Raw genomic sequence first — 57,062 nt, 5'->3', positions numbered from 1 at the left:
TCGCGGAGGGGCTGACGATGTATCTGCGGCCGTCCGAAGGCGAGGAATTGCTGCGGCGGCTGATCGCGCATTTCCCTCAGGGCGGCGAAATGGTCTTCGACACTTTCAGCAGGCTGGGGATCAAACTGCAGAAGCTTAATCCCGTGGTCCGCAAAGCCAAGGCGACGCTGTACTGGGGCATCGACGAGATCTCCGAACTGGAACGGCTCGGACTGACGCTGGTCTCGAAGCTCGACTCGACGGATTACGCGACGCCCGAGGTGAAGGACCGGCTTTCGGGGTCGATGCGGGCGCAGTTGTGGTTCGCGGGACTGTTCCCGGCGTTCAGGAAGATGGGGCGGATCCTGCGGTTCCGGTTCTGAGCGGCGAGGCCGCGGCGCTTCCGGGGTGTTGCGAGGTGGCGAGGGTGGGCGCCGCGTGTCACGAGAGGAGAGGCTTGGTGGCGCGGGTCGTGAGTGGCAAGTCGCGTTAGAACGTCACTTGCCACTCACGACCGCCTGGACCGATGTCTCACCACCAGAGGCCATGTCGCGAAAGCCACATTCGCGACGCCCGATGTCCCGAAAGTGGCTTTCGCGACGTTGGCGGTGGCGGACCGTGGTGGGCTCGTGAGTGGTAAGGACGGTTCTAACCGTCCTTACCACTCACGAGGCTGTCAGCGTGATTCAAGCACCCGCTCGACGAACCGGTGCAGCTTGTCCTCCAGCCGGGAGACGCGTTCCTCGAGGGTCAGCGTTTCCGTCGGCTGCGGCACGTCCGACTTGAGCTCCCCGCGGATGTACTGGCTGCACGCCAGATTCGCGCACGCGTAGATGCCGAGCGTGTTCCCCTCGCGCCCGAGTTTCCCGGCGCGGCGCCCGGAGAACAGCGCGATGCCGGACAGCGGATGTGTCGTCGTGCACAGGCCGCACATGTTGCTCAGCAGGACACGGCCCTTCGGCCGGGGCGCGGCGCGCAGGGACAGTCCGACGGTTTCCCCGCGGTACGGCAGCACGAGGTACGCCCGTGCGGCGGCCTTCGGATCGCGCCAGCCGAGGAATTCCCTTTTCTCCCAAGGGATCTCGTCCGGCCGGGCGGGCAGGGTGACCCCCTTGGCCTCGCCGCGCGTGCAGTTCACGAAGGACGCCCTGATCTCGTCCTGACCCAGCGGTTCCATGGCTGCAAGGTAGCCATCGGACACGGGAACTGGCGAACCGTTTTCCGCCGGAGGTCATACGATCACCTGGTGCGCGGGAGGACGATGTCGAGCCGGTTCCGGCTGGTGCTCAGGACCAGTCTCGGTTTCGCCGCGCTCGGCGTCGGGTCCAGTGTGTGCGGTGCCGGTGTCGTGGCGTTGCTGTTGCTCCTGCAGGGCCTGCCGAGCGAGGTCGGCGACCGCGGCTGGATCCTCGGGGTCACCGCGGCCGGGATCGTGGCGCTGTCGCTGGTGGCCGGCACCGTGTGGACGGCGTGGCTGCAGCGGCGCACCGCGGTCTGGTTCGTCTTCGGTCGCCCGCCGACGAGGGCCGAGGCCGCGCGGGCGCTCCGGCTCCCGGTCGACATGGGGATCGTGAGCGGGACGCTCTGGCTGATCGGCACGATCGTGCTCGGTTCACTCGCGCGGGTGCTCGGGTCCTGGATGGACGCGCTGGGGATGGCGCTGGTGATCGGGCTCGGCGGGCTGACCACGGTCGGCCTCACCTATCTCGCCGCCGAATGGGTCGCCCGTCCGGTGATGACGATCGCGCTCAAGGTGACCCCGCCGAAGGGGACCCTCAAGGTCACCGTGCTGACCAGGGTGGTCGTCACCTGGTCGCTGGCGAGCGGCGTCCCGTTCCTCGGTGTGCTGCTGGTGGCCGCGCCACCGGATCTCGGCCAGGGCGACCACGTCGCGAGCCTGATCATGCTTTCGGTGATCGGGCTGGGCGTCGGCGCGATCGGGACGGGGCTGCTCGCGAAGGCCGTCGCGACGCCGCTGCACCGGTTGCGGATCGCGCTCGACGAGATCGCGCGCGGCAACAAGGAGATCGTGGTCGAGGTCGACGACTCCAGCGAGATCGGCCTGCTGCAGACCTCGGTCAACGACCTCGCCGCCGGGCTTCGCGAGCAGGAGCGGATGCGGGATCTCTTCGGCAGGCACGTCGGGGACGAGGTCGCGAGGCACGCGCTCGAGTACGGCGCCTCCCTTTCGGGTGATGTGCGTGAGGTGACGGCGCTGTTCGTCGACGTCGTCGATTCGACGGCCCTGGCGAGCCGCACCCCGCCCGAAGACCTCGTGAAGATGCTCAACCGGTTCTTCACCAGCGTGGTGCACGCGGTCGGGGCGCGCGGCGGGCTGGTCAACAAGTTCCAGGGTGACGCCGCGCTCTGCGTCTTCGGCGCCCCGACCCGGCTCGCGGACGCGCCCACGGCGGCGCTCGCGGCCGCGCGGGCGATCCGGGACGCCGTCCAGGCGGCCGGCGAGCTGGACCTCGGCATCGGCGTCGCGAGCGGGCGGGTTTTCGCCGGTCAGCTGGGGACCAGCAGCCGATTCGAGTACACCGTCATCGGCGACGCGGTCAACGAGGCCGCGCGCCTGACCGAGCACGCGAAATCCGCCGGCGGCCGGATCCTGGCGAGCGAAGCGGTGCTCAAGGCCGCTTTGGAGAGCGAGCGCTCGCACTGGGGGCCGTACGCGGAACTCGAGCTGCGCGGACGCCGGGAACCGACGCCCGCCTGGGAGGCGAGCGCGCTCAGCCCGGAATGACGTCCGGCCAGCGCAGCAGCGTCGAGCCCCAGGTGAGCCCGGCCCCGAAGGCCCCCATCACGACGCGGTGCCCCGGCTGGAGCGTGCCGTCCTTGACCGCGTCGGCCAGCGCGATCGGGATCGACGCGGCGCTCGTGTTGCCCACCTTCCCGATGTTCGAATACATCACGTCTTCCGCGAGCCCGAGCTGCTTCGCGCAGGTCTGCAGGATGCGGATGTTGGCCTGGTGCCCGACGAACCGGTCGATGTCGCCGACCATCCAGCCCGCGGAATCCAGCACCGCGCGCGCCGATTCGGCCATCCGGGCACAGGCGTGCCGGAAGACGGTCTGGCCCTGCATCACCAGGTAGTGGTCACGCGGGTCGTCCGAGCGGCGGTTCTTCGCCCCGCCCGCCTCGACCCAGAGCAGTTCCGCGAGCTCGCCTTCGCTGTGCAGGTCGAACGGGCCGAGCGCGCCGAGTTCGCCGGGGTCACCCGCGCGCAGCAGGGCGGCGCCCGCGCCGTCGCCGAAGATCGGCACCGTGCCGCGGTCTTCGGGGTCGACGAGCGAGGTGAAGACGTCGGCACCGATCACCAGCACCCGCCGCGCGATCCCGGCGGCGATCAGTCCGGCGCCGGTGGCGAGCCCGTAGACGAACCCGCTGCACACGGCGTTGACGTCGAAGGCGGCGACACCGTTCAGCCCGAGCCCGGTCGCGACCTGCGGCGCGCTGGCCGGGCACAGCTGGTCCGCCGTCGACGTCGCGAGCACGACGGCGTCCGCTCCGGTCTCCCCCGCCGACGCCAGCGCCCGGCGCCCCGCCTCGACCGCGAGGTCCACAGTGGACGTCCCGGGGTCGACGACCCGGCGTTCGGCGATGCCGGTCCGCGAGCGGATCCACTCATCGGAGGTGTCCAGCCGCTGGGCGATCTCCTCGTTGCCCACCACGCGCGGAGGCAGCCAAGAGCCGAGACCGGCGAGAACGGCCGCCTGAAATGAGGACACCAAGAAATCCTTTCGCGGGGGAATCAGAGGCCTGCCATTCACTTGTAAGCGCTACCATTCAGTAGACCCGTCAGTTGTGTTCCGGGTCACAATTCGCAGAATTCTAACCGTCGCCCGAGCGGCCTGCGGCATGGCCCACACCGCTAGGCGTGTTTCGTAAGTCTGTTCGATGGGCTTCGTGATCCAGGTGGTTCCTGGCGGTGCCATCTAAGAGCAGGCGCCACGGAGAGGCCTCCGGTTAGCCTGAACCGGTGCACACACCCGACCTCGACCACCTGGACGTCGCCATCCTCGCCTGCCTGCAGTCCGACGCCCGCACGATCGCCGAGCACATCGGCGCGAAGGTGGGCCTGTCGGCGGCCGCCGTGCAGCGGCGGATCAAGCGGCTGCGCGAGACCGGGGTGATCGAACGCGAGGTGGCGGTGCTGTCGCCGCGGGCGCTCGGGCTGTCGATGACGTTCGTGGTGATGGTCGAGATGGAACGGGAGAACCTCACGGTGCTCGACGGGTTCCGCCGTCAGGTGCTCGCGGACGACAACGTCCAGCAGTGCTACTACGTCACCGGCAACGCGGACTTCGTGCTCGTGGTGACCTGCCGGGACATGGCGGATTTCGAGACGTTCACGCGGCGGATGTTCTTCGACAACCCGAACGTGCGGCACTTCACGACGTCGGTGGCGATGGACCGGGTCAAAACGGGACTGTCCCTGCCGCTGGCCCCCTGAGGTCCAAAAAGGACGCCTTGACGTCGTCACCACGGGTATCGGCCCGAACGCAAGCGGTCTGTGCCCGGCGTTACACCACTGTGGACATATGCAGCCGATAGCGTGAACGTGGCGACAGTCGCGTCATCCGGCCCGTGTCCGGCCATCTCCTCCCCGAGACGAAAAGTTCGCGCCGCGCGAACCACGAGCATCTGAGGAGTGGCCGTGCACACCGACGCAATTCACCAGAGCCAGTTCGTTCTGCTGAACAACAGCAGCACGCCCGTTCTCTCCCGTCTGTCCTTCCACGCCGGAGAACCGTTCGCGGTCGCCGTGTCGTTCCGGACGGAGCGCGGCCGGTGGGTCGAGTGGACCTTCGCGCGTGAGCTGCTCGTCACCGGTCTCACCGACCCCTCCGGACTCGGCGACGTCCGCGTCCGCCCCGACCTCTCCGAGGACGAGGCGATGCTGACGCTCGAAATCGAGTCACCCGACGGTTACGCGTCGTTCGAGCTCGAGCGTGAGGACGTGGAGACGTTCCTCGAATCCACTTACGAGCTGGTCCCGCTCGGCACCGAAAGCGAGCACTTCGACGTCGAGGCGCTGATCGAAGAAATCAGTAACGTTTAAGGCCGCCCGCGGGACGGATGAAAGACGAAGGGCGGCCCGAGTGCGCTGGAGGCACTCGGTCCGCCCTTCGTCGGTGTTCACGGTCCCCCGATGACCGGGGCCGAGGTCAGCCGAGGACCAGGGAGGTCCCGGTCGCGGACAACGCCGGCCGGACCGGGAAGAAGTACGTCACCGAGCTGTTGCCGCCGGAGAGCATGCCCTGGGCCTGGTTGCCCGCGATGAACGAGCCGCCGGAGTCGCCCGCCTGCGAGCGGACGTTGGTGGCGGTCATGCCGTAGACGGTGCCTTCGGCGTAGCGGACGGTCTGGTTCTTGGCGCCGACGGTGCCGCAGGTCCAGCCGGTGGTCGAACCGGACTTGCAGACCGACGCGCCGGTGGCCGCCACGGTCGAACCGCTCACTCGGGTGCCGTTGTTGATGATGCCGCGCGGCACCCAGTTGCTGTTGACCCGGACGTGTCCGTAGTCGTTGGTCGGGAAGCTGACGCGGGCGAACGAGCCCATCGCGACCTGGTTGGAGCCGGTCACCGTGCCCGGGCCGCAGTGCCCGGCGGTGAGGAAGCCGCCGTTGACCGAGAATCCGATCGAGCAGCGAGAAGAGCTGTTGATGTAGTACGCGTCGCCGCCGCGGACGTCGTACTTCAGGGTCGGCACCCCGGTGGTCTCGACCACCGCGACGGCGGCCTTGTCCACACCGGTCTTCTCCAGGTACGAGTCGACGACGCCGCTCTTGCCCGGCAGGACGTTCACCGTCACGCGGTTGGTCTTGGTGTCGACGCCCCAGCCGGTGATCGCGCCGTCCGCCGCGCGTTCACCCGCGTTCAGTTTGTCCACAGTGGAATCGAGCTGGGCGGCCGAGAAACGGACGAGTTCCGCTTCCGCGCCGCTGGCGAGGACCTGGCCCAGCTTCGCCGCGTCCGTCACGCCGACGCGGAGCTTGCCGGTGGCCTCGTTGTAGCTCGCGCCGCCGAAGCTGCCGGCGAGTGCCGAGGCGAGTGACTGTTCGAGCGTGCCGGCGGCGGTCTCGCTCTGGATCCGGGCGAGTGCCTGGTCGGAGGTCAGGCCGAGGTCCCGTTGCAGGGCGGGAACCATCTCGGCGTTGAGCAGGGTGACTGAAGACGCTGAGGACGCTGCCGCGGGGGTACCCGTGACGAGCGCGCCGGTGGCCAATGCCGCCGTGGCGGCCACACCGAGGAGCTTCGTGATCTTCATGCTTCTCCCTCGTCATCACGCACGGCTCCGGTTCGCCATGCGATAGCCCTCCCCCGATGGGTGAGAGTTCTGGACCAGGACGAAGCTCGCAATCCGGGTCGGAGCGGAGTAGGTATACCCATTCTTCGGGAACCGAATCCGCTGCTCCACGGGTGGCCACCTAGCGCAGGCACCCGGACGGGCACGTCCGTAAGTAGGGTTTCGGAGCGAATACCTTGCGTAGTCATTGCCTCCCCCTGAACGTGGGATGAATCGCCGAATCGGGTTTATCGCCGATGTTTCGAGTGTCCGGTGATTTTCCAACCGAAGATCCGTCGTCCAACCGGTGACGCTGCGTCGGCGGACGACCTCGCGGGGTGCCCGTGGTGTCCGTGTTGGGTGGTTTACGACCGGGTAGGCAGTGCTTAGGCTCCGCAGGACAACGCACAAGATCGTGTCGGGCTCAGCGGGAACTCCCCACCGAGGAGCGCATGATGTGGCTTGCCACCCCTCGCCCGACCTCGGTTTCGGTCCGCGCCGGATCGACGGCACTCGTGGGCCGCGACGTCGAGGTCTCGGTGATCGTGAAGATCCTGCTGCGCCGTCCCGCAGCCGTGCTGATCGAAGGCGAACCCGGGATGGGCCGCAGCAGACTGCTCGAAGAACTGGCCGGACGCCGTGAGTTCGCGGCGGGCCGGGTGCTCTCGGGCGCCTGTCAGCCGATGCGCGAGCCGTTCCCGTTCGGACCGGTGCTCGAAGCGCTGCGTTCGGCGGGCGACCGGCCGCTCGGCCCGCTCAGCCCGGTCGCCGGGGTGCTGAGACCCTTGCTGCCCGAACTCGCGGAAAGCCTTCCACCCCAACCGGAACCGCTCGCCGACCCGTGCGCCGAACGGCACCGCCAGTTCCGCGCCGTCCGCGAACTCCTGATCGCCTGCGGGCCCGCGCTCGTCCTGATCGACGACCTCCAGTGGGCCGACGAAGGCACCCGTGACCTCATGCGGTTCCTCGCCGCGGCCATGCCCGCGGAACTGGCCGTCGTCGCGGCGTACCGGACCGGCTCGCCGTCGGCGCACGGAAGCGCCGGCATCCCGTTCCGCACGCGGGCGAACGTCCAGACCGCCCGGGTGACGCTGGGCCCGCTCGACGTCGAAGCCGTCGGGAAGCTGGCGGAGGAACTACTGGGCCTGCCGAGGGTTTCCGCGCCCTTCACCGCGAAGCTCCACGAAAGCACCGCCGGGATCCCGTTCGTGGTCGAGGAGACCCTGCGGGCACTGCGGGACGCGGCCGGACGGCTGCCGATCGGCGAAGTGCTCTCGGACCGGCTGCTGGAAAGCCTCGAAGTCCCGATCTCGCTGCGCGAAGCCATCACCGAACGGCTCGACGCGCTGCCGGAACCCGCCGTCCGGCTGGCCCGCGCGGCGGCGGTGCTCGCCGTCCCGTCCGAACCGGCGGTGATCGGCGAACTCGCCCGCCTCGACGACGACGCCCTCCGCGTCGCCCTTTTGTCCACTTTGGATGGCGGCGTCCTCGGCGAACTCGGCGGCGACCGCTACGGCTTCCGGCATCCGTTGGCCCGCAAAGCCGTCTACGACACGATAAGCGGGCCGGAGCGGACACTGCTGCATTCGCGCGCCATCCAGGTGCTCGCCGTTCAGCCGGTCCCGCCACTGACTCTGCTGGCGAACCACTCCCGCGCGGCGGGCCGGACCGAACAGTGGCGCCACTACGCCGAAGCCGCCGCCGACGAGGCCATCGCCCACGGTGACACGTCACGCGCCATCGACCTGCTCCAGTCCGTGCTGGCCGAGGCGGGACTCGGCGAGGACGACATCGCCCGGCTTGCCACGAAACTCAGCCAGGTCGCGCTGCGCGGGTTCCGCCCGGACGTCATCGAGACACTGGAGCGGATCCTCGAAGACCTCACCGACCTGCGCCCGAGCGTGCGCGGGACGATCCGGCTCAGCCTCGGGATGCTGCTGGTCCGCACGATCGGACGGCTCGGCCGCGGCCGGGTCGAGGTGGAGAAGGCGATCACCGAACTGGTCGACGAGCCGGAACTGGCCGCGCGCGGGATCAACCTGCTCGCCCAGCCGATCGACGGGCTGACCCCGTTGTCCTGGCACGAGGTCTGGATGGACCGGGCCCGCGAGGTCTTCGACCGGATCGAAGACCCGGAACTGCGGCTCGCGCTCCTCGGCGACCGGATCTCCATCCAGGCGCATATCGGCGACGGGTCGGCCTGGACCGAATTCATCGAATTGCCGGACCAGGGCAGCAGCGTCGCCGAACGAGTCCAGCTGGCGCGGCTGTGGTGCAACCTCGCCGACGCGCAGTCCTGGGCCGGGCACCTTGCCAGGGCGGAAAAGCTGGTCACGGAAGGAATCCGCCGCGCGACCGACGCCGGCGCGCTCTACGCCGCCGGCCTCGCGCAAGGCACCCGCGTCCGGCTCGACTGGGTGCGCGGCGACTGGTCCGGGCTCGCGGAGGCCACCGAACAGCTGCGCGACGGCTATCCCGACCTCGGCCCGATCGTCATGGAATCCTCGCTCGTGCTCGGTGGACTGGCCGCCGTGCGCGGGGAATTCGCCGCCGCGCAACGACATCTGGCCGCGGCGAGCGTGCACGCCCCGGAACACGGGCCCATCCCTGTCGTCCTTTCGGCGGCCGGGATCCTGATCCGGGTGCTCCTCGCGACGGACGACGTCGACGGGGCGTGCGCGGCGGCCGACAACGCCGTCACGGCGGCCCGGCGCAAGGGCGTCTGGGTGTGGGCGGCGGCGCTGGTCCCCGCCGCGGCCGAGGCCTACACGCGGGCCGGGCGCTGGTCGGAGGCGGACGCCGTGGTCGAGGAATTCGCACGGGGCGTCGAAGGCAAGGACTCGCCGGTCTCCCGGGCCGCACTGCTCGCCGGCCGGGCGATCCTGCTCGACGCGCGCGGCAAACATCCCGCCGCGGCAACGGTTTTCGACGAAGCGGCGGCGGGCTACGAGGCACTGCCGATGCCGTATCAGGCCATCGGCGCCCGGGAGCGGGCGGCGTTGTGTCGTCTCAACGCGGGCCGTCTCACCGCCGGCACCCGCCCGGCGATCGAGGAGCTCGCGGCGGCCGCGGAGGCCTACGAGCGGCTCGGCGCGACCAGGGACGCCGGCCGCTGCCGTCACCAGCTGCGGGAACACGGCGCGTGGGCGCCCTCGCAGCGCGGGCGGCGCGGTTACGGCCAGGAGCTTTCGCCCCGTGAGCTCGAGGTCGCGCGGATGCTTTCCGACGGGCGCACGAATCGGGAGATAGCGGACGGATTGTTCCTTTCCCCGCGCACCGTGGAACAGCACGTCGCGAAGGTTCTGCGGAAACTCGGGGCCCGTTCGCGGACGGACGTGGCCCGCCGGATGACGACTTACGCGCCCGCTGCGGTCGAGCGGTAGCATCGCCGGTGAACGGCCGTTATTCCTTTAGGGGCAGGAAAAGTGCCCGATCGGGCACTGTGATCCATTCCATCGGGTTCAGCGGTGTTCGTATGGTTCCGTACAGTCATGCGCTGTGCTAGTTTGTTTTGGCCATTAACAAAGTCGGCCCCCTCTATGCAGGTCAGCCGACCGTGACGGGGTACGGCCCCCGTGAGGGAGTAGCGCAGAAGCATGGCTGAGCGAGCCGATTTCGCGCTGGGGACGGTCGAGGCGACAGTGGTCGGGCAGGCGCTGGGCGTCGATGTCCGCTTGTTTCCCTTGCGCGTCCAGAACACTTCGATCGACCCGGAGCGGTATGCCGCGATCATCCGGAGGGTCTACACCGATCTCGAACAGCGCCGCCTGTCGGTCAACGGCGAGCTGAACCAGGCCGTCCGCACCGCGTTCGCGCTGCTGGGGAACCACCGGATCACCGTTTCGATCAACGGCATCGACGGCCTCGGCCAGGACATCGCCGTCCTCACCCTCACCGACGGCAGGCAGGCGCTCGGCATCACGCAGGCCCACGGCGAAGACCTCCTGCAGTTCGCGCTCTTCTCCGACGAAGAGCTGGTCGAGGTTCTCTCCGGGGTGCTGCCGCGGATGCGCCCCGCGTCGACCGGCCGCCGCACGATCGTGCAGAAGGAGGAGCGCGCCGTCTCCGCGATGGCCGCGCGCCGCCAGGCCGAGGCCGAGTTCGACGAGGAGGAGACCGACGCGTTCGGCAACCTCCAGTTCACCGGCGTCGTCCGCGCCCGGCCGGAGGCCCCGGCCCCGCGCGACGACGAGAGCGACCTCGAGGTCTTGGAGAAGGTGCTGTCCGGACCCCGCCTCGGCGGCGGGTACATCATCGTGAGCGGTATCGGCCGCCGCGGCGAGCGGCTCCGGTCGACGCCGTTGAGCTGGCTCGACACCGAAGACGGCCGGTACCTGGTCTGGACCGAGACCGACGAAGCCTCCGGCGCCGTGATCGGCCACTACGACCCGGCCAGTCAGTCGGGCGTGGCGAACGCGATCCGGGAAGCCATCGCTGACATCTACTGACCTTCCTGACCCCGGCGAGAGGATCTTCCGTTGACCGAGGAAGCACAAGAACTGAAGCCGGCGGCGGCGTGGGCCCCGGTAAAGGTCGGGCTCGCCGGCGCGCAGCTGAAGCGCATGGCGGTGCAGGGCGGCTTCGCCGTCGACGAGAGCACCGGCCAAGAGATGATCCGTTCACTCCAAGGCGTGATCGACAGCCTCGAAGAGCGCTGGAGCGCGCTGACCAAGCTGCAGAAGTCGCCGCCGATGAGCTCCACCGCGACCGCCCGCTGGGTGTCCGAGCACATGCACGGCACCGCGACGGACGCGCAGGGCCTGCTCACCCAGCTCCAGGCCGCTCGCGCCGAGTTCCCGACCTACGTCGAGGCGATCGAACTCGCGAAGCGGAACTACCGGGAACGCGACAGCGAGAACCAGCGTGAACTGAAGCGGATCGACACCGAGATCTGAAGGAGAGACCCGTGACCGAATCCGCGGAGAAGACGGCGAAGGTCTCCGACCCGAACTCGCCCGACTACAACAAGCTCGACCCGTTCTACGACCCCACGGCCGACTCGTCGTCCCAGTACTACGTCGGGCCGCTGGCCGACAAGGCCGCGTCCGGTGACGAGATCCGGGCCGGGGCCTCGGCCGGGACCGACCTCATCTTCAACCTCCTCGGCTGGGGTGACACGGCGCTCAACGGCTTCAAGGACAAGTTCACTCAGAAGATGTACGAGGGGCAGCTGGAGAAGGCGCGCGAGGGTCTCGAGAAAGACCTGGAGATCCGTAAACCCGGCAACCCGCCGTCCACGGTCTGGGCCAACGCCACCCACGAGCAGATGCAGTCCGCGATCGCGGACAACGCGGATCCGGCCGCGGTGGCCGAGACCTCCGAAGAGTGGGTCCGGGCGGGCAACGACCTGGCCGCGCATCAGCGCAACCTGGCGAAGGCGATCAACGCGAGCACGGCCAACTGGGAGGGCGAGGGCGGCGACGCGGCCCGCGAGCACCTCGCCGGTGTCGGCAAATGGCTCGGCTCGACCGCGAACGGCGCGACACTGGCCGGGCGGCAACAGCAGATCCACTCGCAGACGCTCAACGAGACGCAGAAGCAGATGGCGGCGAACCCGCCGGTGGCGTTCAGCGTGCAGGAGGCCAACGCCAACCTGCAGACGATCACCGACCCGCACCAGTACATGGCGCAGCTCGGCAAGGACCTCGCCACCTTCAAGAAGCAGCAGGACGCGCGGGATCAGGCCGCGAAGGTGATGACCGAATTCGACACCACGGTCGGTTCGGCGATCGCCACCCCGGCGTTCCCCGCCCCGCCGAAGCTGCCGACGGCGCAGGCGACCAGGCAGTTGCAGGGCACCCCCGCCGGCGGTGGCGCGGGTTCGCCCGCCGCGCTTCGCGACCGGATGGCGCCCGAAGGCGCCGACGGCACGCAGCAGCCCAGCCCGTTCAACGTGGGCTCGGACCGTACGCGCCCGGACGGCCTCGTCGCTTCGATGGACGGGACCCCGCAGGGCGGGACCGGTGGTCCCGGCGGTGTGTCGCCGTTCAACTCGCCGAACGGCGGACCGGGCGGCGGTCCTGGTGGAGGTCCCGGCGGCTTCCCCGGTGGCGGTGGTCCCGGCGGCGTCCCCGGTGGTGGCGGCCCCGGTTCCAGCCCCACCATGCCCAACATCAACATCCCGAACGGGCCGACCGGCGGCGAGACCTACAAGCCCGCGGCGTCGTCGGGCCCCAATCTCCCGAACATGCCCAAGATCGACGACAGCACGCGCACCACGGGCTACACACCGCCGTCCGTTTCGCCGCCGTCGTTCACCCCGCCGAACATCCCCATCCCGGAGAGCGGCGGCCCCCGCCCCGGTGGCGGTCTTCCGTACACGCCGCCGAACATCCCGCCGAACATCAACATCCCGAACGGGCCCACCGGCGGGCCGAGGCCGGTCATGCCGAACACCCCGCCGATGCCGCGTCCCGGTGGCATCGGCGAGCGGCTCGGCGGCCCCTCGTTCCCGGACGGCAACTCGTACAAGGGCACGCCGTACAACCCGCCCAAGCTGGGCATGCCGAACATCCCGGGCGGTGGTGGTACCGGCGGCACCGGTGGTTTCGGTGGCGGCGGTACCGGCGCGGGTGGCGCGGGTGCCGGTGGTCTCGGCGGCGCCGGACGGGCGACGGGCTCGCTCGGCATGGGCGGCGCCGTCGGCGCGGGTGCGATGGACGCCGAGGCGGCCGCGGCCCGCGCGGCCGGTTCCGGTGGCAAGCCGGGTACCCCCGGCGGCATGGGCCCGATGGGCGGCATGGCGCCCGGTGCCGGCAAGGGTCAGGGCCAGGAGGACAAGGAGCACAAGGTCGCCGACTACGTCGAATCCGACGACCCGTCCTTCTTCGCCGCCGACGAGGTCGTGGCGCCGCCGGTGATCGGTGACTGGAAGAACAAGGACTGGAAGTGACGGCTTCGTTCGAGGTCGATCCGGACGACCTGACCGCGCACGCGAGTCATCTCGAAGGGCTCGTGGACCGGCTGAACACCGCGCACGGTGCGACCGGTTCGGCGATGTCGCCGGACGCGTACGGCCTGCTGTGCGCGTTCCTGCCCCCGATCGTCAACCCGGCGGGCGAACGCGCGGCGGAGACGATCAAGGCGGCCGCGGAAGGCATCCAGTCGACGGCGGACAACGTCCGCACCGCGGCCAAGTCCTATGTAGACGGTGACAAGACCAACGCGGAACCGTTCGAGGCGGACTTCAAGGCCTTGGACATCGGAGGAAAGAAGTGACCGGCGGGAACGAGCTCGGCGAGCTCATGCTGGACCCCGAGGAGGCCCAGCGCAAAATGGACCGATGGGCCGCGGGGCTGGAGGAAAAGGCCCAGCGCTACGCGGCCGCCCAGGAGCGGACGGAGCAGCTGCGGCTGACCGCGTCCAGCTCCGACGGCGCCGTGAAGGTCACCGTCGGGGCGGACGGCGGCGTGACGGACATCGAGTTCGGGAACAAGGCCAGGACGTATCCGCTGGAGGAACTGTCGCGGCAGATCCTGCAGACCATGCACCAGGCGCAGGCCGGGATCGCGGGCCAGGTCGCCGAGGTCATGCAGGAATCGCTCGGCGACGAGGACCAGGAGACCAGGGCGCTGATGATCGGCACCCTGCGCAGCCGCTTCCCCGAGATCGAAGAGGAAGAGCCTCCGTCTCCACCATCCGCTCCCCCCGCGTCGTCCGCCGACGCACCGCCTCCGCCGCAGGCGCCTCGCGAGAAGCGCCACGAAGCACCGGACGACGAGGACAACTCACCCTGGTGAGGTGCTCGTTCCCTGAATCACGAGAAAGGTCGTCGTGGGTAATCCGCTGGTCGCCGAGGTAAAGGACTCGACGAAGGCGTACACCGGCTCATCACTGCTGGAGTCGGCGTTCGATCTGAAATCGGCCATCGAAAGCGGCGACTGGGCCTCGGTGGCGCTGGGCGCGGTCGGGACCGCGCTCGACGCGCTGTCGATGGCGATGGACCCCTTCGGCGCGATCCTCGCGAACGGCGTCGGCTGGCTGATGGAACACGTCGGCCCGCTCAAGGAGGCGCTCGACGCGCTCACCGGCAACGCCGACGAGATCAACGCGAACTCCGAGACCTGGAAGAACATCGCGACCGAACTCGGTGAGGTCGGCGCGGATCTGGCCGGGATGGTGTCCGCCGATCTGCAGAGCTGGACCGGGGTCTCGGCCGACGCCTACCGTGCCCAGGCCAAGGACACGGTCACGCTGCTGGAGTCGGCGAAGGCGGGCTGCGAAGGCGCCTCCAGCGGCGTGAAGACGGCGGGCGAGGTCGTCGCCGCCGTCCGCGCGCTGGTGCGCGACATCATCGCCGAACTGATCGGGCACCTGATCAGCTGGGCGCTGCAGGTGCTGTTCACCCTCGGCATCGGGCTGACCTGGGTGGTCCCGCAGGTGGTCAACGCCGTGGCGAAGACCGCGAGCAAGATCGCGAACCTGACGAAGAAGACCGTCAAGGCGCTCCAGGCCCTGATGCCGCTGCTGAAGCGGGCGGACGACCTGTTCGACAGCGCGGCGAAGGCGCTGAAGAAGCTTCAGCCGGGCAAGGGCGCGCCCGCCCCGAAGCCGAACAAGCTGGACGAGGGCACGACACCCAAGAGCAGCCCCGACGGCGGGGAGACCACACCGTCCGGCGCGCCGCCTGCCAAGAACGATCCGCCGCCGGTGAAGTCCGATCCGCCACCTCCGCCGAAGAACGAGACCCCGGACGGGCCGACCACGCCGTCCGGCTCACCGCCACCGCCTCCGCCCAGGGACCGCGGCGCCCCCAAACCGGAGACGAACAACCGGATCAAGGACAACGAAACCACCCCGGGGGACCGCGTCCCGCCCAAGGACCGCGGTGGCTGCGGTGACCCGATCGACGTCGCGACCGGCTCGATGATGCTGACGCAGGACGACGTCGTGTTCGCCGGCGTCCTGCCGCTGACCGTTTCGCGGACGCACCTCTCGTCGTACCGGCTGGGCCGGTTCTTCGGCTCGTCGTGGGCGTCCACTTTGGACCAGCGAATCGAGATCGAGGACGACGGGCTGCACCTCGCGCTCGCCGACGGGACGCTGCTGTCCTACCCGGTCCCGCTTTCCGGTCGTCCCGTACTCCCGGACTTCGGGCAACGGCTCCCCCTGTCCAAAGTAGACGATGGATACGTCGTGTCCACTCCGGACGGGATGCTGTTCTTCTCCGGCCCAGGGGACACCCTTCCGCTGCGCGCGATCGCGGAGGGCGACGGTCACCGGATCTTCGTGCACTACGACGACAACGGCGTCCCCCGCGAATTGGAACACTCCGCGGGCTACCGTCTGCTCATCGAGTCGAAGGACGGACTCGTCACCGCCCTTCGGCTGCCCGGCGCGGAAGCCGCGCTTCAGAGCTACCGGTACGACGAGCGGCGCCGCCTGGTCGAGATCGTCGACGCCGCCGGTCAGCCCCTGCGGTTCACCTATGACGCCGAGGGCCGGATCGTGCGCTGGGAGGACGTCAACGGGCGCTGGTACGGATACGGCTTCGACTCCGAAGGCCGCGTCGTGCGGGCGCAGGGCACCGGCGGTTTCCTCGACGTCGACATCGAGTACGACCGGGAAAACCTGGTCACCTCGGTCACGAACTCGCTCGGCCACGTCACCCGCTACCAGCTCGACGAACTGCACCGGATCGTCGCGGAGACCGATCCGCTGGGCAACACCACCCGGTACGAGATCGACCGCTTCGGCAAACTGCTCAGCCGCACCGACGCCTTGGGCCGCACGACGCGGTGGGAAACGGACGACGACGGGAACGTCGTCACCGTCATCCAGCCGGACGGCGGCCGCGCGCTCGCGGAATACTCCTCGCCGGACCGCTGGACCAGCATGACCGGACCGGACGGCGCGATCTGGCGCCGCGAGTACGACGAGCGCGGGAAGCTCGTCCGTGCCACGGATCCGACCGGCGCCACCACGACCTACGGTTACGACGACGCGGGCAATGTCGCGGTCGTGACCGACGCGCTCGGCGGGGTCACCCGGATCGAGTCCAACGCGGCGGGCCTTCCGGTCGCCGTCACCGACCCGCTCGGCGGGACCACGCGGTACACCTACGACGAGTTCGGGCAGACCACCTCGGTCACCGACCCGCTCGGCGGGGTCACCCGGACGAAGTGGGACGGCTTCGGCGAGATCGCCGAGCAGATCGACCCCGACGGCTCCGTTTGGCGCTGGAATCGCACCACGGCGGGCTACACCGACGAAGCCGTGGACGCCCGCGGGCTCGCGGTGCGCACCGAGTACTCCCAGTTCGACCTGCCCACCGCCGAAATCGGCCCGGACGGCGATCGACTGTCCTATGTGTACGACACCGAGCTGCGGCTGACGTCGGTCACCAACGAACACGGTCTTTCCTGGCGCTACGACCACGATCCGGCCGGGAACCTGGTCAGCGAGACCGACTTCAACGGCCGCACCACCCGCTACGGCTACGACGCCGCCGGGCAGCTGGTGTCGCGCACCAACGGTCTCGGCCAGACGGTCACCATCGAACGCGACGCGCTCGGCCGGGTCGTCGGCCGCCGCGCGGGCGACGACGTCGCCACGTTCACCTACGACGGGGCCGACCGGATGATCTCGGCGCGCAACGCGCATTCCGAAGTCACCATCGCCTACGACGCGCTGGGCCGGATCGTCGCGGAATCGCTCAACGGCCGGGCCGTCCGCTCGGAATACGACGCCATCGGCCGTCGTGTCGCCCGTCGCACCCCGTCCGGCGCCGAGTCGTTCTTCGCCTACGACGCCGCGAGCCGCCCTGTCTCGCTGCGAACGGCCGGGCGTACCTTGCGCTTCGAGTACGACCCCTCCGGCCGTGAAGTGCTGCGACGGCTGGACGGCACGCCGATCGAGCTGCGCCAGGGCTGGGACGCCGCCGACAGGCTGACCTCCCAGACCGTTTCCAGCGGCCGGGGTGTAGTCCAGCACCGTGAGTACGGGTACCTGCGGGACGGGCTGGTCTCGTCGATTTCGGACCTGCTGTCCGGACCGCGTTCACTGCGGGTCGATCGCGCGGGCCGCGTCGTCGACATCCAGGGTCAGGGCTGGCGGGAGAGCTACGGCTACAACCTCGCGGGCGCGATCACGCAGGCGGGCTGGCCGGGCTCGGATCCGGCCGTCGGACCGCGGCACTACCAGGGCACCCTGATGACCGGCGCCGGTTCGACGTCGTACCTGCACGACACCGAAGGCCGCACGATCGCCCGCCGCAAACTCGGCGGGGACTGGACCTACCAGTGGAACTCCGACGACCGGCTGACCGGCGTCGTCACCCCTGACGGCGAGCGGTGGCTCTATCACTACGACGCGCTCGGACGGCGGATCGCCAAGCAGCACCTCGACGCCCAGGGCCGGATCCTCGAACAGATCGACTTCACCTGGGACGGCTCGAACCTCGCCGAGGAGATCCGCGGCGGCACCGCCGTCGTCTGGGATCTGGAGCCGGGCACGGAACGGCCGGTCACGCAGATCGAACGGACCCAGGGTCACGAGGCCCGCTTCCTCGCCGTCGTCACCGACCTCGTCGGCTCGCCGAGCGAACTGCTCGACGAGTCGGGCAACGTCGCCTGGCATCTGCACACCTCGTTGTGGGGCAAGGTGCTCTCGCCGCCGGGGCAGGCGTACACGCCGTTGCGTTTCCCCGGCCAGTACCACGACCCGGAAACCGGGTTGCACTACAACTTCAAGCGCTATTACGACCCGGACACCGGGCGGTACCTCTCGCACGACCCGCTCGGCCTCGAACCCGCCTCGGACTCGCTGGCCTACGTCGGCAACCCGACGGACATGATCGACCCGCTGGGGCTGGCGCCGACGAAACCGAAGAAGGGCACCTGCTCCAAGGGGGCGGGCAGGACGGGCGGCGGCAAGACGAAATCGTCGGGAAACCGGGTCACCAAGCCGAAGCCGGCGCCGGGACCGAAGAAGCCGCGGCGCCCCCCGCAGAGCTACCTCGACGGCACGCACGGCGCGAAGACCCGTGAGCAGAATCGGCTCACGGCGAAGTACGACAACGACCTCAAGACCGACGGCCGGGAGAAGGTCTCCGGAGCGTCCCACGAGTCCGAGCACCCGATCCCCTACGAGGCGATCGGCCGCGGCAGTGGCGGCGCACGGGGTTCGAGCCACGACCAGAAGGACCTGGAAAACCACGCTTGGGCGTATCAGGAGGCCAAACCCGCGCACAAGTCGCACATCGGTACCGGCAACAAGGGCGACCAGGACTTGACGGAAGGTTCGAACAACCCGAGCGCCTTCAAGAACAGCCAGTCCTACCGCGACTCCGAGCGCAACGCGCTGGAGATCGGTGACCCGAACACCGCGATCCAGCTCAACCAGCTCGACTACGCCTTCCGTGACGGGTTCAAGAACACCAACAACACCCTCGACGGCAAGATCGCGGACGACTCGTATCACAAGATGATCGACGACGCGCATGCCAGCGGTAAGGGCCTCACCTATTCGACCGGGCCCGGCACGACCGCGACCACCCCGCCGCTGTCCAGTCACGACGTCAAGGAACTGCACATGACCCGGGACACCATCCGGACCGGGGAGTGGCCCGAGGAGATGAAGCGGCAGAACCGCGAGACCTACGAGGAAGAAGTCGCGAGGATCCACGAAGAGACGTACAAGAAGCCGACCAAGGCGGACTGGGAAAAGCTCGAAGCCGGCGGCTTCGGGCCTCTCGACACCGGCAAGAAGGACCCGAACGCGATGGACGTCGACTGACCCCCGCCGCAATTAGTCACCTACTTGCCTGAACGCCTGCCGGCGCCTGGCCGCGCTCGGAGCAAGTAGGTGACTAATTGCGGCGGGTCTCAGGCGGCGGCGAGCGCGACGACGCGGTTCCGGCCGCTGTTCTTCGCCTGGTAGAGCGCGGAGTCGGCGACGTGCAGCAGCCGTTCCAGCACGGTCCCGCCGGACGGGTAGACCGCGGCGCCGATCGACACCGAAAGCCCCCGCACGACTCGGGGCCCCGAAGCGGTCGCGACCTCTACCTCGATCGCCATCACCGCCTGCCGGACCCGCTCGGCCACGGGGATCACCTCGGTCTCCGTCGCGCCGGGAAGCAGCACGACGAACTCCTCACCACCGAAGCGGCCGACGGAGTCATAGTCACGTACGTGCTCGGAGATCGTCTTCGCGACGACCTTGAGCACGACGTCGCCCGCGAGATGCCCGTAGACGTCGTTGACCTGCTTGAAGTGGTCGAGGTCGAGCATCAGCACCCCGAGTTTGGTCTTCGCCCTGGCCGCCGACGACAGCTCCCGTTCGCTCAGCGCGTGCCACGCGTGCGCGTTCAGGACGCCGGTCTTGCCGTCGATGTTCGCCGCGATCTCCAGTTGCCGCACCAGCACACTGCGGTGCAGCACCAGCACCGGCAGCAGGACGAACGGGACGAGCGCCGGCGCGTGCACGATGCCCAGCGCGGTCGAGGTCCCGAGCACCAGCGTCGTGACCTCCAGCAGGTTGTCGTCGCCGGTGCCGAACAGCGAACGCGGCGACCGGCCCCCGGTGTGCAGGTAGACCGAGAGCGCCACGATGAACGCGTTGACCGCGGTGAACACTGCCGCCGCCTCGACGATCTTCAGGGAGCCGGCGAATCCGACGGGCAGTCCGTTCCAGCCGGAGACGATGGCTCCCGCGGCCAGGCAGGAGATCACGATCGCCGCCGCGCAGTAGACGACGCGGTAGGCGGGGCGGTGGCTCATCCCTCGCCACACCCGGAGCCAAAGATGCAGGTAGATGAGCAGTCCAAGAGCGAGCGCGAGCCCCGGTGGCAGGACGAGCACCCCCGCGAACGTCCACACCGAAGTCATGTTGATGTGCGGTCGGTCACAAAGCGTGCGCCGCAACCGTTCCACCGAACGCGAAAGCTCGGCCTGCAGGAAAGCGAGGCCGAGCAGTGATCCAAATCGGACGAATTCAGTAGTCTCGTAGTTCGATCGGAGCAAGGCGATTACGGCGACTGCCGCCGCAAGTCCTTCCACCACAAGAAAAACCGCAGGCACGCCGCGTGGTCCGGACCATAACTCCCAGCGCCGGACCCAGGCTCTCAGACGTGTACCGGCCCCTTCTCCGGCGAGTTCCGCATCCCCCATAATCATCGTCACCGGTCCCCCTTCCGTACACATTTCAATGTATCCGAGGTAGTACTGAGGGTGGCTCGCGTCAATTCCGGAACACACAGATGGAGCAGTGGGAGGGAGGACCATCATGAACGGTCGCGAGGACTGATCCCACCAATTCAGCCGGTCCGGCTCCCGGCCGGGAGCCATACATCGGGTCCGGTGGCGATGGCGCGTTTCCACGCCATCGCCATCGGTCCCGCCGAGGCGACGGCCACCGTCGCGACCACCCCGACGGCCACGAACGGGCCGGTCAACTGGGCTAGAGCGCCCGCGAGCATGATCCCGATTCCCTGCACGGTCACCAAACTCGTCGAGGTCAGACCCATGACCTGCGCACGGACGCCGTCCGGCACCGCGCGGGCCATCAACGCGACGGCCTGCAGGTGGTACGGCGCCGCGAAGGCCCCGCTGAGCCCGATCAACACGAGACAGATCGGCAGCGGAGGGCGAAAGAAGACAAAGACCAAAGGAACGACGGATGCGATGGCGAGAATGCCGACAACTCGCGTTTTTCGTCGCGCCGGAACCCATTTCGTGAAGATCCACGAGCCTATTACCGAACCGACCGGATCCGCCGCGAGAATAAGACCGACCGCGAAACTCCCCGCCCCGAGCCCGACGGCGAGCGGCGCCGCGAGCCCTTCCGGCGCGATGGCGAATCCGGCGAGCATCTTCAGCCCGAAGAGCACCCGGATTCCCTTGCCCTGCCACAGTTCCCTGGCGCCTTCACCACTGAAAGCCCGCGCCAGCCGGCTTTTCACCGAAGATTCCGTCGCGGCGGGCCCCCGGCGACGAACCCCTGTGGACACCAACAGCGCCGAAACCACAAAGGTCACCGCGTCGATCACCAGTCCCCAGTAGGGTGTCACGAGCCCGATGACCAGTCCGCCACCGCCGAATCCGGCGAGCTGTGCCGTTTGGATGGTGATCGTGCGGACCGCGAGCCCGGCGACGTACCGCTCGCCTTCGAGGACGTCCGGAAGCAACGCGAGCTGCGCCGCCCGGAACGGGCCGCCCGCCATCGTCAGGATCACCAGCAGCCCGGCCAGCACCGAGAGCGGCATCCCCGGTACGGCCATCAGCGCCGCGATCGCCGCGCGCAGCAGGTCGCAGACGATCATCACCGTCCGCCGCGAGTACCGGTCCGCCAGCCCGGCGAACAGGGTGCCGCCGATCAGCGTCGGCAGATACGTCAGCCCGTAGGTCAGCCCGGTCAGCCCCGCCGACGCCGTTCTTTCCCAGACCAGTACCGACAACGCGACCCTGGCCAGCTGGTCACCGGCCTGCGAAAGCGCCTCGGCCGCCCACAACGCACGGAACTCGCCGACCGCGAAAGCGGCCTTGAACGCGGTGCTCCGAGCGGAATCCCCCTTCTCCATGAGCCCCTCCCCCTGGCTCAGGGTAGTCGATCACTTCCGCAGTGTCAGCGGCCATCCGGATCACGACGTCCGTCAGTGTCCACTGTGGACTGACAGTTGCGCGTGCTCCACGGCGGCGCGGGCGAAGGCCTGGACGAGCGGATGCGGCCGGGTTCCGTCGCCGGCGAGTTCGGGTTGGAACAACGTCGCCAGGAAGAAGGGGTGCTCCGGCAGTTCCGCGATCCGCGCGTCGCCCTCGCCGTCGAATCCACTGAAGACCAACCCGTTCGAGGCCAAGTCGTCCAGATGCCGGCCGTCGAGACCGTACGAACAGTGATACCGCTCAACGGAACGCTCCGCCCCGAGGATCCGTGCCGCGAGCGTGTCCGGCGTGACGTGGATGACGCCCTCGTGCCCGACGAGCGAACACGCCAACGGGACGATCAGCTGCTCATGCGCATCCGGCGCGTTCTCCGCGTGCCCGATTCCGCCGAGGCCGCAGACGTTCCGCGCGAATTCCAGCAGCGCGTGCTGGAAACCGGCGCAGGTGCCGAGAAACGGGATGCCGTGCTCGCGGGCCTCTCGCACAGTGGCCACCGCGCCCGCTTCGGACCGATAAGGACTTCCGGGCACCAGCCAGACGGCGTCGAAGCCGGTGAGCCGGCCGACTGCGTCCGTCGGGATCCAGTAGGCGTCGAGTTCGAGGCCGTCGCGTTCGGCGAGACGTTCGAAGAGCATCGGAATACGGACGTGGGAGCGGACGCCGTCCGAGCGGTCGCCGACCAGCGCGACCCGGGCTGTCTTTTTCATGCGGCCATCGTGACCCCCGAACCGAGTTCAGCGCCAACGATGATCCATGCTGGGTTCATAAGCGATACTGATGACCATGGAGACCCACCTGCTCCGCACGTTCGTGGCGGTGGCCCGCGGCGGCTCGTTCTCGCGCGCCGCCCGCGACCTCGGCTACACGCAGTCCGCGATCTCCCAGCACATCGCCGCGCTCGAACACGACCTCGGTACCGCGCTGCTGACCCGGCGGCCCGTCGCCCCGACCCGGGCCGGGGAACGGCTCCTCGAACACGCCGGTCCGCTGCTGACCCGGCTCGACGCCGCCCGTGCGGACCTCGCCCGGCTCACCGCGGCGCCCACCGGCCGGGTCGTCCTCGGTCTGACGCCGTTGTCCCTCACCGCCGAAGTCGCCGCCGCCGCGCATCGCGGTACCGAATTGCGAGTCCTGGGCCGTGAAGACGTTCTGCCGGAGGTCGCGAGGGGCTCACTCGACCTCGGTCTCGTCGACGGGATGACCGCGCCGAGCGATCCGCTCCCCTTGCCGGATGTCGGCCCGCTCACCACCACCGTCGTCGGCGAACGCCCGCTCGCGGTCGCGGTGCCCTCCGGTCATCCGATGGCCGGGCGGACCGTCCGGCTGGCCGAACTCGCCGACGCGGGGTGGATCGATGCGCCGGACACCGCGATTCCCTTGGAACGCTTGAGAAAGTCTGCCTCGACCGACGGTTTCCGCGGTCGGCTGCGGTACGCCGGGACCGACGTCCGCGGCCTGCTCGGCCTGGTCGCCGCAGGCCAGGGACTCGCGCTGCTCCCTACGGACGTGATCACCGGCGTGGACGCGCTTCCCCTGTCCTCGCCGCGCGTAGTGCATCGCACCGAACTCGTGCACGGCGACCCAGGCGAGGGCTCCGCGCTGGCCGCCGCGCTGACGGGTCAGCGGCCGTAGCCGTAGCTCATCATCTCCTGCGCCATCTGCATCGCCAGCGAACTCGCCACGACGGGATCCATCATGCTCCGCAGCCCCTCCGTGGTCCGGTCCCGCGCTCCGGTGTCGGACCGCGGCTGCTCCGGCGGCCTGGTCTCGGCGGACGGCAGGGCGACGACCCGTTCCTTGGCGGGCTTCTTCTTCGTCGCGGGCGCTTGCTGCTTCACGGTGACCGGGACATAGACGGTCACCGGGGCGGCCTGTGGGGCGGGCGGCGCGACCGGTGGCGCCGCCTGCTGGGTCACCACGGCGGGCAGCGGCTGCTCGGGCAAGGCGGTGTCGCCGACCGGCGCGAAGGTGAAGGTGCCGGCGAACCAGCCGATCGCGAGCAGCGCCACCCCCGCTCCGCCGACCAGCCAGGACCGGGCGCGACGATGGATGACGACGGCCTTGGGCCGCAGATCCTTGTCCACGACCGGTTCACACACCGGGGGGCGCACCGGCATCGGCTCGGGCTCGTTCTCCGGGCTGCGCCGCCGTTTCGGCAGGCTCGCCGCGATGATCCCCGTCCGGTCCAGCAGTTCAACGGTCTCGACGGGCGCGGAGAAGGCGGCGTCGGTCGACGGACGGCGCTGGGCGGCGCGCGGCATGGGGACCTCCGGAAGCGGAATCACGAACTTGAGCATTGTGGTGCATTTCCGACGCCGCCGTAAGTAACGCACCCCGATCGAGTTATTCCGAGCCGTCCGGGGCACGGAGGGTTACTCCGTTCAGAGCCGCTTCATTCCCAAGCGTCCCAGCAGGGCGAGTGGCCGCTGGTAAAACGAGCCGAGCACGCGGGGAATCGCGTCGATGGCATACGCGTCCGGACCGATCAGGATGCGCGCCGCCCCCCGTTCGATACCACGCAAGATGGTCTGCGCGGCCTTCTCCGGTGTCGTCCTCGCGATCTTTTCGAATCCTTCGGCGGCTTTGTCGATGTCCCGCTCGACGCCGCCCCGCGCGTCACGTGCGATATTCGTCTTGATGCCACCGGGATGCACGCAGCTGACCTTGACCGGATGCCGGGCGATCAGCATTTCCTGCCGCAGCGCCTCGGTGAACCCCCGCACCGCGAATTTCGCCGCGTTGTAAGCACTCTGCGTAGGAACGCCGATGAAGCCGAACACACTCGACAGGTTGACGATGTGCCCGTCGCCCGAAGCGATCAACTGCGGCAGAAAGGCTTTCGTGCCGTTGACCACCCCGCCGAGGTTGATCCCCATCAGCCAGTCGAAGTCGTCCCAGGTCATTTCCTCGACCGTGGCGCCGAGCGCGACCCCGGCGTTGTTCACCACGACGTTGGCGCCGCCGAAATCGACGGCGACCTCCTCCGCGTGCGCGAGAACGGCGTCACGGTCGGCGACGTCGAGCTCGTACGCCTTCGCGGTCGCGCCCGCCTTCTCGCACTCCGCGACCGTGCCCGCCGCACGGATGGCGTCAACATCGGAGAGCGCCAGCCGGGCGCCCCGCCCAGCCAGTTCGATCGCGAGCGCCTTGCCGATTCCCGAGCCCGCGCCCGTGATCACCACGACCTTGTCCGTGAACGACTTCATACCCGCTCCCAACCAGCTCGACTGTTACCGGAGGTAACACATACTACGGCTGTGAGCTTGCTGTGCGTTGAGCGATTCGAGCTGTGTCCGCGCACCGCTTATGGTGATCTTTGACCGGACAGCCGTGGACGAGCGAAAGGAAGGCTATGCGCAGCGCCCTGTTACTCGTGCTCTGTGTCGTTCTGTCCGGTTGCTCCGCCGCGTCGGATCCTGCCGAGACCGACGCCGGTGGAAACGCCGCCACGGTGGCGGTCACCCCCGCCGCGCCCCGGACCAATCCGGCGATCGGCGCGCTCTTCCTCGACGGGTCGCATTTCTGCACGGCCAGCGTCGTCCACAGCGCCCCCGGCGACCTCCTGCTCACGGCGGCGCATTGCCTCCACGACGGCGAAGGCGGCGAGTACGCGACAGGGATCTCGTTCGCGCCCGGCTATCACGACGGTGTCGCGCCGTACGGCTATTGGGACGTCTCGGATCCACAGGTTCCCGAAGGCTGGGCCGATTCCTCCGATCCGGACCTGGACGTCGGGTTCGCGACCGCGCGGCAGGCAGGCAACCCGAAGACCCTCGAAAGCGTCACTGGCGCCAACACGCTGCTGACCGGTGGCGGGTTCGACCACCCGATCACCCTGACCGGTTATCCCGACGCACGGGAGGCGCCGGTCGTCTGCCACGGCATCAGCAGCCAGGCCGACACCTACCAGATGCGCGTCGCCTGCCCCGGCTTCACGACCGGCACCAGCGGCGGCCCGTGGGTGGTCGGCCCCGACCCGAAGACCGAACTCGGCACCGTCGTCGGCGTGATCGGCGGCTACCTGTACGGCGGGGACGATCCGGACACGTCCTACAGCAGCTACTTCGACACCGACGTCGCCACCTTGTACCGGAAGATGGACGCACGGGGATGATCTCCCCATGAGCATCCACGACGTCCCGATCACCGGCGAGCCGATCCGCCTCGGCCAGTTCCTCAAGCTGGCCAACCTGGCCGAAGACGGTTCGCACGCCAAAGACCTCCTCGACGCCGAAGAGGTCACGGTCAACGGCGAGGTGGAGGTCCGGCGCGGCCGTCAGCTGACGAACGGCGACATCGTGGAGGTCGGCGGCGAAGGCGGCCGCGTCGTCCTGGCCTAGGCGGGCGACGTCGCACTGTCCGACAAGACCTCCTCCCCTCGGGTCACCACCAGCCGACTCGGCTTGATCTCGTACGTGTACGCCCCTCTGTGGGCTATGTAACCGTCCGCGGTCCGCTGTGCCGGGATCTGCAGGTGGTATTCGTCCGTCACCGGTTTGCCCTTGCCCTGTCCGTCGTAAAAGAGGCGGCCCTCGGCCGTTTCGCAGACGGTGACCAGATGTCTCTCTGTCTGTAATCGAATCCTGAGTACGCCCTCTCCACCAGGCAGGAATCGAGCCACCTCGGAGGGGCAAGGGCTCCCATCCGAAGTCCGGAACCCGTTCAACTCGGGCCGGCCCTCTCTGGAATGCGACTTCATGCCTCCGCCGATGGCGGCCACGATGAGAGGTATCACACAGAAGAGCACCGTGAGAACCGCCAAACCCAGCACCACGAAGATGCCGACTCCGCTTTTCGGCCGGAACGGCGGGGGCGAAGCAGGCCGATGCGGTGTCCCGGACGGCGGACGCGGGGCACGCGAACGTGGCGGAGGAGGTGGCGGCGGGGCGGTGGCGTATCCCGTCGGTGGTGCAGCACGGCGAGGCTCCGAGTCCGCCGTCGGCGGCGCCTGCGGCCGCCTCGGCCGATGACTCCGTACGATCGTCACCTCTGACGCCGTCGTACTTCCGGCCTCTCGTTCGCAGCGTCTGCACGTCCGGGACGGACCGTCGTTGATGGTGTCGCAACCGTCGCAGGACCACTTCATGACTGCTCCCTCCCTCAATCCGGAGGGCCGGGGAAGCCACCGTGTCCCAGTGAGCGGAAACCAACCCAATCCGGCGTTCCCGGAATGCGGGCGAAATCGAGCTGCGGGAGCAGGGGCTTCTCCGGCCGATCCGGTCGTCGACGGCCGGGACTCGCGGGAGCGCCACCGTTCAGAGGTGAAACCGGGCTCTCCCAGAGCATCTGGAGCGCGTCGGACAACACCTCGTTGACCACTGGCCGCGACTTGTCCCGCACCGATTCCCGGCCGGGGTTCACCCGGGCACCAGGCACCGCTCGACGGACGACGCCCGGCGACGCGGGCGACGCGGCCGTGATCGAGCCCGTCAGGACGACCAGGTCGTCCCAGATCGAAGCCGGGAAGTGCAGGACGACCTCCCCCGACGGCTCGCCGTGCGCTGCCGCCGCCCAGCGGAACGTCAATCTCGCCTGGACCTCGTCCTCAGGGGTCGTGACATGGCCGAGCCGGGCTTCCGCGCAGTTCACGAGTGGTATGTCCAGATGGACACCCGCCGCATCGACGGTCACTCGCTCACGGTTCCAGCCCACCGTCACACCCAAACCGTGCAGGATCGCCATCACAGGCTGTTCGCGATGGTGTTGATGATCTCGCTCATTTCCCACTCCTCCAGGCCCTCACCCGCGTTGGAAGGGAAGAACAAGGTGTTGTTCCAGTCGTCCGCGATCTCCGGCCAAGGTGAGATCTCCGGCGCGAACAACAGCAGCCGCTTCGCTGAGTTGTCCATGACGGAACGCTGGCTCCGGGCGTGCCCCCACTGTTCGAACAGTTCGTCGATCGAATCCGGGACCGACGTCGGGTAGGTGGCGGCCGCCCGTTGCCTGGGCGATCCCAGCGGATGCGCCGGGGCGTCGGTGAAGAGCACGACCACGTGCCGCCGTCGATCGAGGCCGCGTTCCCAAGGTGCCTGCACCGCGAGGGCGAGCGCCTCGAGGCCGGATTCCGGAATGTCGCCGCCGCCATCGGCCTCCAGGCCATGCACGAACTTGTCGAACTCCACCGAACGGTCGGGCAGCACGAGGAAGTCCGTCTGTTCAAGAGCGTCTTCGGCACAGTCTCCGAAGTCCCGGAACGCGATGACCTTCAACCTCAGCTGACTGATGGCCTTGCCCTTCGCCCGCATCTCGGCGATCAGCCTCTCGTGGAAGGACAAGGCACTCGCCTTCACATCATCGAGGACGTGCGCCATGCTGGCGGTGGAGTCGATGCACAACACGATGTCGACCGCGTACTTCAGGGCCTCATGGGGCTGGCTCATGGAGATCGCCTTCTCTCTAACGATTCGCGGAAACGTTGATCCGCAATCGAGACCGTTTGATGTCCACAAGGGACTTGTCATTGAGCGCGAGCAGAACGTCCGCTGCCGTCGGCCTGGAGCCGGGATCGGCCCCGAGCAGGGCCTGGATCAAGGCTCTCGCCCGGTCGCCCAGCTTGGTGTCGAGCCGGACATCCGCTCCGGCGTTGACCGCTTCCGCGACGGATCCGTGGGCACCGACGAACCCGGGTGGCGCTCCGGTGAGGTATCCGTGCAGCATCAAGCCGAAGGCGAACATGTCCGCGGCAGTGGTCAACTGGACCGGCCGGATCGACGGGTCATCCTTCAAGTAGCGCAGCAGTTCCGGGGAGGCATAGCCCGCGTCTCCACCGATCGTGTCGCGATCCGGTGGCGAACCCGAGAGGTAGGCGTCGTCGAAGTCTATGAGCTTCGCGGTGTAGAGGTCGCTACGCGGCGGCCGGTGCAAGAGCACATTGTCCGGCTTGAGATCACCGTGCACGATGTTCTGGCGGTGAAGCAGGGCCAGACTGTCACCGAGCGTTCCGAGCAGTACGACCTTCTGCTGAGTCGAAAGTGCTTCCGGCGGGGGCATCGGCACCGGCCTCATTCGAGCCGTCACCTTGTAGTACTTGGTTCCCACACAGAAGAAGTCGAGTGCCGTGACCAAGTTGCCGGCGTAGGGATCGGTCGGGTCGAGATTGTTGATCACCGCCCAGTGCCTGCACTCGAACTCCTCGCACTGCTTCCTCCGGAGCCGCTTGGACTCTTCATCGCCCATCGAGTTGCGACCAGGACGTTTCGGATCAAGGAACTCCTTGATGAAGTACTCATGCCCGTCACGTTCCGCGAAGGCCCAGAGGCACTTTCCGGCTCCGTCGTTGGTCGGCTTGGTGACGACCCGATAGCCGTTCAGGCTGTCGCCTTGCTTCATCGGTCTTCCTCCTTGAACGGCATCCGGCGTTCGTAACCGGACCTGTAGCGCTCCCAGGAACCTTTGCGGGCAGCGACGAAACACTCCCTATCCGTCCCCGCCTCCGCCGCCCGCAACGGCTCCCAGAACTCGGCCCTCACCAGGCCGAGCCGCGCGGCATACTGGCCGCGCAGGTCTTCGAAGTCACGGAAACCCAAGGCCACCAAGGAAAGAGAAGCGTCATCCCCCGTGTACGAGCACACCGTCTCGATAAGGTTGCTCGCCCAGTGGTCGAGGTCTACCGCGGTGCTCAACGACCTCAACAAGAAGTACTCGAAGTCGGCCGGGCCGCGCACGTATCCGAAGAAGCCGTCTGTCGCACAGAGCAGCACACAGGGTGTCCGTGCGCCTCCGTGCGCGGAGTTGACCACGAACTGCCTGTCCGCGGAAACCAGGTTCGTCATCGGCGGGTCTTCGATGAGCAGGGTCAGTGCGTCGGCCGAGTCGGTGTCGTCGAGCGACAGTTGCTGCAGCCCGGACTCTTCAAGCAGGTAGCAACGCGAGTCCCCTGCCCAGAAGACCTGCCAGCGGACGGCGTCGTCACCGACCTCGTAACGAATCGACGCGAGGGTCGTCGGCAAGGTCCGCCGCATGCTGCCGCCCAGCTTGCTGGGATTCCCGATGGCCATCTGACCGAGCCGAAGGTCGAGCAAGCTCTTCAGACCGGCAGCGTCGAGGTCCGCGTAATCCTCGGCGACACGCACGTACCACTCTTCCGTTGCTGCTCTGGCCGTTCGTGAGCCGACCCAGGCGCCCGTCCGTTCGCGGCCGTCCGGCGTCAGTCCCGCACCCGCCGAACCCGCTCCACCCGCGCCGTCGAAAACCGCGATGAGGCCTTCGGCAGCGTGATTTCGATGAATCAGCAGAGGTTCCGCGTCCTCACCCGCACCCGCCTTCCGTTCGGTCCAGACACCCAGCGCCTGGACCCCCTGCTCCTGCCATTGCCAGTACGCGGTACCCGAACTCTCGGACGCGACTACCTCCACGTTCGCTCCCTCAAGCGTCCGGATCGGATCGTTCCGGCCTTGGTCCCAGGCCACGGACCCGGTTCACCGCCTTCTCCGGCTCAGGGGCTTCCGGTTGACCGGACTGCGAACGCACCTGTTCGTCGGGTGCCTGGTCAACCACGGGTGCGAGAGAACCGGCCAGCCGAGACTTACGTTTCTTGGGGCGTTCCTCGATCGGCTCACCGAGCAGCCTGGCGGTCAGCTTCTTCCGTTCCTCTCGGAAAGCGAACGGCTCGGCGCCTTCGCTGGGCTCAAGAGCCTTCATCGTCCTCAGCATCAGCTCGGCTTCATCAGCTCTCGCGGTCGCTTCGAACTCCAGCAACTGCGACGGGTCCCCACCACGTTTGGCGAGCCACTGGGCGTACATCTCATCACGACCGCCGCGGACGACATCGGCCATCGGCTCGCGTCGCATCCGATCCATCCTGATCGCGCGGCTCGTGTCGTGGAACTCCGCGCTGCTCTGCTCGACAGCGCCACCGGCGTGGAGCTCGACGAGATAGCCACCCAGGTAGACGGCGGCGTCTCCGGTGAATTTCTCCAAGTGCGCGTTCAGCGCGGCCTCGGCTTGGTTGAACTCCGAGATGTCGTATTCGCGGGCGACCTGCCGCATCAGCCTGGCCATCTGAAGCCTGAGCGATCCGGTCATGTCCCGCACTCTGCGCTTCGCGATCTCCGCGGGGTTGTGTACCCGGCAGGTGAAGCTGACGGTCGCGGCGAACTGGAACGAGGGATCCGCACTGGGAACCCGCTCCTCCAACCTGAGTCCGTAGTTGCCGAGGTCGATGAGGTACGAACGGTGGTACTTGCCGAGCCGGGCTTCGGGAACGCGATCGCCGGCGGCGATCACGAGGGGCGGCCCTTCTTCAGGCTCCAGCACGAGGCTGGTCCCGAGCCGTGGCGCGGCGATGGGGGTGAAGACCCTGAACCGGGGAAGCTCGCGAAGCTCGAGAATCGGGTCGTAGGTCACGGGGGGCATGAAGGCTCCGTTCAAGCGGGTACAGATAGCTCGCGCAGGATTTCGAAGGCGGAAGTGGAGGGATCCCCTTCGGAATCGGCCCACTGTTCGAGGTGGTACTCGAGGCGCTCACAGTCCAAGTCGCTGAGACCGGCGACCGTGAGAATCTGGTTCCGGACCGCCCGGAAGACGCTCGGATCACGATCCGCCAGCCTCAGCCACTCGCGCAACGCGTCCAACGCCATAGGCCTGACCTGGGCGTTGGCCAGAGCCCTCGCCCAAAGCTCGGCGAGCTCCCTCGGCGCGTTCACCGCGTTCGCGAGCAACGTCGGCAGCCCGGGCCGCCGGACTGGGACCACCGTCTTTTCCGGCTCGGCGCGGCTCGCCGGGTTCCTGGCGGCGAAAGTGAACGCCACCAGTCCCTTCTCCACCAGCGCACTCTCGTCCTGCCGAGCGGTCCAGGCGAGCAGTGCCCCGAGAACCTCAGTGAAGGAGCCATCGTCGAGGAGGTGCAGGATCCCCACGGCGATGACCTCCAAGGAATCCCAGTCGTCGTCCTCCGCCAGACGCTGCAGGACGCCCAGCGCCCTGCTCGGGTCGTCCAGGCCCCAGGGGCTGCCGGCCACCAGTCCTGCCGTCGAGGCCATACGCCGTTCGTAAACGTTCTCTGGTGCTTCGGCCCAGTCCTGCAACAAGGTCCAGATGGCGTCGGTGTGCTCGGACAGCGCACCGACGACACTCAGTGCCAAGGCGATGCTCTGTCTGAGCTGAGCCGTTTTGCTCCGTGCCCATGGCCTGAGATACCGGTGCATCGCGTGCTGGAGATCGCCTGACGCGATGATTCCGACAGCCGTCCCGGCTCTGGCACGCACTTCGACGTCCTGGTGTCCGCACAGGTTCTTCAACCAGGCCAGAAGTACCGGCCGGTACATGTCGTACTCGTACCAGATGTGGGTGAGCACTACCGGCTGTAAACGCGGGTTACGAAATTTCACCAGCTCCGCGGCTCCCAGCCCATCGCCGGCTTCGAGCTCGATCCAGGGATGGTCTTTCCGCAGCGTCCCCCGGAAGTGCATCGGCTCTTCGTCGGGTGCGTCGGGAAGTCTGGTGAAGAGTTGCGCCGCGGCGTCGGAAAGCGTGAGGTAGCTGCTTCCCTCGAGTACGGCGACCGCGAACACGAACGCCAGCTGGTCGTGCCTCTTGTGTTCGGAGAACCACTCCCGGACCAGTTCCCCGGGCCTGTCGAGCCTCGCGACCGCGTCGCGCAGATCGCCACCGTCGCTGACGACCCTGATGACCTCGGCGGCGAAATCGACGGCGAACTGCGGTTTCGGCCGGGCATCCAGCAACGGCCTGGCACCCGCCTCGGTCAGCTGCCGCTTGATCACCTCCCGCTCGAACAGACCTGTACGGCACAAACGTTCCGTGACCACGTCGAAGGAATACGGTGCCGCGAGGTTCTCGACCACGAAGTCCGTACGCCAAGTGGCCTGAGCCAGCTCATGGCTGAGCGGTTCGGTGAGCACGACCAAGTAGGCACCGGCCGTCTCCAGCCTTTTGGAAACGGCGTCGAACCACGTCTCGCTGAGCAGCCGCAACGAGGCGTCGTCCCGCGGGACGAGATACCCGGCCGCGTCATACGGCGGAACCCAGGTCCGGTCCCCCAGGACCTCCAGTGCGTCCAGCTTGTACAAGGCCGGTTCGTCGACGCCGAGCGCTCGCCGCAGCAGTTCCAAGGCCGCCGTGCGCTGGCCGAGCCCCTCGGAGGTGGCGAGGGTGACGACGCGCTTTTGGTGGAGCACCCTCATCGCCCGCCTGAAGCCCGCCGGTTCGACGAACGCCACCGTGTACTCGGCGATCTCGGCGACGTCGATCGCAACGAGGGTCGCGCCGGAGCTTCGCTTCCGGCTCTCGCCGGCACCACCGATGATGAAGTCGCGGCCCGCGTGCACCTCGGCGGCGAAGTAGTTGATCGTCGTGTCGCCGTGACCGCGGGACCGTCCGATCCACTCGTTGATGATCGCCTGTGAACGATCGCTGTCCTCCCAATCCGGGCCTTCGCCTTTCAAGGCGCGGAGAGCGTCCTCCTTGGTCCGAGGCTGTCCGGAGTCGTTTTCCGCCTCCGGAGCCTCGCCGTACCCGCCGGTGTCGGGCGGCAGGTTTTCGCCACTCTCTGTCGTTTCCATGGTTTTCCGCGGATCAGTCGTTGTTGATGACGAAGTCACGATGGGCGGTGACCGGGCCTGCGAACAGCGTGTTGGCGGTCATGCCCGCGGTCTTCGACCCACCCGGGCCGTCGGCCTTCTTCTCCGGCGCCGGACTCCCAGGGGGACGGGCGAAACCGGGAACCCGGACCCATGCGGGTTTGCCGATTCTCGCGACGGTGATCTCCTGGTACTGCGCCGCGTCGGTCTCATCGGGGTGATGGCGGATGACATCGTGGAAGAGACGTTCCGAAGCGATGACCACGCATTGGGCCCGCTGAAGCTCCTTGAAACGGGTCTTCAACTCTTCAGCATCAAGCAGGCGGAACGCCGAATTGAGCGCGTCGCCGCCGTAACCGTGCCGATCACGGTGGATCTCGCCGACGTGGAGAGCGATCCTGAGTCGCAGCCAGTCCGAGAGCGCGTTGGATCGGTTGTGTTCCTCCAAGGACCTGACGAGTTGCCCGAGGAACGTCCCGGCCAGGTGGATCTTGGGAACCGCCGAGTCGACGAGGACCATGACGCCGTCACCTCGATCCTCCCTGACCTGGTGGCGCTCACTCACCCCCGCCTGTTCGAAAGCTGCGTCGAGGATCTCGTAAAGCGCCTTTCTGGCTTCCATCTGAGCCGGGTCGAGCAGCTTGGTCGAACCCTCCACGTCGACGAGCACGATGGATCGATACTCGGTGACCGGCGGTTCCGATTGGTTCATGAAGACCAACTTTTGACTCCACTCGCACGATTTCTCCTGCAACTGGCGGCAAGTTTCAAAGGCCGAAGCCCTCGATACAAGGACAGAATCAGGACAACAAGGTGACGTGACCGAAGAAAGTGACAAAAAGTGGACAAATATCTGCCCTCCGGGCCAGGCGCGGCCGACCCCCCTCGAGCCGGCCGCCTCCTGGTCCCATCAGCCGAACAGAACGCTCATCAGCACGAGCAGCAGATGCGGCTCCATCGAGTTGTCACCTCCCCTCTGTTTTCGCCGGTCCAGGCATGCCGGGTGGTCAACCGAGAGAAACCCCGATGAGAAGTCCGACGAATAGCGAAAACACACACAACTTGAGCACCACATTCGCACCGCACATGACCTTCACCGATTCACCTCACGGAAGAGTCGGAGATCCGTATTATTCGAGCCGCAGGCCTCGTCGAATCATTGGATCAACTCAATGAGAAGAATTTATGACAGCGAGCGGCCGCGTTCCACATCAGATGATGCGGAACGGAGAATTCATGAACCAGGCCGGACGAGCGAACGCAGCCGGTCGGTTTCGATGACCATCCGGCCCCTGCCGGTGTGAAGCGCGCCGACGTCACGGAGATCCTCCAGGATCCGAGTCACCGAGGGCAGGGACGCGGGCACCATGTCGGCGAGTTGCTGCTGTGTGAGCGTGACCGGCACGCGGGAGTGAGTGTCCTCGGAACGAGCGTCCTCGGCGATCGAGAGCAGGCAGAGAATGGTGCGCTTGCGGACATCGAGCCGGTACTGCTGCCGTTGGTCGTCACTGTCCCTCAACCGGGCGACGGCGGTTCGGAGGACGGTCCAGGTGATTCCGGGCCGCGCGTGACACAGTTCCACGAATCGGGCGGCCGGAAGCACTAGGAACACCGAGGCGGACAACGTCCGCACCGTCGCCGAGGCCGGCGATCCGTCGACGGCCGACATCTCACCGATCAGCTGCCCGGGCCTTCGCCTGGCCAGGATGGTGCGAATACCGTCCGCGTCCTGGCGGAACACCTCCGCCGAGCCGGTGCACAAGAGATGGACGGTGGACGACGGTCGGCCTTGCCGACAGATCTCGGCCGCGCGCGGAACCGATCTGGGTGTCCCTGCGGCGCTCATCGCTCGCCGGTCGTCGAGCGACAAAGTCGCCCAGAAGGCGCCCGGTTCGCTCTCGGGTACCGGGTCCCGCCACGTCGGACCATGGTTCACGGCATCGTCCATTGGACGCCGTACCCGAACCCAGGCAACAGGTCGCGGAACACGACGCGGAGCTCGCCCGCCTTGTCGGGCAGCAAGATGTCACCCGTCGGGGCCTCCTCGTCGAGGTCTCGATGGAATACCTCTTCGACTCGCCAGATCCGCAGGGGTTGATCGACGAGTCCGAACCGAACCCGGAGATCGAAGAGGCCGCACCGCCGGGGCGACGTGTACACGTAGTGCTCACGCATCGCCTGTCCTTCGGGAATCCGGTACCTCATCCCGTACTCGTGGCGTTCCCCCGCTCGGAGTGGCCTCGGCAGCGTGAGAACGAACTCGAAACGGCTGCCGACCGGGCGCCTTCGGCGAAGGAGCGTCCCGCCGTAAAGGACTTCCGCCGCCAGATCCCGGTCTCTGTTCTCGGCGGCGGACACCGTCGGCAGGCTGAGCGCGACGACGATCTGGTCGAGGTCGTCGCGCTCGGCGACGATCGTGCGCCTCTCCAGCGCCTCCGGTGCGCCACGGTCCAGTATCAGGACCGCGCTGAACTGCTCGACGTGGAAGTCGCTCTGATCGTTATCCGGCGGCGGAGGCGGTGCGCTGAGACAACGGGCCGCCACCTCCGCGAGTTGGGCGATGCCGTCGTCCATCCGGCGACGGACGGTTCGCTCGTCTCGTCCGATCCGCTGGGCGAGCCAGGTGATCCGCCCGGTCAGGAACCGGTGTCGAGCAGCGGGATGGAGGGCGACCGCTGCCGAGGCGGCCACTCGCAGGTCAGCGGGCAAGGAGGCCGCCACGTCACTGAGATGCCGCAGGAGCTTCTCTCTGATCTCCGGCGCCTGGTCGTCCGGCTGGATGCGGCAAAGCTCGCGCAGGGTGGGGCCTATCCGCTGAGTGATCTCAGCGGAGAAGACCCCCCTCCCTTTGCGCAGAGCTCGCAATTCATCAAGCAGGCCGGTGTAGTCGGCCGCCATACTTCCCCCTCTGGCACCGTCTCCTCGAACCAGCAATCAAACCAGAGAGGACACACCGAGAGGGACCGCATAATCGCCGTTAGGTCGAATATCGTTGACGAGCGGACGACAGGATCACCCGGTCAGCCCAACAGGCGAGGGAATCGGGAAATGTTCGTGATTCCCGCCCGTTGCCGGCATGGCATTCGCGCGTATGGATCACGTCACCGATCAGCGAAGCCCGGCAGCCTGAGCGCCTTCGCGAGGTCTTCGAGTTCGCGGTGCACCGGCTCGTTCAGCGGGACACCCAGCGCTTGGCACTGTTCGAGGTACTGCGCTTCGCGCCAGCCCGGATAGCGGACCGGGGTGCCGCCCTCCCAGCCGAGCAGGCTGCCGAACAACGCGCTGGCGGCCTTGTAGAAACCGTCGGCGCTGCGCAGCGTCGTCGGCGCGATGGCCATCACCATCAGGCCGGTGTCGTGATCGTGGTCGCCGACACCCGACAGCACCCCGGCGAAGATCTCCACCAGCAGGGCGAATCCGGCGATGGCGGCGCTGTCGACGTCCGCCAGGGTGTCCAGGTCGAGAACGAACTCGGGGTACGCGCCGGCGGGGGCGGCCATGCCGAGCGGGTTCGCGGCCGTCCCGTGCTCCCCGCCCGCCGCCATGACGAGCCCGATCATGGTGTGCGGCAAGGCCCTCGCGGCATGGTGCCCGGCGCGGCCGAACGGCCCGACGCCGCGGACCGACATGAGCCCGACGCCGTACCGGCCCGCCCGGGACACCGCCCGGTCCATCGCGTCGCCGACGGCCCACAGCCCCGGCGCGCGGCGGTAGTCGATCAGGGCGGCGGCGCCGCGGTCGGCGATCATCAGCGGTTCGGCCCTCGGCCGCACCATGCCGTCGACCAGCATCGGCAGATGCAGCCGGGTCAGTTCGGCGACGCCGGATTCCGGCGTTCCGGTGAGATCGCCGTGGCACAACGCCTCGGCGGCCATCCTGGCACGCGACCACGGCAGGTCGTGCGCGGTGAAAATCTCGGTGACCAGGTCGATCAGTGCGTCGATCGGGACGCGCTGCCAGACCTGTTCCGGAATCGGGGAGGGCTCGGCCGGTTCGGGGATCGGCTCGACGGGCGCACGGCGAAGAGAACGGGGTCTGAGGGGCACTCCGTCGAGGGTGCCCAAACGCGTTTTTCGGCGTCAACGAACCGGGGCAGCTTCTAACCGACTGTGTGATCGAAGCGCCCGGAAGCGTCGGTGGGCGGACGTACCATCGGGGCATGTGCCGGAACATCACCACGCTTCGAGGCCTGGAGCCGGCGGCGACGCCGGACGAGATCGAGGCCGCCGCCCGCCAGTACGTCCGCAAGGTGTCCGGGGTGCAGAGCCTGTCCGACGCCACCCGCGAGCCGTTCGAGGCCGCCGTCGCCGAGATCACCGAGATCACCCGGCGGCTGCTGACCGAATTGCCCGCACGTCGTCAGCCGCCGACGACGGTGCCGCCGTTGCGCCGTCCCGAGGTCCAGGCGCGAATCGCGGCGAAGGCCGCGAAGAGTCAGGCGTCCTGAACCAAGCTCCGGCGGTTACGGTGAGCCGGTGACATACCCGCAGGACCCCTACGGTCAGCAGCAGCCCTACGGTCAGCAACCTCCGTACGGGCAGCCGTACCAGCAACCGGGTTACGGGTACGGCCCGCCGCAACCGCCGCAGGAACAGGGTCTCGCGATCGCGGCGATGGTCGTGTCGATCGCCAGCCTGGTCGCCTGCAGCGGGCTGCCGTCGATCGCGGGCGTCATCATGGGGCACATCGCGCACTCCAAGGCCAAACGCGGGGAAGCGGGCGGTCAGGGGATGGCGCTCGCGGCGATCATCATCGGCTACGTCGGCGTCGCGATCGTCGTCCTGCTCTTGGCCTTCTTCATCTTCATCGGGATCATGACCGACTGGGACTTCGACTAGGCACCCTCGAAGGAGGCGCCGCGCGTCCATGCGTGATCCAGAGCGTTCCGGCCGATGCCCGTCAGATACCCTCGACAGCGGTAGCGTGTCCGAGCGGCCGAAGGAACATGTCTTGAAAACATGCGAGGGCTCTGTCCTCCGTGGGTTCGAATCCCACCGCTACCGCCAGTCTTGAAAACGAAAGCGCCCCAGGTTCGCGAACCTGGGGCGCTTCGTGTCACGCGGGCACCAGGGCCCAGACGGTCTCATCGCTACGGCCGCCCAGGAAGGGCCGCTGTTCCAGGAGCGAAGCCGTGCCGTTGTTGACCTGCCGCACCGCCAGGTTGCTCGCCCGGTTCACCAGCCCGTAGCGCATGTCGGCACTCTGGAGCAGCTTCCACTGCTGATTGGTGGCCGAACCGCAGTGCGTCTGTTCGAGCTGCGCGCCTTCCGCGGTGCTGCCGGAGACCGGCCGCAGGCACTGACCGCTCCGCTCGTTGGAGATCTTCCAGTACCCGCCGCCCGCGTCGGTGAGCCTCCACTTCTGGCCGTTGTCGTTCTGCCTGGCCACGTTGGTGATCTTCGCGCCGGCCGACGAAGAGCCGTCGACCACCGCCGCGCTGTTGCCGTTGGTGGCGACGGCCAGGTAGTACTTCACGCCCGCCTTCGGGCCGGGGTCGGCGACGGGGTTCAGGGTCCACTGCTGGTTGGCCGCTCCGGTGTAGGGCTGCTGGACCAGCGGGGCCGGGTACGCGCCGCCGTCAGTGACCGCGTAACCCGTCAGGTAGTTGAAGATCGCCACGCGGCCGTTGCCGAGCGGCTGGAACGCCCACCGCATGCCGTTCTGGCCGTTGCAGTTGTACTGGAGGATCTGCGTGCCGGGCGCCGTCCCGCTCTGGGCGCTGTCGGCGCACAGCTGGCTGTTGGCGTTGACGAGCTGAAGACCGGTGTTGTACCCCAGGATCCACTTCTGGCTCAGGGAGTCGTTCCGCGGCCGCTGGCTGAGGTTGGCGAGGCCGCCGGTCGACGAACCCACGACATCGATGGCGTTGCCGTTCGCGCCCGTGATGACGTAGGTCTTCCCACCTTGGGCGTGGCCGTCGTCGTTGTCGGGGGTGTCCTTCTTGATCAGGAACGCGCTGTTGGCCACGTTCCAGTGGGTGGCGAGCCAGCTGCCGGGGGTGGGGTTCGTGCTGAAGTAGTCGTCGTGGCCGCAGTCCAGCAGCCGGTCGAAATCGCGTTCCGTGCAGTCGAAGGACTGGGTGTCGCCGTAACACATCAGGTCCCATTCCTGGGAGCAGTGCCCGCCGCCCTGGTAGTGCGGGGCACCCGGCAGGACCGCGCCGAGCATGTGGCCCAGTTCGTGGGCGGCGGCGTTGACACCCCAGCAGGGGACGGCGATCTCCGTGTAGTGCCGACCGTTGTTGAAGGCGTTGGCGGGGCCGGGCTGGTCGTCGCTGTCGCCCCACGTGCCGGCACAGGTGTGCGGGTTGTCGGAGAACAGCATGTAGTCGCGGTCGGCGTGGTAAAAGCCGGCCTGGATGGCGCGGTCGCGGATCGCGCCGGACTGGTACGTGCCGTCGGGCACCACGAGGTTCGCGACGGCGACCTGGCAACCCGCTCCCGCGGTCGTCACATAGCGGAGATGCCTGCTGCCGCCGGTCGCCGCGGCGCTGTCGTTGAACGAGTCGTCGATCCCGGACGCGTAGGCGCGCAGGGACGGCACGACGGTCGCGTACCGGTCGGGCTGACCGGCCTCACGGACGTAGACCAGCTCGACGCGTTTGCCGGAAACCCCGTCGCCCTCGCAGATCACCGGGTTGGCGGCGATCTGCGCCTGAGCGACGGCGGGAGCGAGCGGGGCCACCGGGGTCGCGCCGGGCGGCAACGGACGGCTGTGATCCTGGGTGGCGGATTCATCAGATGCCGCGGCCCCCGCGGTCTCCCCTGCAAGCAGGCCACAGATGAGGCCGACGGTCACGAGCAGGCCGGCGGATCGCCGTTTCGCCTTGGACAAGGGCTCTTCCTTTCGCGATGGAGGAATACGCACTTCTCGATCTGATCGCACCAAGGAAGCTAGAGGTCGGATGTATAGACCACCAGGCAGAACGACCGGCAGACTGCCATTACTCTTCCGTCATGCCCAAATACCTGCTGCTCAAGCACTATCGCGGCGCTCCGGCGGCGGTCAACGACGTGCCGATGGACCAATGGGCCCCGGACGAGATCACGGCGCACGTGAAGTACATGAGGGACTTCGCGGCCCGGCTCGTCGAGACCGGCGAGTTCGTCGAAGAGCGGGCTCTCGCCCCCGAAGGCACCTTCGTCCGGTACGACGGCGAGGGCAAGCCGCCGGTCACGGACGGACCGTTCGCCGAGACCAAGGACCTCATCGCCGGCTTCATGGTGATCGACGTCGACAGCTACGAACGAGCGCTCGAACTGGCGGGCGAGCTGTCGGCCGCTCCGGGAGCGGGCGGGAAGCCGATCCACGAGTGGCTCGAACTGCGTCCGATGTGGGGCGAGCCGCTCGTCATCACGGAGTGAACACCGAGCTGGACGAGGCCCTGCTCCGGAGCCTCACGCCGAACGTCCTCGGGATCCTCGTCCGCCGCGGAGCCGACTTCGCGGCGGCCGAGGACGCCGTGCAGGAAGCGCTGATCGAGGCTGTCCGCGTCTGGCCCGGCGACCGGCCGAAGGACCCGAAAGGCTGGCTCGTCACCGTCGCCTGGCGCAAGTTCCTCGACATGGCCCGGTCGGACGCCGCCCGGCGCCGTCGCGAGGATCTCGTCGACGACGAGCCCACCCCCGGGCCCACCCCCGCGGTGGACGACACGCTGCAGCTCTACTTCCTGTGCGCCCACCCGTCGCTGACGCCGTCTTCGGCGGTCGCGCTCACGCTGCGCGCCGTCGGGGGACTGACCACCCGCCAGATCGCCCAGGCGTACCTGGTGCCCGAGGCGACCATGGCGCAGCGCATCAGCCGGGCCAAGCGCACCGTCTCCGGAGTGCGTTTCGACCAGGCGGGCGACGTCGCCACCGTGCTCCGCGTGCTCTACCTGGTGTTCAACGAGGGCTACTCCGGCGACGTCGACCTCGCCGCCGAAGCGATCCGGCTCACCCGGCGGCTCTCGGCCTCGATCGACCACCCCGAGGTCGCGGGGCTGCTCGCCCTCATGCTGCTCCACCACGCCCGGCGCGCCGCCAGGACGGTGTCCGGCGGCGACCTGGTGCCGCTCGCCGAGCAGGACCGGGGGAAATGGGACACGCGCCTGATCGCCGAGGGCGTCGAGATCCTGCAAGCGGCACTGGCCCGCGACAGGCTGGGCGAGTTCCAGGCGCAGGCCGCCATCGCGGCGCTCCACGCGGACGCGCCCACCGCCGAGGAGACCGACTGGGCGCAGATCGTCGAGTGGTACGACGAGCTCGCGCGACTGACCGGCAGCCCGGTCGTCCGGCTCAACCGCGCGGTGGCCGTCGGCGAGGCGGACGGACCGCGCGCGGGGCTCGCCGCGCTCGCGGAACTCGACGATTCACTGCCGAGGTACGCGGCGGTGGCGGCGTACCTCCATGAGCGCGACGGCGACCTGGTGACAGCGGCACGGCTGTACAGCGAGGCGGCGGGGAAAGCGGCCAACCTGGCCGAGCGCGCCCACCTGACGCGTCAAGCAGCGCGGATCAACGCCCTCAAGAAGTGATCGGCGGCAGGCGCGGGAGGCCGTCGATCTCCGACAGATGATCCAGCACGCGTCCGAAAGCCTGCCCCAGCACCTGCTGCTCTTCGGGACTCAGCAGGTCGATCAGATGCTCCCGGACACCCTCGACGTGCGTCGGCGCGGCCCTCTCCAGCAGTTCCGTGCCGCTTCCGGTCATCTCCGCGACGACGCCGCGTTTGTCCGCCGGGTCCCGGGTGCGGCGGATGAGGCCCTCGGCCTCCAGCCGGACCATCTGGTGCGAAAGCCTGCTCTTGGTCGAGCCGAGCATGCTCGCCAGCTCCGTCATCCGCATCCGCCTGTCGGGCTGGAGCGAAAGGCAGACCAGGACCTCGTAGTCGGCGAGGGTGACGTCGTGACGCTCGGAGAGTTCGCGATGCAGGCGCTGTCGCAGCCGCATGGTGGCGACGATGTACGAGCGCCAAGCGACCATCTCGGACGCGGACAGCCAGCGCACTTCCTTCTGCTCCACCGCCATCCACGCAGAGTAGAGCGTTGATCGCACAAGGCGCAGACCCACCGGCCACTTTTCGGCCCTTGAAAAATCCGGCGCCACATTCGCCCGAAGGAGGGTTACGAAAAGGTTGAGACTCGACGCGAAAAGGCGCATTCTGCTTGTCATCGGATGGTCGGGCAAGTAACAGGCGAACCGACGAAGGGTCGCCGGACCTGCTCCCCAGCCGGGAAGGGTCAGGTGGTGGTATGGCGGGTGATTCTCGCGGTTGACCGCCTGCTGTGTCCCGCGACCGGAACGGAATGGACCGGGTCGGTCGCGACTGTGAACAGCGACGAGCGCGGGCATCTCCAAGATGCGCTCGACAATTCTCGCGCATTCGGCGTCACTCCGTCCTGTTTCGGGTTCGCGGCCTCTTCGACCGCCTCGGCAGTGCCCGGCGCCGGCCCGGTGATCGCGGCCAACCGGCGATCAGAACAAGACAACCTCGGTAGTCCTGGGTGCGGCCACTCGAAGTGGCCGCACCCAGGCATATCCGGGACCTTCCGGCTACGCTTTCCCCGTGCGATTCGACGAAGGCGCGGGCCTGGACACCTCCGAAGTCGAGGACCTGCGCGGCGGCGGTGGAGGCGGCGGTATCGGCGGCCGGGTGGCACTCGGCGGCGGCGGGCTCAGTGTGGTCGGCCTCGTCATCTACTTCCTCATCTCCCAGTTCGGCGGCGTGAGCCTGAACCCGTCCTCGGGCGGGCTCGGCGGCCTGGGCGGCGTGGGCTCCGGGCAGCAGATGGACAACACGTCGCTCTCCCAGGAGTGCAAGACCGGCGCGGACGCGAACCGGAACCACGACTGCGCGATCGTCGCCATCATCAACTCGATCCAGGATTACTGGGGGCAGGAGTTCCAGCGGTCCGGGTCGACCTATCGCAAGGCCGTCACCAACTTCTTCAACGGCGGCGTGAACACGGCCTGCGGCAACGCGACTTCGGACGTCGGGCCGTTCTACTGCCCCGGCGACTCCGAGGTCTACATCGACCTCGGTTTCTTCAACGAACTCCGCACCCGGTTCGGCGCCCAGGGCGGGCCGTTCGCGGAGGCGTACGTGCTGGCCCACGAATACGGCCACCACGTGCAGAACCTCACCGGAGTGTCGAAAAAGGGCACCGGGAGCGGGCCGACGTCGGGTTCGGTGCGGCTCGAACTGCAGGCCGACTGCTACGCCGGCGTCTGGGCGAACCACGCCACGACCACCCCGACCGAGACCGGGCGGCCGCTGATCAGCGAGATCAGCCAGGAGGACGTCAACTCCGCGCTGGACACCGCTTCGCGGATCGGCGACGACTACATCCAGTCGAAACTCGGCGGCGGCCGGGTCGACGAGTCGAAGTTCAGCCACGGCACTTCGGCGCAGCGGAAGAAGTGGTTCACCACCGGCTTCCAGACCGGCGAACCGGCGCGATGCGACACCTTCGCGACCAACAGCCTGGGCTGAGTCCTTCCCCCAGAGACGCAATGAAGGGGCCTTTCATCGCAAATTTTGCGATGAAAGGCCCCTTCATTGCACTTGAGGGAGCTACTACGCGGCGACAGCGCCGTGGTGGTCGTCAGCCTGGACGGAAGCCGTCAGGCTCCGCTGCTGGGACCGCTCGGTCGCGCGAAGGGCCTTCGTCTTCGTGGCCGAGCTACCCGACACACCGTTGATGTTCGCGGTGCTGGTCGCGTACACACCCAGCGCCCAGGCGACGGTGTCGGAGTTGCGGTCGAGCGCGACGCGGTCGACGTTGCCGAGGTTGTCGCAGGCCTGGTGATAGCACTTGTCGTAAGGAACGTCGGCGCTGCCGCCCCACTTCGCCGCCTGCGCCGCGGTCTTCACGCCTTCGGCACCGGTGAACAGGCCACCGGCCGGGATGCCGACCGCGATGAACCGGCCGTAGTCGGAACGACCGGTGAAGTCCGTGCCCTCGACCGGGACACCCTTGCCCTTCTCGAGGTAGTCCACGAGGGTCTGCTCGAGCTGCGCGGAACCGTACGGGCCGGCGCCCGCGCCGACACCGTCGGAGTTGTCACCGTCGTAGGCGAAGTACGCCGCGTTCGGCGAGCCGATCATGTCGTAGTTCAGGTACAGCGCGATGTCGAGCTGCTGCTCGAAGCTCAGCGAGTTGACGTAGTGGGTCGAGCCGACGAGCCCGAACTCCTCGGCGCTCCACCAGCCGAAGCGGACGGCGTTGTTGGCCTTGGGCTTGCTGCCCAGCTGCAGCGCGGTCTCCAGCAGTGCGGCGGAACCGGTGCCGTTGTCGTTGATGCCGGGGCCCTCGGTGACGCTGTCGAGGTGGGCGCCGAGCATCACGACGTTGTCCTTGCGACCGGTCTTGGTCTCGGCGATGACGTTGTAGCTGGTCCGCGCCTCCTGGAAGGCGCGCAGGTCGAGGGTGACCGAGGAGCCGGCCTTGGTGGCGAGCGCCTGGCCGTCGGCCTGGGTGATGCCGCCGGTCGGGATCTTGGCCGCGGCCGGGTCGCCCAGCGTGCCGTTGACCGGGCCCGGGACGTTGTTGTAGATGATCGCGCCGATGGCGCCCGCCTCGGCGGCCGTCGCCTGCTTCTGCGCGAAGGAGCAGCCACCGCGCTGGATCAGCGCGATCTTGCCGGTGACCCCGCCGGCGTAGTCGGCCGCTTCACAGCCGCTGGTGTCGTCGACCGGGACCACCGCGAGCGGGGCGGTGATTCCACCGACGGGCGTCGACGGGCTGTAGGACATGATGATGATCGGGACGTCGGCGCCCGCGACAGTCAGCTTCTCCGCGAGGGTCTCCGCGTAGGTGAACGGGAACTCCTGCCGCGTGACCGTGAAGCCCGCCTGCTCCAGCTTCGTGGCGACATACTCCGCGGACTTCTTGTGGCCCTCGGTGCTGGCGGCGCGACGGCCACCGTTCGCGTCCGAGATCCGCTGCAGAGCGATCAGGTGCCGGTTGACGTTGTTCACGTCGACCTTGTTGACGAGCTGCTTGGCCAGCGCGGGGCCGTCGAGCCCGGTCGCGGCCGTCGCAGCGGGAGCCATTCCGACCGTGAGCGCGGTGGTGGCCGCCACCACGATCGAGGGAACAATGCTTCTTCGCGAATATGACATAAGCGTCACCTTCGTGTGGTTTGCGCCACAGGTCAACCGACGTTCGGCGGACTTTACGACACCGGGATAGGGTCGTTTGTATGTACGCGATCACCATCCGTGAGCCCGGCGATCCCGATGTTCTCGAATGGACCAAGGTCCCGGATCCCGTGGCAGGCGAAGGCGAAGTGGTCATCGATGTCGCCGCGAGCGCCGTCAACCGCGCTGACCTGCTGCAACGTCAAGGTCATTACCCGCCTCCGCCGGGCGCCAGCGAAATCCTCGGACTCGAATGTTCGGGCACGGTCGCCGAAATCGGCGAAGGCGTCGAAGGATGGCGAATCGGCGACGAAGTTTGTGCTTTGCTCGCCGGTGGCGGCTACGGGGAAAAGGTCGCTGTCCCGGCCGGACAACTGCTTCCGCTTCCCGCCGAAGTCGAATTGCTCGCGGCCGCCGGACTGCCGGAAGTCGCGTGCACGGTTTGGGCGAATGTGGTGATGCACGGCAAATTGTCCGAAGGCGAGGTTCTGCTCGTCCACGGCGGTGCCGGCGGGATCGGCACGCACGCGATCCAGGTCGCCAAGGCGCTCGGCGCGACGGTCGCGGTGACCGCGGGCTCGCCAGCGCGGCTGGAGAGCTGCCGCCAGCTCGGCGCCGACATCGCGATCAACTACAAGGAGCAGGATTTCGTCGAGGTGCTGCGAGCCGAGACCGGCGGCGCGAACGTCATCCTCGACAACATGGGCGCCAAGTACCTCGACCGCAACATCGACGCGCTGGCCATGGACGGCAGGCTCGTGATCATCGGCATGCAGGGCGGCGTCAAGGGTGAGCTCAACATCGGCAAGCTGATGACCAAACGCGCGAGCCTGTACGGCGCGGGACTGCGTTCGCGGCCGCTGGAGCAGAAGGCGGCGATCGTCGCCGACGTCCGCGAGCGGCTGTGGCCGTTGGTGGAGCAGGGTTCGGTGAAGCCGATCGTCGGTCAGGTCGTCCCGATGGCCGAAGCCGCGGCCGCGCACCGCGCGCTCGAAGACGGCACGGTTTTCGGCAAGGTCTTGTTGGCGGCGAAGTCCTAGCGGATCTCTTCCAGCACCCGGACGAGCTGGTTGACCTCGAAGACGTTCGAGTAGTGCGCGAGTCCGATGCGGACGGCGCCGCCGACTTCGGCGGCGCCGAGTGACCCGAAGACCCCGCTCGTGCCGTCGTCGGCGAAGGCGCAGAGCCCCTGGGACGCCAGGTATTCGGCGACCTCGGGCGCCTTCTTGCCCGCGACGGCGAACGCGAGCGCGGGGATCCTGCGCATGGCGTCGCCGATGACCATGACGTGCCGCAGCGAACGGAGTTCCGTGGACAGCTGCGCCAGAAGTCCCGCGTGGTACGACTTCGCCGAACCCAGCGATGTCACCAGCTTCTCGCGCCGCGAGCCCATCGCGGCGTCGTCCAAACCGGCCAGATAGTCGATCGACGCGATCAGCCCGGCCAGCAACGGGTACGCGTGCGGCCCCAGTTCCATCCGGGCCGGACCGCGCGCGGCCGGATCGAGCGAGACCGACGGCAGGCGTTCGAGCAGTTCGGGATCGCGGAAGACCAGCGCTCCCACCGACGGCCCACCCCAGGCCTGCGCCGAGACCACCATCACGTCGGCGCCGAGCGCGTTGAGGTCGAGCGGCACGAACGGCGCCGCGTACGTCGCGTCGACGACGACCAGCGCGCCGACGCGTTTGGCGAACTCGATGACCGTCGGGACGTCGGGCCGGGTGCCGACCGAGCCGGACGCCAGCGTGACCGCGACGGCCTTGGTACGCGCGGAGACGAGACTCTCGTATTGCCAGGCGGGCAGCTCGCAGGTCTCGATGTCGATCTCGCCCCAGCGAACGACCGCGCCGACCCGTTTCGCCGCACGGCGCCACGGCGCGAGGTTGGCCTCCTCGTCGAGCCGGGAGACGACGACCTCGTCGCCGATCGTCCAGCGATCGGCCATCGCGTCGACGAGACGGCGGATGAGGTCGGGCGCGTTGGGTCCGAGCACGACTCCGGCCGGATCGGCGCCGACCAGGTCGGCGACCGCCCGGCGAGCGGCCGTGACAATGCTTTCCGCACGCTGGGAGGCCGGAAACGCTCCACCCGGCCCGGACACCGGAGCGCGCATGGCCGTGGATACGGCCGAAGCGACCTGTTCAGGTACGAGCATTCCGGCGGCGCCGTCGAAGTGAATCCAGCCGTCACCCAGCGCGGGAAACAACCCACGGATACGAGCGACGTCGAACGCCATGTGGACACCGTACGGACGTGCGGTTTGGCGCTTTACCCGGGGTTGGGTGCCCGACCACGGGGCGCGACGATTCCCGCTACGCTCGGAGACGGAGCCGAAAACCACACTGCGCTTCGTACCCGACGTAGGCCAGGATGGAGCACATGACCGACCCAGCTTCCCGTGAATCGAACACCCCCGGTGACGGCGGCGGAGACTCCTCACCCCACGTGGTGGTCGTCGGTCCCGACGGCACTCCGGTCGGCACCGCACGTATCGCCTCCCCCGGCTCCGGCGAGGAGACGCCTCAGGAGGAGTCGCTCGGCGATCTCGTCGAAGAACCCGCCAAGGTGATGCGCATCGGCACGATGATCAAACAGCTGCTGGAGGAGGTCCGCGCCGCGCCGCTGGACGACGCCAGCCGCACCCGCGTGCGCGAGATCCACCAGACCTCGATCCGTGAGCTGGAGCAGGCGCTGGCGCCGGAGCTGCAGGACGAGCTGGAGCGGCTGGTGCGCCCGTTCACCGAGAACTCGACGCCGTCCGATGCCGAGCTGCGGATCGCGCAGGCGCAGCTGGTCGGCTGGCTGGAAGGGTTGTTCAGCGGCATCCAGACCGCGCTGTTCGCGCAGCAGATGGCCGCGCGGGTGCAGCTGGAACAGATGCGGCGCGGGCTCCCTGCTGGTCCTTCCGCGGGCGGTGCCCTGGGCGGGCACGGGGCAGGCGGCGAGTCGCACGGGCCGGGCCAGTACCTCTGACCCCTCGCGTCAGCGCAGCGGGCGGAAGAACGTCCGCAGGTCGCCGATGAGCAGGTCCGGCACCTCCAGCCCGGGGAAGTGACCTCCTCGGTCCGGAGTCGACCAGTGCACGATGTTGTCGGTGCGCTCCGCGAGGTGCCGGATCGGGAGTCCGGTGTCCTTCGGGAACACGGCCACCCCGGTGGGCACTGTGGACTCCGGCGGCTCCTCGCCCCAAGCCGGGCCCAGCGCTGCGTAGATCCGCGAAGACGAGTTCGCCGTGCCGGTGAGCCAGTAGAGCATCACGCTGGTGAGCAGATCGTCACGATCGATCGCGTCTTCCGGGACGTCACGCGAGTCCGAATAGGACTTGAACTTCTCCACCAGCCAGCCGAGCTGCCCGGCCGGTGAGTCGGTGAGCCCGTAGGCAAGCGTTTGCGGTTTGGTCGCCTGGATCATCGCGTAGCCCAGCTCGCCGGTCCGGAACTCCCGCCCGCGCGCCAGCGCCGCCTCACCCCGCGCGAGTTCGCCGCCGGTGAGCCCGGCGAGATCGGCCTCGCTCCGGGGTACCGCGTGCGGCAGCATCGTCAGATGCGCGCCGATCACCCGCTCCGGACACCGGACGCCCACCTCACGCGACACGATCGCGCCCCAGTCGCCGCCGTGCAGCCCGAACCGCTCGTACCCGAGCCGCGACAACAGCACCGCCCAGGCGTCCGCGGTCCGGCCGGAACCCCAGTCCGCCTCGATCGTCGGCCCGGAGAAGCCGAAGCCGGGCAGCGACGGCACGATGACGTGGAACGCGTCCCCGGGGTCGCCGCCGTACGCGCGCGGGTCCGAGAGGGGTCCGATGACGTCGAGGAATTCCACAATGGACCCCGGCCAGCCGTGCGTGAGCACAAGCGGGATCGCGTCCGGCTCCGGTGACCGCGCGTGCAGGAAGTGGACGTTCGCGCCATCGATGTTCGTGAGGAAGCCGGGGAAACCGTTGAGGCGTTCCTCGTGGGCGCGCCAGTCGTAGCGGAGCCGCCAGTACTCGGCGAGCTCCTGTAGGTACCCGAGCGGTGTCCCGAGCCCCCAGCCGACGCCGTCGATCTCGTCCGGCCAGCGCGTGTTCGCCAGGCGGGCGGCGAGGTCGTCGAGGTCGTGCTGGGGGACGGCGATCGTGAACGGCGTGATTTCGTCGGTCATGCGGACGACGGTAGGGAGGATCGAGGACAACCGCGTTCCTAAAGCGCTTCCAGTCGGTCCAGCACGCGGTCCACCCCACGGCCGTCCACAACGGACGCCGCGGTCTTCGAAAACCGTCGCTGCGTCTCCGCGTCCAGCAGCAAGGCCCGCAACGTCTCGACGGCGTCGCCATCCAGCGCCGCCGCGCTCCCCAGCCCTGCCGCCAGCCCGAGGTCCAGTGCGCCCCGGTATCCGGTCTCCTGGTTGTCGACCAGCTGCACGACGCCGGTCGGCACGCCGAGGCAGCACAGTTCCAGCAGCGTGACGCCGGCCGCGCTCACCGCCACGTCCGTCTCCACGAGCAGATCCAGCAGTCCCGGCCCAGGTGGTGCGACGCGGAATTCCTGTCCTGGCAGCGCTTCCGGCACAACGGGTTCACCGCGTACGAGGACATCGGCGACGAACGGCAGTTCCGTGTCGCGCAAGGCGTGCAGCAACGCGCTGACCGTCCCGGCCCACTCGGTCCCACCGCCGAGCACCACGGTCACGTGAGGCCGCTCCGCGCCTTCACGACCGAGGCGCTTCTCCCGCGCATCCCGGACGACGTCCCGCATCGGCGCGTAAGCCACGCCCCTGAGCAAAGCGCCGGAGCCGTCGTCAGGCCTCGGCGCCGGGGCGAAACCGCAGTCGACGACGAGGTCCGCCGCACGCCTGCCGAACACGTCGTCCTCGATGGACACCAGGAGCGCGCCGGCGGCGTTGACCTCTTCACGCAGCTCACCGAGGCCGTAGTGATCGACGACCACCACGTCGAAGCCGTCGAACGGCACGGACGGCACCACCGGAACCGACAACTCACCGAACCGGGCGGCCAGCCATTCGGCGTTGTCCACCTGGCCCGAGAAAACGACCTCCCAGCCTCGCGCGACCGCGCGTTCGGCATAGGCGACCATGCGCGAGACATGGCCCGCGCCGATTGTCCCGGAGGCGTCGGCCCGCAGCATCAGCCTCGTCACCTGGCCACCTTCTTCTGCTCGACGTGCCGGTTGAGCGTCGCGAGATCGGGCCGTGAACGCAGCACCGCGACCACCTCGCGCCAATCGCCGACACGGTCCCCCAGCTCCGCCACGACGCCTTCGATGACCGACCAGTCCTCGACGGTGTCCAAGGTCACGCGGAGGTCGTCGGCGGGCGGGCTCACCACGACGCCGGAGCACGAGTACCTCTCCGGACGCGAGTAGATGCCTGAAGTCACGTGCTCCCGATCGGCGCCGCGGGCGGTTTCGACCTGCTCGGCCAGCACCTCCGCGCGCACGAGTTCCGCGTCGAAACCTCGGGGCAGCGTGCGCACGAGGGTCGTGCTCAAGTAGTCCAGCGACGGCCGTGCCCGCCACAGCGTGACGAGTTGCCCGATCAGCTCAGGGTCCAGCAGCGGGCAGTCCGCGGTGAGCCGCACCACGGCGTCGGCCGGGTACGACTCGACAGCCACCGCGAAGCGCGCGAGGACGTCGTCGAGCGGGCCTCTGGCGACCAGGGCACCGTGCCGGACGGCCTCTTCGGCCACCTCGTCGTCGTCAGCCTCCGTCGAGGTCGCGACCACGACGTTGTCGATTCCCGGCGAAGCCGCGGCGGCGCGGACGACCCAGCCGAGGACACTCCGGCCCGCCAGCGGGCGGAGCACTTTGCCAGGTAACCGGGTGGACGACGCACGCGCCTGGATGACGGCGTTGACCACGTGGGCCCCGGGGTCTGGATCCATGGGTGACATGATGTCGTGCGGCAGCAGCACCGAAACGCGGAGGTCAACGATGTCCGAGCTGGATGGCTCCAGCATCCTGCTCACCGGCGGGACCGGTTCGTTCGGCAAGGCGTTCATCACCTACGCACTGGCCGAGCTGAACCCGCGACGGCTGGTCGTGCTCTCCCGCGACGAGCTCAAGCAGTACGAAGCCCGGCAGCAGTTCGACAACGACCCGAGGCTGCGCTGGTTCATCGGCGACATCCGGGACCGTCGCCGCCTCGAGCGCGCGATGCACGGAGTCGACTACGTGGTGCACGCCGCCGCACTCAAGCAGGTCGACACGGGCGAGTACAACCCGTTCGAATTCGTGCAGACCAACGTCGTCGGCTCGCAGAACGTCATCGAAGCCGCGATCGACACGGGCGTGAAGAAGGTCGTCGCGCTGTCGACGGACAAGGCGTCCAGCCCGATCAACCTCTACGGCGCCACGAAGCTGTGCGCCGACCGGATGTTCATCAGCGCGAACCACTACGCCGCGACGCATCCGACCAGGTTCTCCGTGGTCCGCTACGGCAACGTGATGGGCTCGCGCGGCAGTGTGATCCCGTTCTTCCGCGCGCTCGCGGCCAAGGGTGAGTCGCTGCCGATCACGCACAAGGAGATGACCCGTTTCTGGATCACGCTCCCGCAGGCCGTGCAGTTCGTGGTCGACTCCTTCGACCAGATGAACGGCGGCGAGCTGTACGTGCCGCGGATTCCCAGCATGCGGCTGGTCGAGCTCGCGCAGGCGATCGCGCCCGGTTCGCCGATGCACGAGGTCGGCATCCGTCCCGGCGAGAAGCTGCACGAAGAGATGATCGCCCCCGACGACGCCCGCCGGACCGTGCAGCTGAGCGACCGTTACGTCGTGCAGCCGCACATCGCGGGCTGGGGTTACGAGGCGCCGTCGGACGGCAAGGCGGTGCCGGAAAACTTCGCGTATCGGTCGGACACGAACGACCTGTGGCTCGACGCGGACGAGCTGCGCGACCTGGTCGAGCAGTATGGGTGACTTCCTGCCCTACGGCCGTCAGTCCGTTTCGGACGAGGACATCGCGGCCGTCACCGAGGTGCTGCGCGGCGACTGGCTGACCACCGGCCCCGCCGTCACGCGCTTCGAAGAGGACCTCGCCGAGCACACCGGCGGCACGCCCGCGGTGGCCGTCACCTCGGGAACGGCAGCGCTGCACGTCGCGTACGCGGCGGCCGGGATCGGCCCTGGTGACGAGGTCGTCACCTCGCCGATGACGTTCGTCGCCACCGCCGCGACGGCCGCGCTGCTCGGCGGCAAGGTGGTGTTCGCCGATGTCGAGGCGCACACCGGCAACCTCGACCCGGCGGCGGCTTCGGCCGCTGTCACCGCGCGGACCAAGGTCGTCGCGGCCGTGGACTACGCCGGCCACCCGGCGGAACTGGACGAACTCGGCCGCATCGCCCACGACAACGGCGCCTTGCTGCTGGAGGACGCCGCGCATTCCGTCGGTGGGAGCTGGCAGGGCAGGCCGGTCGGCTCGCTCGCCGACCTCACCACGTTCTCCTTCTTCCCGACCAAGAACCTCACCACGGCCGAAGGCGGCGCGGTGGTCGCCACTTCGGACGAACTGCTGGGTCGCGCCCGAGGCTTCCGCAATCACGGGCTGGTGCGGGACAAGGCGGCGCAGCGTTATCCGGACGAGGGCGCGTGGCATCAGGAGGTGCACGAGTTCGGCCTCAACTACCGCTTGCCGGATGTGTTGTGCGCCTTGGGAAGCAGCCAGCTGCGCAGGCTCGCCGAGTTCAAGAAGCGGCGCGCGGAGATCCACGCGCGCTACACCGCAGCACTGTCCTCTTTGGACGGCGTACTGACGCCCGCGGTGCGCGAAGGCGCGGACCCGGTGTGGCACCTGTACCCGCTGCGAGTCCTCGAAGGACGCCGTCGCGCGCTGTTCGATCACCTGCGTAGCAAGGGAATCGGCGTTCAGGTCAACTACATCCCCGCGTACTGGCACCCGGTGTTCGAGGATCTCGGATACCAGCGCGGGATGTGTCCCAACGCGGAGCTGTACTACAGCCAGGAGCTTTCGCTGCCGCTGTTCCCGGCGCTGACCGACGCCGACGTGAACCGCGTCATCGACGAGGTCCACGGGTTCTTCGGCTAGGTGACTGAAGGGGACCAAAGCCGCGTAAGACGCGGTGAAGGGCGCTTTCGTCGCATCGCATGCGGCGAAAGTCCCCTTCAGCCCCTCGCTAGATCAGGCCCCAGGTGAGCGCAGTGCCCTTCGGGACGTCGGAGGAAAACGTACGGCCGAGCACGTTCACGATTTCGGCCGGCGCCAACCCACCGGCGGGCCGGATCGAGCGGACGTTCTCCCGCGTCACGGTATCCCCTGCGCGTACATCCTCGACGACGTAAAGGGAACGGCGGAACCGCAGGCCTTCCTTCTCGCTTTCACGTGGCCCGATCACCGCGGCGCCCAGCGCCTCCCACGCGCGGTGCGATTCGGTGACCAGCGCGGCCAGTTCGGCGGGCTCCAGGGAGAACTCCGAGTCGACGCCACCGTCGTTCCTGGCCAGCGTCACGTGCTTCTCGATGGCGACGGCGCCGAGCGCGACGGCGGCCAGCGGGGCGCCGATGCCGGGCGTGTGGTCCGACAGGCCGACGAGCGTCCCGGTCACGCCCGCCAGGACGGGCAGGCCACGCAGGTTGCTCTCGGCGGGCGACGCCGGGTAACTGGCGGTGCAGCCGAGCACGACGATCTGGTCGTTGCCCGCCTCACGCGCGGTCCGCACCGCCGCGTCGATCTCGGCGACGCTGGCCATCCCGGTCGAGATGATCAGCGGTTTGCCGGTCTTCGCGCACAGTTCGATCAGCGGCAGGTCGACGATCTCCGACGACGCGATCTTGTACGCGGGCGCGTCCAGCGACTCCAGCAGGTCGACCGCGGTGGGGTCGAACGGGCTGGAGAAGATCTCGAGGCCGTGGGCGCGGGCGCGCTCGAACAGCGGCTCGTGCCATTCCCACGGGGTGTGGGCGCGCTCGTAGAGCTTGTAAAGGTTCTCGCCACCCCACAGCGAATGCGAGTCGCCGATCCGGAAGTCCGGGGTGTCCACGTCGATGGTGATCGTGTCCGGCCGATAGGTCTGCAGCTTGACCGCCTGCGCGCCGGTTTCGGCGATCGCGTCGACGATCTCCAATGCCCGGCCGAGGTCACCGTTGTGGTTACCGGACATTTCGGCGATCACGAACGGCGGATGCGCCGTCGAGAGGACATGTGCGCCGATGCGTACCTCGCTGGCGGTCATCGGGGTGGGACTACCTCTTCTTCCTGGTCCGGCGGTCGGCGGCACGCAGTTCGGTCCAGACGACCTCGCGCGGCTCACCGTCGATCTCTCGAACATACCTGCGTGTTTCGGTGAAGCCGAATCGCTTGTGCAGCTGCAGGACCTGCCGGTTGTCCGCGAGCGTCGCACCACCGAGCAGGCTCAGACCGAGTACGTCGAAGCCGTGATCGACGGCGGCACCCTCCAGCTTCAACCAGGCGGGGAGGATTTCCCGGCCGAGGCCCTCGACGTCCAGGTAGAAGTGCCATTCCGCGCTTCCGGCCTCGGGGTCGATGTCGCTGAACAGCACGACACCGGCGGGCACCCCGCCGTGCCGGTAGACGAGTACACGACGGCTCGGGTCCGCGCGGACCGCATCGAACCAGGCGCGGTGTTCCTCGACACCGATCTCGTGCGTGGTGAAACTGACCCGGCGGACCGACGGGTGGTTGCGCCACCGCCGGATCCGGTCGAGATCGTCTTCCCCGGCTTCGACCAGCAGGCCGGTCATTCGCCTGCCGGGACGGTGATGGTGTCTTCCAGACGGCGCAGCCGGTCCTCGTACCGGGCGATACCGGCGAGCCGGACGCGGATCTGAGCGTGCTGGCGCTGGATCTCCTGGATCAGGCTGCGCGCCTCGGCCAGTTCGGGCTTGTCGGCGTGCACCGGCAGCGACAGTGACTCGCGCAGATCCTCCAGCTGGGCCTCCTGGGCCGCGACGCTCGGGATCAGGCGGTCCAGCTCGGCGCGGGTCCAGCGCAGGTCGCCACGCGCGTGCTCGAGGCCGCTCTCGGCGCCGTCGAGCCGGCGGCGGTGGTCCGCGGTGGCGTGTTCGAGATCGTTGACGCGCCCGTTGAGGTCGCGGAGCCGCTCGTCGATCCGGAAGTCGATGAGCCGGGCGATCCGGCCGATCACGCCGCTGCGGAGTTTCTGCACTGCCATGGGGTGTTCCTTCTCGGGGTGGGCTGGCTGGGAGTTCAGCGCAGGAGTTCGGTTTCGCCGGTCTTCGTCCACGAGTCCAGCAGCCTGCCCTCGGCGGCGATCCGGTGTTCGGGTCCGACGATGCAGGAGTCGCCCGCGGCGTGCTCCCAGTGGGTCTGGACCGGGTCGTCGATGAACGAGAAACCGGACAGGACCAGGCTGGCGTGCGGGAACGACGTGCGCGCGATCCAGGCGGCCAGCGTCCCGGTGGTCGACCACAGGCCCTCTTCGCGGCTCGGCAGGCCGAGAGCGTCCGAAAGCGGCAGGACGACCTCGCGGTTCGGCACCGGCACGAAGCCGAGGTCACCGGGCCACCAGCCCGGGATGTCTTCGGGCTCCCAGTGCATCCGGCCCGGCTCGACCAGCAGGTAGAGCCGCTTGCGGTAGTCACGGAAGACATGCTTGGTGGCGCGGACGGCACGGTTGAACACGACCACGTGCACCCGGCTGCCGACGGTCTCGGGGCCACCCGGCTCGTCCACGACGAAGCCGTTCACGCGGATCACGAGGTCACAGGCGTCGATGGCCTTCGCCCGCCGGGGGTCCGGCGGAAGCGGCTGATTCCCGACCACGGCCACCGAACGGGGCTCCGGCCGGTCGGCGTAAGCGGCGAGCAGATTGACCATCAGGCTCGCCTCGCCGAGTGCAGCAGTCATGAGGGCAGAAAATACCAGCACACGCACCGCGTTCGAGTGCGAAGCCATCGGTAGCTTTCCGTGGTCGGGGCGGGGCGTCCCAGGCATCATCGGCCCCATCGGTACCCTCGTTCCCGTGCATGCCACCAGCACGGTTCACGCCGCCGACGGTGCTGCGCCGACCTCGGTTCCGCCGATTTCGGACAGCAAGACCTTCTCGCGCGCGTTCGCCGACATCAAGACCGGTTTCGCCGCCAAAGAGCTGTGGGGACACCTCGGCTGGCAGGACATCAAGCAGCGCTATCGCCGCTCGGTGATCGGCCCGTTCTGGATCACCATCAGCCAGGGTGTCATCGCGCTGGGCCTGGGCCTCCTGTACTCGCAGTTGTTCCACATGCCGACGGCGACTTTCCTGCCCTACATCAGCACCGGGTTCATCATCTGGGGCTTCATCAGCGGCTGCCTGTCCGAGGGCATGGAGACCTTCATCTCCAACGAGGGGCTGATCAAACAGCTCCCGGCGCCGCTGTCGGTCTACGTGCTGCGGACGGTGTGGCGCCAGACCCTGATGCTGATGCACAACCTGATCGTCTATGTGATCGTCATCGCGATCTTCTTCACCTCTCTCAACCACCAGTACTCGCTGAACACCGGCAACTGCAATGAGGGCTTCTCCGGCATCTGCCACCCCGGTATCGGCTGGTACTCCCTCA

The 57,062-nt window shown here is 68.3% G+C and carries 54 protein-coding genes and 1 tRNA gene (2 of these 55 only partly in view); 25 read left to right on the top strand and 30 right to left on the bottom strand.

The window, feature by feature from the left end:
• Positions 1-362 carry the end of a class I SAM-dependent methyltransferase gene (locus H074_RS13905; RefSeq protein ID WP_007030685.1) on the top strand. Its footprint begins 454 nt before the window's first position, so the window shows 362 of its 816 coding nt (coding positions 455-816); its start codon lies off the left edge, out of view; the stop codon is at positions 360-362.
• 293 nt (positions 363-655) lie between these two features.
• On the opposite strand, the gene H074_RS13900 is transcribed toward H074_RS13905, so the two are convergent.
• Positions 656-1,156: an FBP domain-containing protein gene (locus H074_RS13900; RefSeq protein WP_007030684.1), complete on the bottom strand. Its 501-nt coding sequence runs from the start codon at positions 1,154-1,156 to the stop codon at positions 656-658.
• Between the two features lie 84 nt (positions 1,157-1,240).
• Between H074_RS13900 and H074_RS13895 the strand changes: the two genes are divergently transcribed.
• Positions 1,241-2,725 carry an adenylate/guanylate cyclase domain-containing protein gene (locus tag H074_RS13895; protein WP_007030683.1) on the top strand — a complete coding sequence of 495 codons (1,485 nt, stop codon included), beginning with the start codon at positions 1,241-1,243 and terminating at the stop codon, positions 2,723-2,725.
• Here H074_RS13895 and H074_RS13890 read toward each other — a convergent pair.
• Positions 2,712-3,710 (bottom strand): beta-ketoacyl-ACP synthase III, encoded by a 999-nt coding sequence (locus tag H074_RS13890; RefSeq protein ID WP_007030682.1) that lies wholly within the window; start codon positions 3,708-3,710, stop codon positions 2,712-2,714. The genes H074_RS13895 and H074_RS13890 overlap by 14 nt on opposite strands.
• A 251-nt stretch (positions 3,711-3,961) precedes the next feature.
• Here H074_RS13890 and H074_RS13885 point away from each other — a divergent pair, with 251 nt between their 5' ends.
• Both H074_RS13885 and H074_RS13880 read left to right on the top strand, forming a co-directional pair.
• Entirely contained in the window at positions 3,962-4,435 is a 474-nt protein-coding gene (locus H074_RS13885; protein WP_007030681.1) for an Lrp/AsnC family transcriptional regulator, read from the top strand.
• Positions 4,436-4,639: 204 nt separating this feature from the next.
• Positions 4,640-5,044 (top strand): SsgA family sporulation/cell division regulator, encoded by a 405-nt coding sequence (locus H074_RS13880; RefSeq protein WP_039922542.1) that lies wholly within the window; start codon positions 4,640-4,642, stop codon positions 5,042-5,044.
• A 106-nt stretch (positions 5,045-5,150) separates the two neighbouring features.
• On the opposite strand, the gene H074_RS13875 is transcribed toward H074_RS13880, so the two are convergent.
• Positions 5,151-6,254 (bottom strand): S1 family peptidase, encoded by a 1,104-nt coding sequence (locus H074_RS13875; protein WP_007030679.1) that lies wholly within the window; start codon positions 6,252-6,254, stop codon positions 5,151-5,153.
• A gap of 473 nt (positions 6,255-6,727) precedes the next feature.
• On the opposite strand from H074_RS13875, the gene H074_RS13870 reads away from it, so the two are divergent.
• The 7 genes from H074_RS13870 (at position 6,728) to H074_RS13840 (ending at position 19,007) form a co-directional block, all read left to right on the top strand.
• Positions 6,728-9,655 carry a helix-turn-helix transcriptional regulator gene (locus tag H074_RS13870; RefSeq protein ID WP_007030678.1) on the top strand — a complete coding sequence of 976 codons (2,928 nt, stop codon included), beginning with the start codon at positions 6,728-6,730 and terminating at the stop codon, positions 9,653-9,655.
• Positions 9,656-9,868: 213 nt separating this feature from the next.
• Positions 9,869-10,720, top strand: a complete 852-nt coding sequence (locus H074_RS13865; protein WP_007030677.1) for an ESX secretion-associated protein EspG — start codon at positions 9,869-9,871, stop codon at positions 10,718-10,720.
• A gap of 30 nt (positions 10,721-10,750) precedes the next feature.
• Positions 10,751-11,167, top strand: a complete 417-nt coding sequence (locus H074_RS13860) for a hypothetical protein (protein WP_007030676.1) — start codon at positions 10,751-10,753, stop codon at positions 11,165-11,167.
• 11 nt (positions 11,168-11,178) lie between these two features.
• A complete protein-coding gene (locus H074_RS13855; protein ID WP_007030675.1) occupies positions 11,179-13,164 on the top strand; it encodes a WXG100 family type VII secretion target in 1,986 nt (661 codons plus the stop codon).
• Positions 13,161-13,490, top strand: a complete 330-nt coding sequence (locus tag H074_RS13850) for a type VII secretion target (RefSeq protein WP_007030674.1) — start codon at positions 13,161-13,163, stop codon at positions 13,488-13,490. The genes H074_RS13855 and H074_RS13850 overlap by 4 nt, the downstream gene beginning before the upstream one ends.
• Positions 13,487-14,011: a YbaB/EbfC family nucleoid-associated protein gene (locus tag H074_RS13845; RefSeq protein ID WP_007030673.1), complete on the top strand. Its 525-nt coding sequence runs from the start codon at positions 13,487-13,489 to the stop codon at positions 14,009-14,011. Before H074_RS13850 ends, H074_RS13845 begins: the two co-directional genes overlap by 4 nt.
• A 34-nt stretch (positions 14,012-14,045) precedes the next feature.
• Positions 14,046-19,007: an RHS repeat-associated core domain-containing protein gene (locus tag H074_RS13840; RefSeq protein WP_007030672.1), complete on the top strand. Its 4,962-nt coding sequence runs from the start codon at positions 14,046-14,048 to the stop codon at positions 19,005-19,007.
• Positions 19,008-19,096: 89 nt separating this feature from the next.
• Here the strand turns inward: H074_RS13840 and H074_RS13835 are convergent, their stop codons facing one another.
• The 3 genes from H074_RS13835 to H074_RS13825 form a co-directional block, all read right to left on the bottom strand.
• Positions 19,097-20,272, bottom strand: coding sequence for a GGDEF domain-containing protein (locus H074_RS13835; RefSeq protein WP_007030671.1), 1,176 nt, complete (start codon positions 20,270-20,272; stop codon positions 19,097-19,099).
• Between the two features lie 254 nt (positions 20,273-20,526).
• Complete coding sequence (locus tag H074_RS13830; RefSeq protein WP_007030670.1) at positions 20,527-21,789, bottom strand: MFS transporter; 1,263 nt, start codon at positions 21,787-21,789, stop codon at positions 20,527-20,529.
• Positions 21,790-21,861: 72 nt separating this feature from the next.
• Positions 21,862-22,578, bottom strand: a complete 717-nt coding sequence (locus H074_RS13825) for a CTP synthase C-terminal region-related (seleno)protein (RefSeq protein ID WP_007030669.1) — start codon at positions 22,576-22,578, stop codon at positions 21,862-21,864.
• A gap of 76 nt (positions 22,579-22,654) precedes the next feature.
• Here H074_RS13825 and H074_RS13820 point away from each other — a divergent pair, with 76 nt between their 5' ends.
• Entirely contained in the window at positions 22,655-23,503 is an 849-nt protein-coding gene (locus H074_RS13820) for a LysR family transcriptional regulator (RefSeq protein ID WP_235096754.1), read from the top strand.
• Here H074_RS13820 and H074_RS13815 read toward each other — a convergent pair.
• Both H074_RS13815 and H074_RS13810 read right to left on the bottom strand, forming a co-directional pair.
• A complete protein-coding gene (locus H074_RS13815; RefSeq protein WP_235096753.1) occupies positions 23,491-24,156 on the bottom strand; it encodes a hypothetical protein in 666 nt (221 codons plus the stop codon). The genes H074_RS13820 and H074_RS13815 overlap by 13 nt on opposite strands.
• A gap of 96 nt (positions 24,157-24,252) precedes the next feature.
• Positions 24,253-25,077, bottom strand: a complete 825-nt coding sequence (locus tag H074_RS13810) for an SDR family NAD(P)-dependent oxidoreductase (protein WP_007030666.1) — start codon at positions 25,075-25,077, stop codon at positions 24,253-24,255.
• 146 nt (positions 25,078-25,223) lie between these two features.
• Between H074_RS13810 and H074_RS13805 the strand changes: the two genes are divergently transcribed.
• Together H074_RS13805 and H074_RS13800 are read left to right on the top strand one after the other, a co-directional pair.
• Positions 25,224-25,985 carry a trypsin-like serine peptidase gene (locus H074_RS13805; protein WP_007030665.1) on the top strand — a complete coding sequence of 254 codons (762 nt, stop codon included), beginning with the start codon at positions 25,224-25,226 and terminating at the stop codon, positions 25,983-25,985.
• 7 nt (positions 25,986-25,992) lie between these two features.
• A complete protein-coding gene (locus H074_RS13800; protein ID WP_007030664.1) occupies positions 25,993-26,211 on the top strand; it encodes an RNA-binding S4 domain-containing protein in 219 nt (72 codons plus the stop codon).
• Here H074_RS13800 and H074_RS13795 read toward each other — a convergent pair.
• The 11 genes from H074_RS13795 to H074_RS13745 form a co-directional block, all read right to left on the bottom strand.
• Positions 26,208-26,645, bottom strand: coding sequence for a hypothetical protein (locus H074_RS13795; RefSeq protein ID WP_007030663.1), 438 nt, complete (start codon positions 26,643-26,645; stop codon positions 26,208-26,210). The two genes, H074_RS13800 and H074_RS13795, sit on opposite strands and share 4 nt — an antisense overlap.
• A 326-nt stretch (positions 26,646-26,971) precedes the next feature.
• Entirely contained in the window at positions 26,972-27,502 is a 531-nt protein-coding gene (locus tag H074_RS41270) for a hypothetical protein (protein ID WP_200865775.1), read from the bottom strand.
• 50 nt (positions 27,503-27,552) lie between these two features.
• The gene (locus H074_RS13785; RefSeq protein ID WP_007030661.1) at positions 27,553-28,251 is read right to left on the bottom strand and encodes a vWA domain-containing protein; all 699 of its coding nucleotides are present in this window, start codon (positions 28,249-28,251) and stop codon (positions 27,553-27,555) included.
• Positions 28,252-28,267: 16 nt separating this feature from the next.
• Entirely contained in the window at positions 28,268-29,200 is a 933-nt protein-coding gene (locus H074_RS13780) for a protein kinase domain-containing protein (protein WP_007030660.1), read from the bottom strand.
• A complete protein-coding gene (locus tag H074_RS13775) occupies positions 29,197-30,225 on the bottom strand; it encodes a protein phosphatase 2C domain-containing protein (protein WP_235096752.1) in 1,029 nt (342 codons plus the stop codon). The genes H074_RS13780 and H074_RS13775 overlap by 4 nt, the downstream gene beginning before the upstream one ends.
• A gap of 10 nt (positions 30,226-30,235) precedes the next feature.
• On the bottom strand, positions 30,236-31,225 hold the full coding sequence (locus H074_RS13770) for a hypothetical protein (RefSeq protein ID WP_063705370.1): 990 nt from the start codon (positions 31,223-31,225) through the stop codon (positions 30,236-30,238).
• A gap of 11 nt (positions 31,226-31,236) precedes the next feature.
• Positions 31,237-33,390, bottom strand: a complete 2,154-nt coding sequence (locus H074_RS13765; protein WP_007030657.1) for a hypothetical protein — start codon at positions 33,388-33,390, stop codon at positions 31,237-31,239.
• Between the two features lie 13 nt (positions 33,391-33,403).
• Positions 33,404-34,246 carry a nucleotidyl cyclase domain-containing protein gene (locus H074_RS13760; RefSeq protein WP_235096751.1) on the bottom strand — a complete coding sequence of 281 codons (843 nt, stop codon included), beginning with the start codon at positions 34,244-34,246 and terminating at the stop codon, positions 33,404-33,406.
• A gap of 396 nt (positions 34,247-34,642) precedes the next feature.
• Positions 34,643-35,254 (bottom strand): Crp/Fnr family transcriptional regulator, encoded by a 612-nt coding sequence (locus H074_RS13755; protein WP_235096783.1) that lies wholly within the window; start codon positions 35,252-35,254, stop codon positions 34,643-34,645.
• 86 nt (positions 35,255-35,340) lie between these two features.
• Entirely contained in the window at positions 35,341-36,306 is a 966-nt protein-coding gene (locus H074_RS13750; RefSeq protein WP_007030654.1) for a hypothetical protein, read from the bottom strand.
• A gap of 203 nt (positions 36,307-36,509) precedes the next feature.
• A complete protein-coding gene (locus H074_RS13745; protein WP_152521411.1) occupies positions 36,510-37,454 on the bottom strand; it encodes an Ldh family oxidoreductase in 945 nt (314 codons plus the stop codon).
• 113 nt (positions 37,455-37,567) lie between these two features.
• On the opposite strand from H074_RS13745, the gene H074_RS13740 reads away from it, so the two are divergent.
• The 3 genes from H074_RS13740 (at position 37,568) to H074_RS13730 (ending at position 38,414) form a co-directional block, all read left to right on the top strand.
• Positions 37,568-37,855 carry a DUF2277 domain-containing protein gene (locus H074_RS13740; RefSeq protein ID WP_007030652.1) on the top strand — a complete coding sequence of 96 codons (288 nt, stop codon included), beginning with the start codon at positions 37,568-37,570 and terminating at the stop codon, positions 37,853-37,855.
• 28 nt (positions 37,856-37,883) lie between these two features.
• Positions 37,884-38,246, top strand: a complete 363-nt coding sequence (locus tag H074_RS13735) for a DUF4190 domain-containing protein (RefSeq protein ID WP_007030651.1) — start codon at positions 37,884-37,886, stop codon at positions 38,244-38,246.
• Between the two features lie 79 nt (positions 38,247-38,325).
• Positions 38,326-38,414, top strand: a tRNA-Ser gene (locus tag H074_RS13730).
• A gap of 49 nt (positions 38,415-38,463) precedes the next feature.
• On the opposite strand, the gene H074_RS13725 is transcribed toward H074_RS13730, so the two are convergent.
• Entirely contained in the window at positions 38,464-40,242 is a 1,779-nt protein-coding gene (locus H074_RS13725) for an RICIN domain-containing protein (RefSeq protein WP_007030650.1), read from the bottom strand.
• 122 nt (positions 40,243-40,364) lie between these two features.
• Between H074_RS13725 and H074_RS13720 the strand changes: the two genes are divergently transcribed.
• The gene (locus tag H074_RS13720; RefSeq protein ID WP_007030649.1) at positions 40,365-40,772 is read left to right on the top strand and encodes a YciI family protein; all 408 of its coding nucleotides are present in this window, start codon (positions 40,365-40,367) and stop codon (positions 40,770-40,772) included.
• A gap of 8 nt (positions 40,773-40,780) precedes the next feature.
• On the top strand, positions 40,781-41,923 hold the full coding sequence (locus H074_RS13715; RefSeq protein WP_039922537.1) for an RNA polymerase sigma factor: 1,143 nt from the start codon (positions 40,781-40,783) through the stop codon (positions 41,921-41,923).
• Here H074_RS13715 and H074_RS13710 read toward each other — a convergent pair.
• The gene (locus H074_RS13710) at positions 41,913-42,416 is read right to left on the bottom strand and encodes a MarR family winged helix-turn-helix transcriptional regulator (protein WP_039922354.1); all 504 of its coding nucleotides are present in this window, start codon (positions 42,414-42,416) and stop codon (positions 41,913-41,915) included. The genes H074_RS13715 and H074_RS13710 overlap by 11 nt on opposite strands.
• Positions 42,417-42,954: 538 nt before the next feature.
• On the opposite strand from H074_RS13710, the gene ypfJ reads away from it, so the two are divergent.
• A complete protein-coding gene (ypfJ, locus tag H074_RS13705) occupies positions 42,955-43,881 on the top strand; it encodes a KPN_02809 family neutral zinc metallopeptidase (protein ID WP_007030646.1) in 927 nt (308 codons plus the stop codon).
• Between the two features lie 84 nt (positions 43,882-43,965).
• Here ypfJ and H074_RS13700 read toward each other — a convergent pair whose 3' ends face one another.
• On the bottom strand, positions 43,966-45,513 hold the full coding sequence (locus tag H074_RS13700; protein ID WP_200865774.1) for a M28 family metallopeptidase: 1,548 nt from the start codon (positions 45,511-45,513) through the stop codon (positions 43,966-43,968).
• 80 nt (positions 45,514-45,593) lie between these two features.
• Between H074_RS13700 and H074_RS13695 the strand changes: the two genes are divergently transcribed.
• Entirely contained in the window at positions 45,594-46,571 is a 978-nt protein-coding gene (locus H074_RS13695) for an NAD(P)H-quinone oxidoreductase (protein WP_007030644.1), read from the top strand.
• Here the strand turns inward: H074_RS13695 and H074_RS13690 are convergent.
• Positions 46,568-47,767 (bottom strand): cysteine desulfurase-like protein, encoded by a 1,200-nt coding sequence (locus H074_RS13690; RefSeq protein ID WP_007030643.1) that lies wholly within the window; start codon positions 47,765-47,767, stop codon positions 46,568-46,570. The genes H074_RS13695 and H074_RS13690 overlap by 4 nt on opposite strands.
• 134 nt (positions 47,768-47,901) lie before the next feature.
• Here H074_RS13690 and H074_RS13685 point away from each other — a divergent pair, with 134 nt between their 5' ends.
• Positions 47,902-48,504 carry a bacterial proteasome activator family protein gene (locus H074_RS13685; RefSeq protein ID WP_039922352.1) on the top strand — a complete coding sequence of 201 codons (603 nt, stop codon included), beginning with the start codon at positions 47,902-47,904 and terminating at the stop codon, positions 48,502-48,504.
• Between the two features lie 9 nt (positions 48,505-48,513).
• On the opposite strand, the gene H074_RS13680 is transcribed toward H074_RS13685, so the two are convergent.
• From H074_RS13680 to H074_RS13670, 3 genes are read right to left on the bottom strand one after another with little or no spacing between them, the layout of a single operon-like run.
• Positions 48,514-49,674 carry an epoxide hydrolase family protein gene (locus H074_RS13680; protein ID WP_039922351.1) on the bottom strand — a complete coding sequence of 387 codons (1,161 nt, stop codon included), beginning with the start codon at positions 49,672-49,674 and terminating at the stop codon, positions 48,514-48,516.
• A gap of 38 nt (positions 49,675-49,712) precedes the next feature.
• The gene (locus H074_RS13675) at positions 49,713-50,669 is read right to left on the bottom strand and encodes a hypothetical protein (protein WP_007030640.1); all 957 of its coding nucleotides are present in this window, start codon (positions 50,667-50,669) and stop codon (positions 49,713-49,715) included.
• Positions 50,666-51,412, bottom strand: a complete 747-nt coding sequence (locus H074_RS13670; protein WP_200865773.1) for a cytidylyltransferase domain-containing protein — start codon at positions 51,410-51,412, stop codon at positions 50,666-50,668. The genes H074_RS13675 and H074_RS13670 overlap by 4 nt, the downstream gene beginning before the upstream one ends.
• A 49-nt stretch (positions 51,413-51,461) precedes the next feature.
• Between H074_RS13670 and pseB the strand changes: the two genes are divergently transcribed.
• Positions 51,462-52,445: a UDP-N-acetylglucosamine 4,6-dehydratase (inverting) gene (pseB, locus tag H074_RS13665; protein WP_007030638.1), complete on the top strand. Its 984-nt coding sequence runs from the start codon at positions 51,462-51,464 to the stop codon at positions 52,443-52,445.
• Positions 52,438-53,571: a DegT/DnrJ/EryC1/StrS family aminotransferase gene (locus tag H074_RS13660; RefSeq protein WP_007030637.1), complete on the top strand. Its 1,134-nt coding sequence runs from the start codon at positions 52,438-52,440 to the stop codon at positions 53,569-53,571. The genes pseB and H074_RS13660 overlap by 8 nt, the downstream gene beginning before the upstream one ends.
• An 88-nt stretch (positions 53,572-53,659) precedes the next feature.
• On the opposite strand, the gene pseI is transcribed toward H074_RS13660, so the two are convergent.
• From pseI to H074_RS13640, 4 genes are read right to left on the bottom strand one after another with little or no spacing between them, the layout of a single operon-like run.
• Positions 53,660-54,715: a pseudaminic acid synthase gene (gene pseI / locus H074_RS13655; protein WP_007030636.1), complete on the bottom strand. Its 1,056-nt coding sequence runs from the start codon at positions 54,713-54,715 to the stop codon at positions 53,660-53,662.
• Positions 54,716-54,725: 10 nt separating this feature from the next.
• Entirely contained in the window at positions 54,726-55,244 is a 519-nt protein-coding gene (locus H074_RS13650; RefSeq protein ID WP_007030635.1) for a GNAT family N-acetyltransferase, read from the bottom strand.
• Complete coding sequence (locus H074_RS13645) at positions 55,241-55,675, bottom strand: hypothetical protein (protein WP_007030634.1); 435 nt, start codon at positions 55,673-55,675, stop codon at positions 55,241-55,243. The genes H074_RS13650 and H074_RS13645 overlap by 4 nt, the downstream gene beginning before the upstream one ends.
• A gap of 35 nt (positions 55,676-55,710) precedes the next feature.
• Entirely contained in the window at positions 55,711-56,340 is a 630-nt protein-coding gene (locus tag H074_RS13640; RefSeq protein ID WP_007030633.1) for a hypothetical protein, read from the bottom strand.
• Between the two features lie 145 nt (positions 56,341-56,485).
• Between H074_RS13640 and wzm the strand changes: the two genes are divergently transcribed.
• Positions 56,486-57,062, top strand: the 5' portion of a protein-coding gene (wzm, locus tag H074_RS13635; RefSeq protein WP_007030632.1) for a galactan export ABC transporter permease subunit Wzm/RfbD. The gene runs 377 nt beyond the window's last position; only the first 577 of its 954 coding nucleotides appear in the window; its start codon is at positions 56,486-56,488; its stop codon lies off the right edge, out of view.

This window comes from Amycolatopsis decaplanina DSM 44594 (assembly GCF_000342005.1).
In the GTDB taxonomy this organism is placed as follows: Bacteria; Actinomycetota; Actinomycetes; order Mycobacteriales; family Pseudonocardiaceae; genus Amycolatopsis; species Amycolatopsis decaplanina.
Note: the sequence above shows the minus strand (reverse complement) of the source record. Positions and strands in the feature narration are given on the sequence as shown.

What these genes read in the sequence shown, in the direction of transcription:
- H074_RS13900 (WP_007030684.1), bottom strand. Translation starts at nt 1,156, where the DNA reads ATGGAACCGCTGGGTCAGGACGAGATCAGGGCGTCCTTCGTGAACTGC.
- H074_RS13895 (WP_007030683.1), top strand. Translation starts at nt 1,241, where the DNA reads ATGTCGAGCCGGTTCCGGCTGGTGCTCAGGACCAGTCTCGGTTTCGCC.
- H074_RS13875 (WP_007030679.1), bottom strand. Translation starts at nt 6,254, where the DNA reads ATGAAGATCACGAAGCTCCTCGGTGTGGCCGCCACGGCGGCATTGGCC.
- H074_RS13870 (WP_007030678.1), top strand. Translation starts at nt 6,728, where the DNA reads ATGTGGCTTGCCACCCCTCGCCCGACCTCGGTTTCGGTCCGCGCCGGA.
- H074_RS13865 (WP_007030677.1), top strand. Translation starts at nt 9,869, where the DNA reads ATGGCTGAGCGAGCCGATTTCGCGCTGGGGACGGTCGAGGCGACAGTG.
- H074_RS13830 (WP_007030670.1), bottom strand. Translation starts at nt 21,789, where the DNA reads ATGGAGAAGGGGGATTCCGCTCGGAGCACCGCGTTCAAGGCCGCTTTC.
- H074_RS13825 (WP_007030669.1), bottom strand. Translation starts at nt 22,578, where the DNA reads ATGAAAAAGACAGCCCGGGTCGCGCTGGTCGGCGACCGCTCGGACGGC.
- H074_RS13820 (WP_235096754.1), top strand. Translation starts at nt 22,655, where the DNA reads ATGGAGACCCACCTGCTCCGCACGTTCGTGGCGGTGGCCCGCGGCGGC.
- H074_RS13810 (WP_007030666.1), bottom strand. Translation starts at nt 25,077, where the DNA reads ATGAAGTCGTTCACGGACAAGGTCGTGGTGATCACGGGCGCGGGCTCG.
- H074_RS13805 (WP_007030665.1), top strand. Translation starts at nt 25,224, where the DNA reads ATGCGCAGCGCCCTGTTACTCGTGCTCTGTGTCGTTCTGTCCGGTTGC.
- H074_RS13800 (WP_007030664.1), top strand. Translation starts at nt 25,993, where the DNA reads ATGAGCATCCACGACGTCCCGATCACCGGCGAGCCGATCCGCCTCGGC.
- H074_RS13785 (WP_007030661.1), bottom strand. Translation starts at nt 28,251, where the DNA reads ATGAGCCAGCCCCATGAGGCCCTGAAGTACGCGGTCGACATCGTGTTG.
- H074_RS13780 (WP_007030660.1), bottom strand. Translation starts at nt 29,200, where the DNA reads ATGAAGCAAGGCGACAGCCTGAACGGCTATCGGGTCGTCACCAAGCCG.
- H074_RS13770 (WP_063705370.1), bottom strand. Translation starts at nt 31,225, where the DNA reads ATGCCCCCCGTGACCTACGACCCGATTCTCGAGCTTCGCGAGCTTCCC.
- H074_RS13765 (WP_007030657.1), bottom strand. Translation starts at nt 33,390, where the DNA reads ATGGAAACGACAGAGAGTGGCGAAAACCTGCCGCCCGACACCGGCGGG.
- H074_RS13755 (WP_235096783.1), bottom strand. Translation starts at nt 35,254, where the DNA reads ATGAGCGCCGCAGGGACACCCAGATCGGTTCCGCGCGCGGCCGAGATC.
- H074_RS13750 (WP_007030654.1), bottom strand. Translation starts at nt 36,306, where the DNA reads ATGGCGGCCGACTACACCGGCCTGCTTGATGAATTGCGAGCTCTGCGC.
- H074_RS13740 (WP_007030652.1), top strand. Translation starts at nt 37,568, where the DNA reads ATGTGCCGGAACATCACCACGCTTCGAGGCCTGGAGCCGGCGGCGACG.
- H074_RS13720 (WP_007030649.1), top strand. Translation starts at nt 40,365, where the DNA reads ATGCCCAAATACCTGCTGCTCAAGCACTATCGCGGCGCTCCGGCGGCG.
- H074_RS13710 (WP_039922354.1), bottom strand. Translation starts at nt 42,416, where the DNA reads ATGGCGGTGGAGCAGAAGGAAGTGCGCTGGCTGTCCGCGTCCGAGATG.
- H074_RS13700 (WP_200865774.1), bottom strand. Translation starts at nt 45,513, where the DNA reads ATGTCATATTCGCGAAGAAGCATTGTTCCCTCGATCGTGGTGGCGGCC.
- H074_RS13695 (WP_007030644.1), top strand. Translation starts at nt 45,594, where the DNA reads ATGTACGCGATCACCATCCGTGAGCCCGGCGATCCCGATGTTCTCGAA.
- H074_RS13690 (WP_007030643.1), bottom strand. Translation starts at nt 47,767, where the DNA reads ATGGCGTTCGACGTCGCTCGTATCCGTGGGTTGTTTCCCGCGCTGGGT.
- H074_RS13685 (WP_039922352.1), top strand. Translation starts at nt 47,902, where the DNA reads ATGGAGCACATGACCGACCCAGCTTCCCGTGAATCGAACACCCCCGGT.
- H074_RS13680 (WP_039922351.1), bottom strand. Translation starts at nt 49,674, where the DNA reads ATGACCGACGAAATCACGCCGTTCACGATCGCCGTCCCCCAGCACGAC.
- H074_RS13670 (WP_200865773.1), bottom strand. Translation starts at nt 51,412, where the DNA reads ATGGATCCAGACCCCGGGGCCCACGTGGTCAACGCCGTCATCCAGGCG.
- pseB (WP_007030638.1), top strand. Translation starts at nt 51,462, where the DNA reads ATGTCCGAGCTGGATGGCTCCAGCATCCTGCTCACCGGCGGGACCGGT.
- H074_RS13660 (WP_007030637.1), top strand. Translation starts at nt 52,438, where the DNA reads ATGGGTGACTTCCTGCCCTACGGCCGTCAGTCCGTTTCGGACGAGGAC.
- pseI (WP_007030636.1), bottom strand. Translation starts at nt 54,715, where the DNA reads ATGACCGCCAGCGAGGTACGCATCGGCGCACATGTCCTCTCGACGGCG.
- H074_RS13650 (WP_007030635.1), bottom strand. Translation starts at nt 55,244, where the DNA reads ATGACCGGCCTGCTGGTCGAAGCCGGGGAAGACGATCTCGACCGGATC.
- H074_RS13645 (WP_007030634.1), bottom strand. Translation starts at nt 55,675, where the DNA reads ATGGCAGTGCAGAAACTCCGCAGCGGCGTGATCGGCCGGATCGCCCGG.
- H074_RS13640 (WP_007030633.1), bottom strand. Translation starts at nt 56,340, where the DNA reads ATGGTCAATCTGCTCGCCGCTTACGCCGACCGGCCGGAGCCCCGTTCG.